The organism is Aeromonas sp. R4-3 (genome assembly GCF_040908275.1).
Lineage (GTDB): Bacteria > Pseudomonadota > Gammaproteobacteria > Enterobacterales > Aeromonadaceae > Aeromonas > Aeromonas rivipollensis.
Genome location: NZ_JBFODK010000032.1, coordinates 60,278 through 117,423 on the forward strand (window position 1 = coordinate 60,278; position 57,146 = coordinate 117,423).

At 63.6% G+C, this 57,146-nt stretch carries 46 protein-coding genes and 2 riboswitches (2 of these 48 running past the window's edge); of the genes, 25 read left to right on the forward strand and 21 right to left on the reverse strand.

The genetic code is table 11. The annotated features are described in order from the left end of the window. From AB5Y91_RS11045 to AB5Y91_RS11060, 4 genes are all read left to right on the forward strand, one after another. Window positions 1-1,261, forward strand: partial view of a NahK/ErcS family hybrid sensor histidine kinase/response regulator gene (locus tag AB5Y91_RS11045; RefSeq protein WP_368169801.1) — the 3' end only. It extends 2,225 nt beyond the left edge of the window; the window shows 1,261 of its 3,486 coding nt (coding positions 2,226-3,486); the start codon falls outside the window, past its left edge; the stop codon is at window positions 1,259-1,261. Window positions 1,262-1,461: 200 nt separating this feature from the next. Then, window positions 1,462-1,548: riboswitch (cyclic di-GMP riboswitch) on the forward strand. Between the two features lie 111 nt (window positions 1,549-1,659). After that, entirely contained in the window at window positions 1,660-4,257 is a 2,598-nt protein-coding gene (locus tag AB5Y91_RS11050) for a glycosyl hydrolase family 18 protein (protein WP_368169802.1), read from the forward strand. Window positions 4,258-4,584: 327 nt separating this feature from the next. After that, window positions 4,585-4,670: riboswitch (cyclic di-GMP riboswitch) on the forward strand. Between the two features lie 362 nt (window positions 4,671-5,032). Continuing rightward, window positions 5,033-7,711 carry a carbohydrate-binding protein gene (locus tag AB5Y91_RS11055; RefSeq protein ID WP_368169803.1) on the forward strand — a complete coding sequence of 893 codons (2,679 nt, stop codon included), beginning with the start codon at window positions 5,033-5,035 and terminating at the stop codon, window positions 7,709-7,711. A 179-nt stretch (window positions 7,712-7,890) separates the two neighbouring features. Beyond that, the gene (locus AB5Y91_RS11060; RefSeq protein ID WP_163148822.1) at window positions 7,891-10,263 is read left to right on the forward strand and encodes a M66 family metalloprotease; all 2,373 of its coding nucleotides are present in this window, start codon (window positions 7,891-7,893) and stop codon (window positions 10,261-10,263) included. A gap of 93 nt (window positions 10,264-10,356) precedes the next feature. On the opposite strand, the gene AB5Y91_RS11065 is transcribed toward AB5Y91_RS11060, so the two are convergent. Beyond that, a complete protein-coding gene (locus tag AB5Y91_RS11065) occupies window positions 10,357-11,157 on the reverse strand; it encodes a putative RNA methyltransferase (RefSeq protein WP_368169804.1) in 801 nt (266 codons plus the stop codon). 122 nt (window positions 11,158-11,279) lie between these two features. After that, the gene (gene crp / locus AB5Y91_RS11070; RefSeq protein WP_025328082.1) at window positions 11,280-11,918 is read right to left on the reverse strand and encodes a cAMP-activated global transcriptional regulator CRP; all 639 of its coding nucleotides are present in this window, start codon (window positions 11,916-11,918) and stop codon (window positions 11,280-11,282) included. Window positions 11,919-12,291: 373 nt separating this feature from the next. On the opposite strand from crp, the gene AB5Y91_RS11075 reads away from it, so the two are divergent. Both AB5Y91_RS11075 and AB5Y91_RS11080 read left to right on the forward strand, forming a co-directional pair. After that, window positions 12,292-12,696: an OsmC family protein gene (locus AB5Y91_RS11075; protein ID WP_106885955.1), complete on the forward strand. Its 405-nt coding sequence runs from the start codon at window positions 12,292-12,294 to the stop codon at window positions 12,694-12,696. Window positions 12,697-12,744: 48 nt separating this feature from the next. Then, complete coding sequence (locus tag AB5Y91_RS11080) at window positions 12,745-13,044, forward strand: hypothetical protein (protein ID WP_025328080.1); 300 nt, start codon at window positions 12,745-12,747, stop codon at window positions 13,042-13,044. 69 nt (window positions 13,045-13,113) lie between these two features. Here the strand turns inward: AB5Y91_RS11080 and AB5Y91_RS11085 are convergent, their stop codons facing one another. The 3 genes from AB5Y91_RS11085 to AB5Y91_RS11095 form a co-directional block, all read right to left on the reverse strand. Beyond that, window positions 13,114-13,647 carry a DUF4136 domain-containing protein gene (locus AB5Y91_RS11085; protein ID WP_106885956.1) on the reverse strand — a complete coding sequence of 178 codons (534 nt, stop codon included), beginning with the start codon at window positions 13,645-13,647 and terminating at the stop codon, window positions 13,114-13,116. Between the two features lie 15 nt (window positions 13,648-13,662). Beyond that, window positions 13,663-14,532: a phosphoribulokinase gene (locus AB5Y91_RS11090; protein WP_106885957.1), complete on the reverse strand. Its 870-nt coding sequence runs from the start codon at window positions 14,530-14,532 to the stop codon at window positions 13,663-13,665. Window positions 14,533-14,796: 264 nt separating this feature from the next. After that, on the reverse strand, window positions 14,797-15,042 hold the full coding sequence (locus tag AB5Y91_RS11095; RefSeq protein ID WP_168236568.1) for a YheU family protein: 246 nt from the start codon (window positions 15,040-15,042) through the stop codon (window positions 14,797-14,799). Window positions 15,043-15,131: 89 nt separating this feature from the next. Between AB5Y91_RS11095 and AB5Y91_RS11100 the strand changes: the two genes are divergently transcribed. Continuing rightward, window positions 15,132-16,283, forward strand: coding sequence for a membrane-associated sensor domain-containing protein (locus AB5Y91_RS11100; RefSeq protein ID WP_368169805.1), 1,152 nt, complete (start codon window positions 15,132-15,134; stop codon window positions 16,281-16,283). On the opposite strand, the gene AB5Y91_RS11105 is transcribed toward AB5Y91_RS11100, so the two are convergent. From AB5Y91_RS11105 to AB5Y91_RS11115, 3 genes are all read right to left on the reverse strand, one after another. After that, entirely contained in the window at window positions 16,265-17,242 is a 978-nt protein-coding gene (locus tag AB5Y91_RS11105) for a hydrolase (protein ID WP_368169806.1), read from the reverse strand. The two genes, AB5Y91_RS11100 and AB5Y91_RS11105, sit on opposite strands and share 19 nt — an antisense overlap. Before the next feature lie 59 nt (window positions 17,243-17,301). Beyond that, complete coding sequence (locus AB5Y91_RS11110) at window positions 17,302-18,201, reverse strand: chemotaxis protein CheV (RefSeq protein ID WP_025328075.1); 900 nt, start codon at window positions 18,199-18,201, stop codon at window positions 17,302-17,304. 142 nt (window positions 18,202-18,343) lie between these two features. Further along, window positions 18,344-19,033, reverse strand: a complete 690-nt coding sequence (locus AB5Y91_RS11115) for a hypothetical protein (protein WP_368169807.1) — start codon at window positions 19,031-19,033, stop codon at window positions 18,344-18,346. A 39-nt stretch (window positions 19,034-19,072) separates the two neighbouring features. Here AB5Y91_RS11115 and AB5Y91_RS11120 point away from each other — a divergent pair, with 39 nt between their 5' ends. Next, the gene (locus tag AB5Y91_RS11120) at window positions 19,073-19,279 is read left to right on the forward strand and encodes a YheV family putative zinc ribbon protein (RefSeq protein WP_033130616.1); all 207 of its coding nucleotides are present in this window, start codon (window positions 19,073-19,075) and stop codon (window positions 19,277-19,279) included. Between the two features lie 223 nt (window positions 19,280-19,502). Further along, a complete protein-coding gene (gene slyD, locus AB5Y91_RS11125; RefSeq protein WP_139745959.1) occupies window positions 19,503-20,135 on the forward strand; it encodes a peptidylprolyl isomerase in 633 nt (210 codons plus the stop codon). Window positions 20,136-20,194: 59 nt separating this feature from the next. On the opposite strand, the gene AB5Y91_RS11130 is transcribed toward slyD, so the two are convergent. Both AB5Y91_RS11130 and AB5Y91_RS11135 read right to left on the reverse strand, forming a co-directional pair. Then, window positions 20,195-20,410 carry a SlyX family protein gene (locus AB5Y91_RS11130; RefSeq protein WP_368169808.1) on the reverse strand — a complete coding sequence of 72 codons (216 nt, stop codon included), beginning with the start codon at window positions 20,408-20,410 and terminating at the stop codon, window positions 20,195-20,197. Between the two features lie 14 nt (window positions 20,411-20,424). Further along, on the reverse strand, window positions 20,425-21,393 hold the full coding sequence (locus tag AB5Y91_RS11135) for a WD40 repeat domain-containing protein (RefSeq protein WP_106885963.1): 969 nt from the start codon (window positions 21,391-21,393) through the stop codon (window positions 20,425-20,427). 119 nt (window positions 21,394-21,512) lie between these two features. Here AB5Y91_RS11135 and fkpA point away from each other — a divergent pair, with 119 nt between their 5' ends. Beyond that, window positions 21,513-22,319, forward strand: a complete 807-nt coding sequence (gene fkpA / locus AB5Y91_RS11140) for an FKBP-type peptidyl-prolyl cis-trans isomerase (protein ID WP_111909827.1) — start codon at window positions 21,513-21,515, stop codon at window positions 22,317-22,319. Window positions 22,320-22,466: 147 nt separating this feature from the next. After that, complete coding sequence (locus tag AB5Y91_RS11145; RefSeq protein WP_368169809.1) at window positions 22,467-23,873, forward strand: sigma-54-dependent transcriptional regulator; 1,407 nt, start codon at window positions 22,467-22,469, stop codon at window positions 23,871-23,873. 87 nt (window positions 23,874-23,960) lie between these two features. On the opposite strand, the gene AB5Y91_RS11150 is transcribed toward AB5Y91_RS11145, so the two are convergent. From AB5Y91_RS11150 to AB5Y91_RS11160, 3 genes are all read right to left on the reverse strand, one after another. Next, on the reverse strand, window positions 23,961-24,830 hold the full coding sequence (locus tag AB5Y91_RS11150; protein WP_368169810.1) for a tetratricopeptide repeat protein: 870 nt from the start codon (window positions 24,828-24,830) through the stop codon (window positions 23,961-23,963). Between the two features lie 113 nt (window positions 24,831-24,943). Next, window positions 24,944-25,279, reverse strand: a complete 336-nt coding sequence (locus tag AB5Y91_RS11155) for a hypothetical protein (RefSeq protein WP_163148731.1) — start codon at window positions 25,277-25,279, stop codon at window positions 24,944-24,946. A 117-nt stretch (window positions 25,280-25,396) separates the two neighbouring features. Continuing rightward, a complete protein-coding gene (locus AB5Y91_RS11160; protein ID WP_139745955.1) occupies window positions 25,397-25,738 on the reverse strand; it encodes a DUF2956 domain-containing protein in 342 nt (113 codons plus the stop codon). Window positions 25,739-25,993: 255 nt separating this feature from the next. Here AB5Y91_RS11160 and ushA point away from each other — a divergent pair, with 255 nt between their 5' ends. Beyond that, a complete protein-coding gene (ushA, locus tag AB5Y91_RS11165) occupies window positions 25,994-27,664 on the forward strand; it encodes a bifunctional UDP-sugar hydrolase/5'-nucleotidase UshA (RefSeq protein ID WP_368169811.1) in 1,671 nt (556 codons plus the stop codon). Window positions 27,665-27,870: 206 nt separating this feature from the next. Here ushA and AB5Y91_RS11170 read toward each other — a convergent pair whose 3' ends face one another. Beyond that, window positions 27,871-28,722, reverse strand: coding sequence for a Tim44 domain-containing protein (locus AB5Y91_RS11170; RefSeq protein ID WP_106885968.1), 852 nt, complete (start codon window positions 28,720-28,722; stop codon window positions 27,871-27,873). Between the two features lie 426 nt (window positions 28,723-29,148). Here AB5Y91_RS11170 and dnaB point away from each other — a divergent pair, with 426 nt between their 5' ends. Then, a complete protein-coding gene (gene dnaB, locus AB5Y91_RS11175) occupies window positions 29,149-30,543 on the forward strand; it encodes a replicative DNA helicase (protein ID WP_368169812.1) in 1,395 nt (464 codons plus the stop codon). Between the two features lie 147 nt (window positions 30,544-30,690). Then, complete coding sequence (gene alr, locus AB5Y91_RS11180; protein ID WP_368169813.1) at window positions 30,691-31,764, forward strand: alanine racemase; 1,074 nt, start codon at window positions 30,691-30,693, stop codon at window positions 31,762-31,764. A 184-nt stretch (window positions 31,765-31,948) separates the two neighbouring features. Here alr and putA read toward each other — a convergent pair whose 3' ends face one another. Beyond that, a complete protein-coding gene (gene putA, locus AB5Y91_RS11185) occupies window positions 31,949-35,905 on the reverse strand; it encodes a trifunctional transcriptional regulator/proline dehydrogenase/L-glutamate gamma-semialdehyde dehydrogenase (RefSeq protein ID WP_368169814.1) in 3,957 nt (1,318 codons plus the stop codon). A 409-nt stretch (window positions 35,906-36,314) separates the two neighbouring features. Here putA and AB5Y91_RS11190 point away from each other — a divergent pair, with 409 nt between their 5' ends. Continuing rightward, window positions 36,315-36,752, forward strand: coding sequence for a VOC family protein (locus AB5Y91_RS11190; protein ID WP_111909834.1), 438 nt, complete (start codon window positions 36,315-36,317; stop codon window positions 36,750-36,752). A gap of 133 nt (window positions 36,753-36,885) precedes the next feature. Here AB5Y91_RS11190 and fumC read toward each other — a convergent pair whose 3' ends face one another. Beyond that, the gene (fumC, locus tag AB5Y91_RS11195; protein ID WP_368169815.1) at window positions 36,886-38,277 is read right to left on the reverse strand and encodes a class II fumarate hydratase; all 1,392 of its coding nucleotides are present in this window, start codon (window positions 38,275-38,277) and stop codon (window positions 36,886-36,888) included. 122 nt (window positions 38,278-38,399) lie between these two features. Here fumC and AB5Y91_RS11200 point away from each other — a divergent pair, with 122 nt between their 5' ends. Genes AB5Y91_RS11200 through AB5Y91_RS11210 form a run of 3 tightly spaced genes read left to right on the forward strand, consistent with a single transcriptional unit; the run spans window position 38,400 to window position 41,471 of the window. After that, the gene (locus tag AB5Y91_RS11200; protein ID WP_106885974.1) at window positions 38,400-38,828 is read left to right on the forward strand and encodes a MarR family winged helix-turn-helix transcriptional regulator; all 429 of its coding nucleotides are present in this window, start codon (window positions 38,400-38,402) and stop codon (window positions 38,826-38,828) included. A 35-nt stretch (window positions 38,829-38,863) separates the two neighbouring features. After that, on the forward strand, window positions 38,864-39,931 hold the full coding sequence (locus AB5Y91_RS11205) for an HlyD family secretion protein (protein ID WP_163156221.1): 1,068 nt from the start codon (window positions 38,864-38,866) through the stop codon (window positions 39,929-39,931). Between the two features lies 1 nt (window position 39,932). Next, window positions 39,933-41,471, forward strand: a complete 1,539-nt coding sequence (locus AB5Y91_RS11210; RefSeq protein WP_139745948.1) for a DHA2 family efflux MFS transporter permease subunit — start codon at window positions 39,933-39,935, stop codon at window positions 41,469-41,471. 87 nt (window positions 41,472-41,558) lie between these two features. Here AB5Y91_RS11210 and pepE read toward each other — a convergent pair whose 3' ends face one another. The 3 genes from pepE to AB5Y91_RS11225 all read right to left on the reverse strand — a co-directional run bounded on the left by pepE (window position 41,559) and on the right by AB5Y91_RS11225 (window position 44,944). Next, window positions 41,559-42,299: a dipeptidase PepE gene (gene pepE / locus AB5Y91_RS11215; protein ID WP_106885977.1), complete on the reverse strand. Its 741-nt coding sequence runs from the start codon at window positions 42,297-42,299 to the stop codon at window positions 41,559-41,561. Between the two features lie 142 nt (window positions 42,300-42,441). Then, window positions 42,442-43,053, reverse strand: coding sequence for a response regulator transcription factor (locus tag AB5Y91_RS11220; protein ID WP_368169816.1), 612 nt, complete (start codon window positions 43,051-43,053; stop codon window positions 42,442-42,444). A gap of 1 nt (window position 43,054) precedes the next feature. Beyond that, window positions 43,055-44,944 (reverse strand): PhnD/SsuA/transferrin family substrate-binding protein, encoded by a 1,890-nt coding sequence (locus AB5Y91_RS11225; RefSeq protein WP_368169826.1) that lies wholly within the window; start codon window positions 44,942-44,944, stop codon window positions 43,055-43,057. Window positions 44,945-45,244: 300 nt separating this feature from the next. On the opposite strand from AB5Y91_RS11225, the gene dsrO reads away from it, so the two are divergent. From dsrO to AB5Y91_RS11240, 3 genes are read left to right on the forward strand one after another with little or no spacing between them, the layout of a single operon-like run. Then, window positions 45,245-46,027: a sulfate reduction electron transfer complex DsrMKJOP subunit DsrO gene (gene dsrO, locus AB5Y91_RS11230; RefSeq protein ID WP_368169817.1), complete on the forward strand. Its 783-nt coding sequence runs from the start codon at window positions 45,245-45,247 to the stop codon at window positions 46,025-46,027. After that, window positions 46,017-47,144, forward strand: coding sequence for an NrfD/PsrC family molybdoenzyme membrane anchor subunit (gene nrfD / locus AB5Y91_RS11235; protein ID WP_368169818.1), 1,128 nt, complete (start codon window positions 46,017-46,019; stop codon window positions 47,142-47,144). The genes dsrO and nrfD overlap by 11 nt, the downstream gene beginning before the upstream one ends. Continuing rightward, window positions 47,144-50,251 carry a tetrathionate reductase subunit A gene (locus AB5Y91_RS11240; protein ID WP_368169819.1) on the forward strand — a complete coding sequence of 1,036 codons (3,108 nt, stop codon included), beginning with the start codon at window positions 47,144-47,146 and terminating at the stop codon, window positions 50,249-50,251. Before nrfD ends, AB5Y91_RS11240 begins: the two co-directional genes overlap by 1 nt. Window positions 50,252-50,311: 60 nt before the next feature. On the opposite strand, the gene AB5Y91_RS11245 is transcribed toward AB5Y91_RS11240, so the two are convergent. Then, window positions 50,312-51,685: an endonuclease/exonuclease/phosphatase family protein gene (locus tag AB5Y91_RS11245; RefSeq protein ID WP_368169820.1), complete on the reverse strand. Its 1,374-nt coding sequence runs from the start codon at window positions 51,683-51,685 to the stop codon at window positions 50,312-50,314. Window positions 51,686-51,914: 229 nt separating this feature from the next. After that, the gene (locus AB5Y91_RS11250; RefSeq protein ID WP_168235691.1) at window positions 51,915-52,652 is read right to left on the reverse strand and encodes an EAL domain-containing protein; all 738 of its coding nucleotides are present in this window, start codon (window positions 52,650-52,652) and stop codon (window positions 51,915-51,917) included. A gap of 225 nt (window positions 52,653-52,877) precedes the next feature. On the opposite strand from AB5Y91_RS11250, the gene AB5Y91_RS11255 reads away from it, so the two are divergent. From AB5Y91_RS11255 to AB5Y91_RS11270, 4 genes are all read left to right on the forward strand, one after another. Next, window positions 52,878-53,597, forward strand: coding sequence for a hypothetical protein (locus AB5Y91_RS11255; RefSeq protein ID WP_368169821.1), 720 nt, complete (start codon window positions 52,878-52,880; stop codon window positions 53,595-53,597). A gap of 29 nt (window positions 53,598-53,626) precedes the next feature. Continuing rightward, the gene (locus tag AB5Y91_RS11260; RefSeq protein ID WP_111909846.1) at window positions 53,627-54,115 is read left to right on the forward strand and encodes a CS1 type fimbrial major subunit; all 489 of its coding nucleotides are present in this window, start codon (window positions 53,627-53,629) and stop codon (window positions 54,113-54,115) included. An 80-nt stretch (window positions 54,116-54,195) separates the two neighbouring features. Continuing rightward, complete coding sequence (locus AB5Y91_RS11265) at window positions 54,196-56,634, forward strand: CS1-pili formation C-terminal domain-containing protein (protein WP_368169822.1); 2,439 nt, start codon at window positions 54,196-54,198, stop codon at window positions 56,632-56,634. Between the two features lie 41 nt (window positions 56,635-56,675). Next, window positions 56,676-57,146, forward strand: the beginning of a protein-coding gene (locus tag AB5Y91_RS11270) for a hypothetical protein (protein WP_368169823.1). Its footprint extends 675 nt past the window's final position; only the first 471 of its 1,146 coding nucleotides appear in the window; its start codon is at window positions 56,676-56,678; its stop codon lies beyond the right edge, outside the window.

Genomic DNA, 57,146 nt, shown 5'->3' on the forward strand with positions numbered 1-57,146 from the left:
CACCCCCTTCCGGGCGGCGGAGCGGGTGCTGCGCGAAGCCAACGAGCACCTGGAGGCGCGGGTGGCCGAGCGTACCCACGAACTCTCCGAGCTCAACCGCCAGCTGCTGCTGGTGAATCAGCAGGTGGAGCGGGCTAACCACTCCAAGAGCCGCTTCCTGGCGGCGGTGAGCCACGATCTGACCCAGCCGCTCAACGCGGCCAAGCTGTTTACCTCCTCCCTGCTGGAGATGCTGCCGCAGGGGGGAGGGCAAGGGGAGGAACAGCGAGCGGAGCAGGTCCGCATCGCCCGCCACATCGACGATGCCCTGGGGGCGACCGAGGATCTCATCACGGATCTGCTGGACATCTCGCGGCTCGAGGCGGGCAAGTTCAAGGCCAGGAAGCTCGACTTCGCCCTGAGCGACGTGCTGGGCAACCTCAAGGCGGAATTCGGGGTGCTGGCCCAGGCGGGGGAGATCCAGTTCTCCGTGGTGGAGAGCCGCCTCGCCGTTTACAGCGACGTGCGCCTGCTGCGCCGGGTGTTGCAGAACTTCCTCACCAATGCGTTTCGCTACAACCCGGCCGGCCGGGTGCTGCTCGGCTGCCGCCGACTGGGGGACAAGGTGCGTATCGAGGTGTGGGACAATGGCCCCGGCATACCGCTGGACAAGCAGGAGGCGATCTTTGACGAGTTCTCCCGCCTCGATCACTCCCGCACCGCCAGGGAGCAGGGGCTTGGCCTCGGGCTCGCCATCGCCCGCGGCATCTCCCAGGTGCTGGGTCACCAGCTCTCCCTGCGCAGCTGGCCCGGGGCGGGTTCAGTGTTTGCCATCACCCTCAACCTCGCGACCCGGCCCGTGATGCCGAGTCCGGTGGCGGCGCCCGCCGTGCGGGACAGCCAGCTGGAAGGGATCAGGATCCTCTGTATCGACAACGAGGAGGAGATCCTCATCGCCATGGCCTCCCTGCTGGGACGCTGGGGCTGCGAGGTGCGCTGCGCCCAGAGCCTGGAGCAGGCAGAGGAGATCATAGGGGCTGGTTTCCTGCCCCGGCTGGTGCTCTCCGACTACCACCTGGATGACGGCAAGACGGGGCTGCAGGCGCTGCACATGATCCGGCTGGCCCATGGCAACGGCATCGGCGGCATCATCATCAGCGCGGATCGCAAGAGCGAGCTGCAGACCCAGATCCGCGAGCACGGCTTTGGCTACGTCAGCAAGCCGGTCAAACCCCTCAAGCTGCGGGCATTGATGAACAGCCTGCTGCTGCCAATAGAGTGAGGCAGTTCACAGAACCAGTACGTGGAATGCAGATGGTGGATCTGGGTTTTAAGCGGTGTATCGCCACCAATGTCACCGCATTCGTGCAACATGGCGGCAACTTGTATGAATCGCCATCCATCGATGTCATTTCTGCCAGGTGGTGGTGCCCGAAGGCTCATCTATAGTCATTCGGCGATTATTTTTGTCGCAAATCAAGTTGTGCAAAAAGGCAAACCGGACGAAAGTCCGGGACGCAAAGCCTCCGGTCTAAGGGTCAAAGTACCTAGGATAGCGGGGTCACCACAGGTTGTATCGTCCATGGGCCAAGCCATGGTGGCGATGATGTCTGCGTTACCTGGCAGGTTGCGTTGCCTTTTTCGTTGTTAATTCCAATAACGAAATAAGGAAGTTCAAATATGTTAAGTCCAAAACTTTCCCTACTGGCGCTCCTGGTCGGGGGACTCTGCGCTACCTCCGCCTTCGCCGCTGCCCCGGGCAAACCCACCATAGGTTCGGGCCCCACCAAGTTCGCCATCGTCGAAGTCAATCAGGCTGCCTCTGCCTACAACCAGCTGGTGACAGTCCACAAGGATGGCGCCCCCGTCAGCGTGACCTGGAATCTCTGGTCCGGTGATGTCGGCCAGACCGCCAAGGTGCTGCTCGATGGCCAGGAGGTATGGTCAGGCCCGGCTTCCGCCGCGGGCACCGCCAACTTCAAGGTGACCAAGGGGGGCCGCTACCAGATGCAGGTCGCCCTGTGCAACGCCGATGGCTGCACCCTCTCCGACAAGAAGGAGCTGATGGTCGCCGATACCGACGGCAGCCACCTGGCACCGCTCAATGCGCCCCTCAAGGAGAACAACAAGCCCTATGCCAACAAGTCCGGCAAGGTGGTGGGGGCCTATTACGTGGAGTGGGGCGTCTATGGACGCAAGTTCACAGTGGACAAGATCCCGGCCCAGAACCTGACCCATATCCTCTACGGCTTCACCCCCATCTGCGGCGGCAACGGCATCAACGACAGCCTCAAAGAGATCTCCGGCAGCTTCGAGGCGCTTCAGCGCTCCTGTGCCGGTCGTGAGGACTTCAAGGTCTCCATCCACGATCCCTGGGCGGCTGTTCAGATGTCCCAGGGCAACCTCAGCGCCTGGGATGAACCCTACAAGGGCAACTTCGGCAACCTGATGGCCCTCAAGCAAGCCCATCCAGACCTCAAGATCCTGCCGTCGGTCGGGGGATGGACCCTCTCCGATCCCTTCTACTTCCTGGGGGACAAGACCAAGCGCGACACCTTCGTCGCCTCGGTCAAAGAGTTTCTGCAGACCTGGAAATTCTTCGACGGGGTGGACATCGACTGGGAGTTCCCAGGCGGTCAGGGGGCCAACCCCAGCCTGGGCGGCCCGAGCGATGGCGCCACCTATGTGGTGCTGATGAAGGAGCTGCGGGCCATGCTCGACGAGCTGGAAGCCGAGACCGGCCGCCAGTATGAGCTCACTTCGGCCATCAGCGCCGGCGGTGACAAGATTGCCAAGGTCGATTATCAGGCGGCCCAGCAGTACATGGACCACATCTTCCTGATGAGCTACGACTTCAGCGGCGCCTTCGACCTGACGAATCTGGCCCACCAAACCAACCTCTTCGCTTCCAGCTGGGATCCGGCTACCAAGTACACCACCGACAAGGGCGTCAAGGCGCTGCTGGGTCAGGGGGTGACACCGGGCAAGATAGTGGTGGGGGCGGCCATGTATGGCCGTGGCTGGACCGGAGTGAAGAACTACCAGGCCGGCAATCCCTTCACAGGTACCGCCACCGGACCTGTGACCGGCACCTGGGAAAACGGCGTGGTGGATTACCGCGACATCGTCAACAACCGCATGGGGGCAGGCTGGGAGCAGGGCTATGACGAGTCGGCCGAGGCCCCTTATGTGTTCAAGGCCAGCAGCGGCGATCTCATCAGCTTCGACAACGATCGCTCGGTCAAGGCCAAGGGGCAGTACGTGCTGGCGAACCAGCTCGGCGGCCTGTTCGCCTGGGAGATAGATGCGGACAACGGCGACATCCTCAACGCCATGCACGAGGGGCTGGGCCACGGCGAGGGGACACTGCCGCCGGTCAACAAGCCGCCGGTGGCCAATGCCGGCAGCGATCTGAGCGTCACAGGCCCGGCCGAGGTGATCCTCAACGGTGCCGCCTCCCACGATCCGGAAAGCGGCGTGCTGACCTACAGCTGGAAGCAGGTCTCGGGTCCGCAGGCTGGCTTGCTCGATGCCACCCAGGCCAAGGCCCGGGTAGTGCTGGACGCCGTCAGTGCCGACGTCAATCTGGTGTTCGAGCTGACAGTGACCGACGATCAAGGGCTCTCGGCCAAGGATCAGGTGGTGGTGACCAACAAGGCGCCGCAGCCGAATCTGCCCCCGGTGGTCAGCGTACCGGCCAGTGCGACCGTCGAGTCCGGCAAGCAGGTGACCATCAAGGCCACGGCGTCCGATCCGAACGGTGATGCCCTGAGCTACCAGTGGAGCCTGCCAGCGGGTCTCACCGCCACCGGCCAGGACAGCGCCACCCTGGTGGTCACAGGCCCGAGCGTCACCAGCGACACTGTCTATGACCTGACCCTGATGGTGACAGACGGGGCACTGGACGCCAGCACCGGCACCCGCCTGACCGTCAAGCCAGCCAGTACAGGTGGCGGCTGCGAGGCAACCGATCCGGATGCGGCCAACTGGCCGGCCTGGAGTGCCGGCACCGTCTACAACACCAATGACAAGGTGAGCCACCAGCAACTGGTGTGGCAGGCCAAGTACTGGACCCAGGGCAACGAGCCAAGCCAGAGCGCCGATCAGTGGAAGCTGGTGAGCCAGGTGCAGCTCGGCTGGAATGCCGCTGTGGCCTACAACGCCGGGGATCTCACCAACCACAACGGACGCAAGTGGAAGGCCCAGTACTGGACCAAGGGCGATGAGCCCGGCAAGGCCGCCGTCTGGGTAGATCAGGGGGCTGCCAGCTGCAACTGATGGTCATAGGGAATGGGGCCTTGGCCCCATTCCTTTCTCCTGTGGCGCTTGGCGGGCTGACCTCAGCTCGGGGCGGATCAACCGCCAGCCATGGCCATCAGCGTCAGCCTTTTCTAAGAAATTAATCACCCCCCTAAAGTTGAAAAAATATTTTCATCTTGAAATCGCTTTCAAGAGAGTGAGTTGGATGGTTGACATCCGCTCTCACGCCGAGCTTAACCCTGCCTTCAGGGGCATTTCTTGATAGAACACCCAGTCAAGATCCCGCTCTGCCATTTGCAGTGACTGCGCCTATGGAGAATAATCGCGACGCACTACTGATTAATTTGTGTATAAGGGCAAACCGGTTGAAAGGCCGGGACGCAAAGCTTCCGGTCTAAGGATCCATGATCTAGGACAGCGGGGCCGCCACAGGTCGTATCGATCTTCTGCCAAGGGAAGACCCTGCCCATCTGCTGGTTGCCTTGTCCTTATCGTATTGACTAATAACGAAAAGGATTATTCGCCATGCAAAGTCCACCCCTCTGTGTTGCCGACCACCTTGGTTGGCGCCTCCTTCCTTTATGTCGCCTCTCCCGACAAATCCGACCTCGGCTGGGGTGAGACCCGGTTCATCATCACCGAGCTCAACCTGTCCGCTCACCCCCCCGGTCAAGGTGATCGCCGCCAATGGCGGCAGAGGAGGGGATTGAATCCTGTGCTCATGTCAACGCAATAACAACGACGAGCTTGCCACCTTGGCAGGCGCCAATAATAGGGAAATCAAGGGATGCAGATGAAGAAGAACAAGGGATATCTGGCGGTGCAGGGGGGCATGCTCGCCCTGCTGGCCGTGGGTACCGGTGCCATGGCAGAGTACAACACCGTCACCGGGGAGTGGCGCAAGGATCAGACGCCGCCACGCCTCTACAACCAGCAGGCCTGGGTCAACAACTTCGCCCTGCAACTGCCGCTCGGAGCGACCTTCGCCCCCCAGATGACGGCCTGGGACGAGAACGACGGGGATCTCAGCGGCCGTATCAAACAGGTAGGCAGCGTGAACACCCAGCAGGTCGGCAGCTATCTGGCGAAGTTCGAGGTTAGCGATAATGGTTTACCCAAAGGGGTGGGCTATATGGGGTGGGGTTTTCGCACCACGACCTTCTCGTTGCCCGTCACCGTCTATGATCCCGCCGTGGCCGTGCCGAGTCTGATTCAACCGCTGAGCACCCTCTGGCAGGAGGCCCCTGTCGGCAATGGCCTGCTGAAACAGCGTCCCGGTCAGAGCCTGAGCCGAACGATCCGTATCACCTCAACCGAGCACCCCCTGAGCGGGGATGAACTGGAGATCACCCTGTTCAGGGTGCAGGAGGGGCTCTGGGGCGGCAACAATCGCCAGTTCAGCCTGCGCCTCACCGACAAGGAGAGCGGCGAACCCGCCTACGAGGGCAGCGTTTTGCTCGGCTCGGGCAAGGTGTTGACCCCGACCGCCCCCATCAAGCTGCGGGCGGATCAAGACTATGAGTTCCGTCTGACCTATGTTTCCGGTCCGAGCGAACAGGGCTTTCGTGCCAACGAGGAGGGGGAGCTCTGGCTGACGGCTGAGGGGCGGCAGGTGCATGAGGCGAACCCCTATGCCCAGGTGTTGCCCGATCCAGCCAACAAGCTGGCTTTCGACCCGGGCTTAGACTCAGCCATGAAGCAGAAGCTGCTCAGCAGCCAGGGCGTGCCGGAGGCGCTGCTGATCGGCAAGGTGCCGAACCAGCAGGTCGCGCTGAGCTATCGCATCGCCAACCCCGCGCTGGCGAGCCTGCAACTGGTGCAGGGCGAGATCCAGGATCGGCTGCAACTGCAGGGGCTGACAGAAGGAGAGACCTGGCTCGAGATCCTGGCAGACGGTCGGCTGGTGGAGCAGGTGCGGCTGTTTATCACCTCCCCCAAGGCGATCAGCCTCTCCTATAGCTACATCGCCTTCCCTGGTGAGCGCAAGAGCCACCTGTGGGACGACGGTGACATCATAATGGCGGACATGAGCCGCCGCCTGGCCCCCTACAACATTCGGGTCAACTGGGTGGATCACGGCGTGCTGGTGCACGAATGGGACAAGAATGGCAATGGTCAGGCTAACGAACCCGATCGCTCGGAGATTGAGGCTCCGTTGAATGAGGGCTGGATCCCGAATGCGGATCAGGTCTTCTCCAACCTCTATGTACTGCGCGGCTACAAGAATGACGCCAAGGCGTGCAGTTACATGGGGAGTGCTTCCTCCATCGGTATGGGGGCCACCGACGGTGCGCCGCGCGTCGGTTATCGATACGCCTGTCCCGGCAACCTCACCGTCCATGGGCAGTCGCTGACCTTGACCCATGAGCTGGGTCACAATCTGGGGCTGTGGCACACAGGGGATGAGGAGCCTTACCGGGCCAGCAACATTATGACGGCGGGTCGAGCCGAGGGGGTCTTCTTCGCTGACCAGTGGCGCACCATGCACCACACCATCGAGGCCAGAATCGCGGCCGGAGATGCCGGTGTGAGCGAGGTGAATGCCGAGCCAGAGCTGCCGCCACCCGCCGTCAATCAGCCCCCCCTGGTCAATGCGGGCAGTGATCTCAGTGCCAGGGGACCAGCCGAGCTGGTGCTCGACGGCTCCGCTTCCCGGGATCCGGAGAACGGTGCCCTGCGTTATCAATGGCGCCAGGTCGGCGGTCCGCAGGCCTCCCTGAGGGATGCGGAGCAGGCACGAGCCAGGCTGAGTCTGGGCACAGTCTCTCAAGATACCCAGCTGGCGTTCGAGCTGACCGTCACCGATGAGCAGGGGCAGGCAGGTGTGGACAGCATGGTGGTGACCCACCAGGCACCACCGCCCAACCAGCCACCCGTGCTGGCGGCACTGGCTCCCGCCTCGGTACAGGCGGGCAAGCAGGTGAGCGTCACCGCCAGCGCCACAGATCCCGATGGGGATGCACTCAGCTACCAATGGACTGTACCGGCCGGTCTCAGTGCCAGCGGCCAGAACAGCAAGACCCTGGTGGTGACAGGCCCGAACGTCGCCAGCGACACCCTCTATGACCTGACCCTGATGGTGACCGACGGGGCGCTGGACGCCAGCGCCGGCACCCGTCTGACCGTCAGGCCGCTCAGCTCGGGTGGCGGCTGCGAGACAAGCGATCCGGATGCGGCCTACTGGCCAGCCTGGAGCGCCGGCACCGTCTATAACACCAATGACAAGGTGAGCCACAAGCAACTGGTGTGGCAGGCCAAGTACTGGACCCGGGGCAACGAGCCAAGCCAGAGCGCCGATCAGTGGAAGCTGGTGAGCCAGGTGCAGCTTGGCTGGCATGCCGCTGTGGCCTATAGCACCGGTGAGCTTGCCAACCACAAGGGTCGCAAGTGGCAGGCCCGCTACTGGACCAAGGGCAACGAGCCCAGTACGGCCGACGTCTGGGCCGATCAGGGGGTTGCCACCTGTCACTGATTGTCTGCGGGAGTGGGACCTGGGCCCCACTCCTTTATCCACGCCGGTGTCAGTCTGCGGTCATGGCGCCGCAGGGCAAGCTGAACCGAATTCGCCGGGTGCAGGACCCGGCAGCCGGCGTCCATGCTGTCACGCTTCCTGCAACAGGGCATGTGGACATGCCCATCACAATGAGAACCATAACAATGAAAAAAACACAGTTAGCCAGCCTCATCATGGCCGCCCTGGCGAGCGGCCCTCTGTTGGCTGCCGTTCAGGCTCCCACCACCTTGCCCTTCAATACCCAGCCACCGACCAACGATCTGCAAGGATCCTTGGCAGCGCAGGTTCAATTCGCCCAGAGCCAGATCCTGCCGGCCCATGCCGCCGAAGGGGACAGCCAGCCCAGGCTGACCGCCTTGCGCAAGAGCCTGCTGCTGGTCAGGCCCTTGCAAGCCGAGACCGGTGTGCCTATGACGGTGACGGCGCGAGATGGCGCCGGACAGACCCTAGGGACGCTCAACCTCAACCCGCCCGAGCAGTTGCCGAAGACGGCCTATTACCTCGATGGTTCGCCGGAAGAGGGGGTCGACTTCACCCCGGCGGTGGGGACCACCAATGTCATCAGCAGCAGTGCCGAGCTGGCCCGGCTGGGTGATGCCACTGCGACCTTGCTGCAGGATCGCCTGGGGCAGCATGCCCTAGTGGAGGTGAAGACCGCAGATGGCCGATGGGTCAGGGATATCTATCTGCCAGAGGGGGCCGCCCTGGAAGGAAAGATGGTGCGTGCAAGTTCCAATGCCGGTTACACCTCGACGGTGCGCTACAGCGGCCGCCAGGTGACCCTCTCCCGCGGTCAGACGCTGCAATTCAAGTTCGCGGGCGGTCAGTGGATCCGTGACGGGGAGCTCGAGAACAACGGCATCCGCTATGCGACCGACACCTGGAGCGTCGTGCTGCCAGCGGACTGGATCCGGCCAGGTATCAGCTTGCAACTCAGCCAGGGCGGGCTCAGCGGTGAGCTGACGGACTTGCAGGTCGGTGCCCCGAGCGAGCTGCTCATCCACACCATAGACCTTGGCATGCTGACTACTCCCCGAGATCAGTTTGCCTTCGCCAGGGATCCCGAAGCCCATCGCGAGTACTTCCAGACGGTGCCGACCAGCCGGCTGATTGTCAGCCAGTATGCTCCCCTGTCGCTGCCGGAGGTGATGCTGCCAAATGGCACCCTGCTCACCGACTTCGATCCCGGCCAGGGCGGTTGGCACGAGGGCACCATGCGCCAGCGCATCGGCAAGGAGCTGATCTCCCACGGGATAGACAATGCGAACTACGGCATCAACAGCACCGCCGGCGAGGGGGAGAGCAGCCATCCCTATGTGGTGGCCCAGCTGGCGGCCCATAACAGCCGTGGCAAGTACGCCAACGGCGTGCAGGTGCACGGTGGTTCGGGCGGAGGCGGCATAGTCACGCTCGACGCCTCTCTGGGCAACGAATTCAGCCATGAGGTGGGCCACAACTATGGCCTAGGCCACTATGTCGGCGGCTTCCAGGGCTCGGTGCACCGCAGCGCCGAGGCAGTCAATTCGAGCTGGGGCTGGGATGGGGATCGCAATCGCTTCATTCCCAACTTCGGCGTCACCCGCAGCGGCCAGAGCGCCTGCCTCGACGGTCAGTGCCAGCCGCCTTTCGAGGGGCACTCGTTCGGTTTCGATGCCATGGCGGGTGGATCGCCCTTCTCCGGCTTCAACCGCTTTACCCTCTACACCCCGAATTCGGCCGCCATCATCCAGCGCTTCCTCGAGAGCAAGGCGGTGTTCGATGCCGCTTCCCCGACCGGATTTCGCAAGTGGGATGCTGCCACCGCCACCATGGTGCCCTATCAGCACAGGGTCGAGCAGCTGGAGCAGATCAGCGCACCTATCAAGGATCTGAGCGAGGTGAAGCTGGCGGCCCTGCTGGCGGAGTATGATCTGGTCAAGGTAGCCATGTGGGACGGCAACTGGACGCGCAACATCCAGGTGCCCCCTGCTGCTGCCGGGAATGCGGGGCGTATCCTGACCCTGGAGCACGGTGCCGGCTACAACAGCATCCTCTTCATCAACGGTCAGCAGATCACCCTCTCCCGCGGTTTCAAGAAGAGCTACACCTCGGACGGCAGCCGCTGGAACGAAGGGCCGGTGGCGGATGCACGGGTATCGCGTAAGCCACAGGCATTCGGGGTGCCGGTGACGACCCTGGTGGGCTACTACGATCCTCGCGGGCTCTTGCCGAGCTACCTCTATCCGGCCCTGCATGGCGCTTACGGCTTCAGCTATGGGGATGACGGCGAGCGGATCGGGGCGGGAGATTGCCAGCTGCAGGTGGAGACCCGGGAGGGCTTGCTGCACTTCCGGCTGGCCAATCACCGGCTAAATGCCAACCTGATGAACAAGTTCCATGTCAATGTGCCCACGGCCAGCGAGCCACGGGGCGCCGCCGTGATCTGCGCCGCCGGGACCCTGGATCAGAGGTCCATATCGGCGCCGGAAGTGGATCTCTCCTTCACCGTCAACGGGCGCCCGCTCGAGTAAGGGGGTCGCTCCTTCATTGCCGTGAGAGAACGCATTGCCACTGGCTGAGACGCCAAATAAAAAAAGGCCCGTACGGGCCTTTTTTCATGGGATTCAGAGCGGTTTTTGCCACAGGCTCAGCAGCAGATCCTGTTCAAGCTCGTCCGGCCCCTGCTGGGTGAAGGCGTGACGCTGTTCACCGCCAGCACGCCAGCCGAGGCGGCTGGTTTCCAGCACATGGGCGCGCAGACTCTGATCCATGGTCATGGAGAACTGGCAGCGTTGCCGCTCAACGGGGACTAGCCCGGCCAGGGCTGGCCAGCTGAGGGGGTGCTCCATGCTCACCGGGTTGAGGCTGACCCTCAGCTGCCACTGGTGGCGCGGGCCGGGTTGCAGGTGAAGCAGGTAGCCGCCCGGGGTCAACAGGCTGACCAGCAGCTCTGTCTTGATCTTGAGGTCGTTGACCAGCAGCACCTGGGCTGAGCCGGCCAGCAGCGGCGCCTTGGCCGGATCGGCAATGACGAAATGGCCGTCGGGTTGCGCCTTGTTGGCGGCGAAGATGGCGTTCTTGGCCAGATCGAGGCCGCCAAATTGCCAGCCCGGCAGGCGCTCTGCCAGGGCGCGGCAGTAGTACCCCTCACCACAGCCGAGATGGATCAGTTCGCGCTCGCCGAGCGGAGCCAGCAGGGTCGCCATGGCCTCCACCAGAGGCAGCTGGTGTCCCTGCTCCAGGAAGCGGCGCTTGGCGCGCAGCAGGGTACGGCTGTCGCTGTCCTTGGGATCCTTCTTGCCCGGGATGAGATCCAGATAACCTTCCGGGGCCGGATCGAAATGGTGCTTGTTGTCGCAATAGACCCCGCGGGAGGCTTCATGAAGATGCAGGGGGCTGCGGCACAGGGGACATTGAAGTTGCATACACACTCGCTTGGTTGAAGCCGGGGAAGGGCGTGCGGGATTATAGGGGAGGAGATCAGAAAAGGCTGCCGTGGCAGCCTTTTTTATCCAACGGCCCTGTGCTGAGCCGTCGGGGAACCCGGTCAGCGGGTGCCAAACACCACTATGGTCTTGCCGTGGGCCGAGATGAGCTCCTGCTCTTCCAGCATCTTGAGGATGCGGCCGACGGTTTCGCGAGAGCAGCCGACGATCTGGCCTATCTCCTGGCGGGTGATCTTGATCTGCATGCCATCCGGGTGGGTCATGGCGTCCGGCTGCTTGGCCAGGTTCAGCAGGGTCTGGGCAATCCGGCCGGTCACGTCCAGGAAGGCGAGGTTGCCGACCTTCTGGCTGGTGTGCTGCAGGCGCTTGGCCATCTGGCCGGAGAGGCGCAACAGGATGTCCGGGTTGACCTGGATCAGCTGGCGGAACTTCTTGTAGGAGATCTCGGCGACTTCACAGGCGCCTTTGGCACGTACCCAGGCGGAACGCTCCGGATTCTCGTTCTCTTCGAACATCCCCATCTCGCCCAGGAAATCCCCCTGATTCAGGTAGGAGAGGATCATCTCCTTGCCCTCGTCATCCTTGATCAGGACGGCGACTGTACCCTTGACGATGTAGTAGAGGGTTTCCGCTTTTTCACCGGCGTGAATAAGGGTGCTCTTGGCGGGATACTTATGAATGTGGCAATGCGACAAGAACCACTCGAGGGTGGGATCGCTTTGCGGTTTGCCAATGATCATGAGACTTCCTCTGTAGTGTCATTTTTATGGACTGTGCGTCCAGGCAAGTTGCCAAGCTTGCCATTCCTTAGTCTTTGGTCGCAGTAGAATAAGAGCCTTTGTCTGTGCTGACAAGGCTTTGGGACTTTGGTGTCCATCTGTGTGCATCGATCTGCTGCGCCGTCCGGGCCATTCTAGGCAAGAAGGGGGGGAGATATGTTGATTTCGATCTATTTCCTTCAGGGTCTGCCGCGGTTTCGGAACAAGTCGCGGCGCCGGGACTCGGCGGTCATGAAACCGGGAGTGGCGCAACGTGACGGGGCATGTGCCACTCGACCCCTGCTTGAGGTATGCTATGGGCGTCAGAACCGTCGTCATTGAGAGGAAATGTGAGATGAAAGCCAAGGTCAGCTGGGTGGAAGGCATGAAGTTTGTGGGCGAGAGCGAGTCCGGTCATCAGGTGACGCTGGACGGCGCCAACCCGGGCGAAGGTGCCAGCCCGATGGAGATGATCCTGCTGGCTGTCGGTGGCTGCAGCTCCATCGATGTGGTCTCCATTCTGGAGAAGGCGCGCCAGAGCGTGACCGCCTGTCATGTGGAGCTGGAAGGGGCCCGTGCTGACTCAGTGCCCCGGGTGTTCGAGAAGATCCACCTCAAGTTCGTCGTGACCGGCAAGGGGCTGGCCGAGAAACAGGTTGCCCGCGCGGTCGACTTGTCGATGGAGAAGTATTGTTCCGTTTCCCTGATGTTGGAAAAAGCGGTAGAAATTACCCATAGTTATCAAATCGTTGAAGCTTGATAGTTGTAGTTTGTCCCGTCGATAACGCCATGACATAAGGAAAGTGCGATGAAAAAGATAATGATGTTGCTTCCCCTGTTCGGGCTGGCTGCCTGCAGCATGCCGCAGCCCACCCAGTATCAATACAGCCAGTATCAGTGCGGGGAAGAGTTGTTGGCCATCACCTATGATGCCCAGGCCGACATGGTGCAGTTCCCTTATGCCGGGGTCTATCACAAGCTGGGTCGCATCGAGTCACCCAAAGAGACCGCCAGCTATTCCGATGGGGTGACCACCTTCTCCCACCAGGAAAAACAGGCCACTCTGGTCAAGAACGGCGTGACTCTGCTGACCTGCGAACTGAAGTAATCGTCATGCCGTGCAACGGCGTGTATCCACAACGGCCTGCTTGAAGCAGGCCGTTGTGTTATGGGGCGCTCATTGAGCGGGCAGGGAGTCCAGGAGTTGAGCGGCGAGCTGCTGGCTCAGCTGGCTGCGCTCGTCCTCGGCGACGGGCACGTCGCTGGCGAGCTGGATGGCGCTGCTCCAGACGCTTTGCTGGGTGCGCCTGTCGATCAGCAGTATGGCCAGGGTGCCCTTGCGGGCATCGGCGGCGGCATTGAGGCCAGGGGTCATGCCGATGCGGGAGAATATCTCCCCATCGCTCATGTCCTGGCTGCCCGCTACCCCGATGGCGACCCAGACGTCGGCCTCATCGAGGGGCACGCTGCGCCAGCCCTTGCCATCGAGCGCCTGGGTGACGGCCTGCTGCACCGGCTCCAGCCAGGGCGCGGCGCTGTTGCCTGCGTACTGGAACTGCTCCGCCAGCGCATAGCGTGGCGTCGCCCCGTAGGCCCAGTTTTCTGCCGGACGGACCACCATGGTGCCCGTCTCGACCGTGGGGGCGGCGGGGCCTGTGCTGCAACCGCCCAGCAGGGCTGCCAGTGTGAATGAGAGAAGTGCACCGCGCATCATAAGCTCCTTGGCTCAGGTGATCTTGCCGGTTTCTAACAGTTGCTGGATCAGGGGGCGCAGGATCAGCTCCATCGCGAAACCCATCTTGCCCCCCGGCACCACTATGGTATTCATCCTGGACATGAAGGCCCCGTCTATCATCGACAGCAGGTAGGGGAAGTCCACCTGCTTGATGCCCCGAAACCGGATCACCAGCATACTCTCGTCCAGGCTGGGTATCACCTTGGCACTGAAGGGGTTGGAGGTGTCCACCGTCGGCACCCGCTGGAAGTTGATGTGGGTGCGGGAGAACTGCGGCGTGATGAAGTTGATGTAGTCATCCATGGAGCGGACTATGGAGTCGGTCACCGCCTCGCGCGAATGCCCGCGCTCCGAGGTGTCGCGAATGAGCTTCTGGATCCACTCCAGGTTGACGATGGGCACCACGCCGATGAGAAAGTCCACGTGACGGGCCACATTGTGTTCGCCGGTCACCACGCCGCCATGCAGCCCTTCGTAGAACAGCAGGTCCGTCTCCCCCGGCAACCCCTGCCAGGGGGTGAAGGTGCCCGGCATCTGGTTGAAGGGGACTGCCTCGTCGAAGCTGTGCAGGTAGCGTCTGTACTGGCCGCTGCCGCTCTGACCGTACTCCTGGAAAAAGGATTCCAGCAGGCCGAAGTCGTTGGCCTCGGGACCGAAATAGCTGATGTGGCGCCCTTGCTCGCGCGCCTTGCGGATCGCCACGTCCATCTCGGGCCGGGTATAGCGGTGAAAACTGTCCCCCTCGACCACGGCCGCCTTGTATCCGAGCTGGTGGAACATGGAGCGGAAGGCGTTGGTGGAGGTGGAGGTGCCGGCACCGGACGAACCGGTAACCGCAATGATGGGATGCTTGGCCGACATAGAATTCTCTCTTCCTTGGGAGTTCCGTTATAAAGGCAGGTTCAAAGTGCGGTCAAGTGCAGCCTTGCTGCGTGGGCGCCATCATGAGCCCCCATGCCCCTCGGCGGCTGGTCTCCATCGGCGCCGGAGGCAAAAAACAAGCCGATTTGAAACGCCAGCCTCATCGGGCGAGCCGCCCCTCTTCCCCCCTGAACTGAGCGCCGCACCGCTGTGCTTGGCGGGGCCCGTGCCGGACGTTGTTCAGCCTGCGTTCCTTCTCTTGTGTCATTCTGCCGGGAAGTCGTCGCTCGGCCCATTGCTCAAATGCGTCTTGGGCACGACGTTGACACTCTCGTGCAACTCGCTGTAGACGAGCACGGCACTACCTTGTAGTAATTGTTGTCTGACCTCTTCAACCTTGTCGGCCAGGCTGACATCCTGTTCGCCGTATTCGGTGCCTTCTTGCAGGACGAAATGCTCGAGCAGGTTGTTGAGGGTATCTGGATCCAGTTCTTGCCAAGGGATAATCATGATTTCATCTTCAGTCATAGCGATGCGGATATTGTCGGTGTCTGACCGGCAAGCGCAAGGAGTTTATCTGGACCTGAGCGAGGGTTCCCATGGCATCAGCTGAACAGCGCCGCCCCACCAGTCAGTTCGACCAGCACCTTAATGATACGCGTCGGCGTGCCCTGAGCGCAGGGCTGCGCTGGTTCTGGGTCATCAACCAGCTGGCGATCCTCTATCTGCTGGCGCGCTTCTATCTCTATCAGGATGCCCGGCTGGTGGCGATCGATGGGCTGCCCTGGCGCTATGAGTATCAGATTGCCCTGGTGCTGCTGGCGAGCGTGCTGCCGCCCCTGGGCTGGCGCTGGTTCTCTCGCCAGGGAACACAGAGATGGCAGCCCTGGCTCTGGGGCTGCGCCATGTTGTGGGGACTGGCCTGGGCGATGACGGCCTATGCCATTGCCACCATAGAGCTCAGAGGGGGGTTCAGCCCGGCATTCAACATGGTCAGCCTGTTGCTGCTGACGGCCCTGATCGCCTTCTATTACGAGTGGCGCGTATTCTACAGCCTGAGTGCCCCGCCTCTGATCTTCCTGCTGTTTGAGGAGCACTGGGTGATGGTGCCGTCCGTCACTGTGCACTGGCTGGCGGCCGGTGGCTTGTTGATCATCCTGGAGACGGGGCGGCGGATGCTCAACGGCTGGTTCGAGCTGGCGGTGTCGCGCGAGTATGACAACCTGATGCTGGCGCGCAAGATGAATGCCATGGCCCACAGGGATCCTTTGACCGGGCTCGCCAACCGCCGACATTTCGATCAGGTCTGCAAAAACGCCATCGCACAGGGCACGACGCTGGAGACACCCTTCACTGTGATCCTGCTGGATGTGGATTTCTTCAAGCGATACAACGACCACTACGGCCATCAGGCGGGGGATGAGTGCCTGATCCTGGTGGCCGAGTGCCTGGAGGAGAGCGTGCGGGAACCCGGCGATCTGGTGGCCCGTTACGGCGGGGAGGAGTTCGTGGTGTTGCTGCAGGAGACGGATCTGGCCGCCGGCGAGCGGGTCGCGCAGCGCATTCGCGCCACCCTGGCCGCCCGGGCGCTGCCTCACGCAGCCTCAGAGGTGGATCCCCATCTCACCCTGAGCCAGGGGATCGCCCAGTGGCGTCAGGGGGAGAGCCTGGTCATGTTGCTCGAGCGGGTGGATGGCGCCCTCTATGAAGCCAAGGGCGCAGGGCGCAACTGCTACCGCCGGGCGTCCTGAGTCTGTTCCCGCAGCCACTGGCTGATGCGCTCCTCCAGCCAGAAGCGGGGTCGCCAGGGGGTACCGTGCAGGAAGCCCACGTGGCCACCGCGCCGGCTCAGCTCGTAGCGCACCATGGGTGAGAGTTGCTCCGGTTTGGGGATCACGGCCCCTGTCATGAAGGGATCGTCGGCGGCGTGGATGATCAGGGTCGGGATGGTGATGCGTGCCAGGAGATCAAGGCCGGAGCAGGTCTGATAGTAGTGATCGGCGCTGTCGAAACCATGGAGCGGGGCCGTGACCTGCTCGTCGAAGTCGCGCAGGGTAGCGATGCGGCTCACCTGCTCCTGTTGCCAGCGAGCTGCGGCTTGTTGGCGGATCTTGCGCAGCAGATTGGCCCTCATGGTGCGCAGCAAGTAACTCTGATACACCCGTGAGAACCCCTGATTGACCCTGTCGGCGCAGCTTGCCAGTTGCAGCGGCGCCGAGATCACCACGGCGGCGGTCAGTTCATCCGGACAGGCCCGCGCCAGCAGATTGACCAGCATGTTGCCCCCCAGGGAGTAGCCGATGGCGACCAGCGGCTTGCCGGGAAAACGGCGACCCAGCTCGGCGATCAGCGCCTCTGCATCCTCGATGGCGCCGGAGTGATAGGCCCGCAGCAGGCGGTTCGGCTCGCCGCTGCATCCCCGAAAATGCATCAGCACGGCGTCGTTCCCCTGCCGCTGCAGATGGGCAAACAGTCCCTTGGCATAGTGGGAGTGAATGCTGCCCTCCAGACCGTGAAACAGCACCAGCAGTGGCCGCTCATCCTGGCTGATGGCCCCGCTCCAGGCGAGGTCGACGAAGTCCCCGTCTGCCAGTTCGAACCGTTCCGGGATGAAGCGGGCCGGCGAGCGGCGCAGCCACTTCGGCAATATGGTTTGCAGGTGGGCATTGCGAGCCCACCAAGGGGCGTGGAAGTGGCTTTCTGTCAGCATGCAACGACTCGGGGCAGCAGAAGAGGAAAGGGGCGGCGAGCCCATGGCCCGCCGCGGTATCAGGCGGGCAGGCGGTCGTGGTGTTCGGCGCCGCGCAACATGGCCTGGATCAGCTCGTTGGCTTCAAACTTGGTCAGCGCCTCGTGGGCGCCGACCTGATGGGCCCGCTCCACGCTTATCTCGCTGGAGAGGGAGGTGTGCAGGATGATGTAAGCCTCCGCCAGCCTGGGATCGCTCTGCACCTCGAAGGCCAGCTCGTAACCGTCCAGCCCCGGCATCTCTATGTCGCTCACCAGTATGTCTATCCGGCTGCCCTGAGCGACCCTGGCCTGCATCAGGCTGAGGGCATCGCGCCCGTTGGTGCAGACCTCGTAGGGAATGTTGATGTAATCGAGGGCCGCCATCAGCTGGCGGCGGGCGACGGAGGAGTCGTCCACCAGCAGGATCCGCATCGGCTTGAGCCGTTCGCGCTGCACATCGGTCAGCACTGGGTAGAGGTGGCTGGGATCGTCCGGATAGACCCGGGACAGGATCAACTCCACGTCCAGCAGCTGGATCAGCTGCTCGCCCACCTTGGTCACCCCGGTGACGAAGACGTTCTGACCGAGGGAAGGGGGCGGCGGCTCTATGTCACGCCAGTTGCACTCGGTGATCTTGTCGATGCCCCGCACCAGGAAGCCCACCAGGGTGCGGCGGCAGTCCGTGATGATGATGAAGCAGTTGGGCATCTCCTCCCGGCTGATCGGGCGATAGCCCACCGCCATCGCCATGTCGATCACGGGGATGGTGGTGCCCCGCATGCTGGCCGCCCCGAGCACGGTCGGGTGCGAATGGGGCAGGGCGGTGAGCTGGGTGTAGGGGACTATCTCCTTCACCTTGAGGGTGCCGATGGCGAAGGATTGCCTGGCAGAGAGGTGAAACAGCAACATGCCCTGGGATTGGTTGGCCTTGCTCGTCATGGCGGATGTCCTGTTGATCTAATCGGTGACGGTCAATCTGGTGTTCAGCATAGAGGATGGTGACAAGGATGACTCCTTTGTTATTAGCGACCGCGAGCCGCAAAACTGGACCCTGTCACCACCATTTATTTTCGCGTCCGGCTCACTGAGCGGAGGCCACCGCCTCCAGCGTCAGCCCGAGCCAGTGCTGGCACGCCTGCGCCAAAGCCTGTTCATCCCGGTAACCGAGCTTTGCCACCACCTGGGCCGGCTTGCTGCCACTTCTGAGCAGGCGTACCCCCTGCAGCAACTGCCACTGGGCACCGAGCGCATCGGCCGCCAAGGCGGGATCCTCGATGCCGCGCTGGGTGAGGCAAGCCTGCCAGGCCGCGACGCTGCCTTCAGACTGACCGGCCAGGGCGCGCCAGGCACCTTGCAGCGGCTGATCCGCCTGCGCCAGGATGGCGCACGCCTGCAGCTCGTCCCCTATGACCCGCAGACGGTGGCCATAGGCCTCCTGCCAGTCACGGGGCCTCGACCAGGCGGCCAGGCTGTCCAGCAGGGCGTCCATCAGCGGGGTGGGTTGCAACCAGCCTGCCTGGGCCGGTTGCACCACCCGCACCGAGCAGATCAGCCGATCATGCTGGCAACCCGCCAGGGGAGTGAAGGCGGCGAGGGCATCGGCGCACAGCCAGAAGTGGCTGCCCGCCGTCAGCAACAGCTCATGGGAGCCGAGTCTCAGCAGTGCCGCACCCCGGGTGACGCGCAGCAGCTGACCCAGAGGGGAGCGTTTGCGGGGGCCGACCTGCAGGCAAGGAGTGGAAAAATGCTGATATTCGATGGCGTGATGCATGTAAAAACCCTGATATGATGCTGCCTGGAGGTAACACAAATGGAAACCAGACGTAAAAAGCGCTTCATTGCCGGTGCGGTTTGCCCGGCGTGCGGCAAGATGGACACCATGATGCTGTATATGGAGCATGGAGTCGAGAAGGTGACCTGCGTCGACTGCGGGGATACCCAGGTGCAGACCCAGGCCGAGGTGGACAAGGCGACCCGTGAGGCCGAACAGGTCATAGGGGTGTTCCGCCCCGAGTAAGGGAGAGCCGGATGGCCGAGGTTGACAAGGTCATCCGCGAGGCCGAACGGGCAATCAGCGTGCTTAGCCCCGAGTGTTGGGCCTCTTGGTAATACCCGGGGTGGGACAAGGCTCGTTCTGGACTGCTGACTTTTTCAGCATGGCGGAGCGGGGCAGATCATATGCTTGGCCACCTTTTTAAGGTATTCTGGGCCCGTTTTTTTCTATCCGCAGGATCCCTGACATGAAAGTAGCTCCCCTGAGCGTGGTTACGCTGGAATACACGGTCACCGACGAACACGGTGAAGTCATCGACACCACTGTCGGTAAAGAGCCTCTGGTGTATCTGCACGGTACCCGTTATCTGGTCTCCGGCCTCGAAGCCGAGCTGGAAGGCCGCAGCGTGGGCGAGGCGTTCGACGTCACCCTGACGCCGAACCAGGCCTATGGCGAGTATGACGAGAACCTTGTGCAAGAAGTGCCCGGCGAGCTGTTCGATGGCATGGAAGTGTCTGAAGGGGATACTTTTGTGGCCGAGACCGACGATGGCCACCGTCCGGTGACCGTCATCGAAGTCTCCGAAGAGTTCATCAAGGTGGATGGCAACCATCCGCTGGCCGGTGTGACCCTGGGCTTCAAGGTCGAGATCAAGGACGTGCGTGCCGCCACTGCCGAAGAGCTGGCTCACGGCCACGTGCACGGTGCCGGTGGCTGCGGTCACGATCATGGCCATGACCACGGTCACGATCACGACCATGACCACGGCGGTTGCTGCGGCGGTCACGGCCACGATCACGGTCATGACCACGGCGACGAGCAAGGTCACGGCGGTTGCTGTGGCGGCGGTGGTTGCGGTGGCAAGGGCCATCAGCACTGATCTGCCGACTGGCAAGATGAAAAAACCCGCTGCGTGCGGGTTTTTTTATGGCGGCGCACTCAGTAGTGCGGTGGCGGCGTCTCTTCGGCCATGCTGGCGATCTGGCTCGGCTGCACGCTCTGCATCTTGTCCACCAGCAGCTGGATCTGATGCTTGAGCCGGTCGAGTTCACGGCCCTGGGTGGTCACCTCTTCGTTGAGTTGCTCCACCGTGTATTCGGCATAGGCGAGACGGCTTTCCAGGGTCTCGAGACGATCGTTAACTTGCTGACTCATGGGCCTTTTGGTCCTTACTTGATAGTCCAGATTTCGGCCAGGCCACTGGAGCTGGCGCTGACGAGGTGGCCATTGTCGCGCAAAGCCACGCCATAGACCACAGCGCTCGGTGGTTTCACCTTGGGATGGGGAGAGACGCGCCAGCTTTGCAGCAGGCTGCCATCGCTCACCCGCCACAGGGAGAGCTGGCGGGAGGGGGCGCCGGTGACGAGCCAGTCGCCATCCTTGACGAACCGGGCGCTGGTGTAGACCTCGAAGCGGTGATCGAACTGCAGCCGGCTCACCTCCTTGCCGGTCTTGAGATCCCAGATGCTGGCCTGACGGCTGTCGGCGGTGAAGGCGAAGCGCCCCGCCGGATCCAGCCTCGCCATCACCACCCGGCCACCATGATTGAAACGCCACACCACCTGGCCGCTGCGGGTATCCCACAGATAGGCGCTGTAGTCGTTGCCGCCGGTGAGGGCGTAGCGACCATTGGCGGAGAGATCCACCGTATTGACCTGCTCGGTATGGCCGAGGAACTGCAGCCTGCGCCCGGTGCGGGTATCCACCAGCTCCGCCTTGCCATCTTCGCGGCCGATCAGCACCAGACGGCCATCGGCCGAGAGTGCCGCATCCCTCAGGCTGGATTCAGGAAGTGAATAGTAGCCTTGGGAGCGACCATCTTGCAGGCGCCAGATGGCAAAGGTGCGCTGGGTGGCCGTGATGGCGTGGCTGTCGCCCGGGGAGAAGCGGGTGAGGGTGACGAACTCTTCCTGGTCCTCGCTCTGGCGCCAGCGCCAGCGTTCCTTGCCCTGTTCCAGATCCCAGACCACTGTGCCCTGGCCCAGGCTGGAGACGATGGCCTGCTTGCCGGAGCTTGCGAGATCCGCACTCAGCAAGCCCTGGTTGGCGAGGCGGATCTGCTGGCCGGGAAGTGAGCTCTGTTCGCACCCTGTCAGCATCAGGCAGATACCGATGAGATAAATGGCACTTTTGATCATTTTTCCTGTCTCATGCTTTCGTTACCTGCGATCACGGCGTTAGTATAAGGCGCTTATCACGATAAACCTCTCATTTCACGAAGGAACCGAGAGCGGTATTTAGAGTTTTGGAGAAACTGATGAACAATTTTCTGAAGGTGTCCCTGTTGGCTGCGGCCGTTGCCGTGAGTCTGACTGCTTGCCAAAAAGATGAGAAGCCTGCTGCCAATACCGCAGAGGTCAAGGCAGAAGCCAGCAAGCCGGCAGAGGCCCCCAAGGCAGCAGCCAAGAGCTTTGAAGAGCAATCCGGCTATGCGATCGGCCTCTCCATGGGTCGTTATATCGCCAATACCCTGGAACGTCAGCAGGAGCTCGGCATCAAGCTGGACAACAGCGTCATCCTCAAGGGGGTGACCGACGGTCTGGGCAAGGAAGCCAGCATGACTGACGAGGAGATCCAGAAGGTCCTGCAGGAATACGACGCCAAGATCAACGAGTTGACCAAGGCCAAGGCTGACAAGGATGCGGTGGACAACCTGAAGAAGGGTGAAGAGTACCTGGCCGCCAACGCCAAGAAAGAGGGCGTGAAGAGCACCGAATCCGGCCTGCAGTATCAGGTCGAGAAGCTGGGTGACGGCGCCAAGCCCAAGGCCACCGACATCGTCAAGGTACACTACACCGGTACCCTGACCGATGGCACCAAGTTCGACAGCTCCGTCGATCGCGGCGAGCCGGCTACCTTCCCGCTCAACCAGGTGATCCCGGGCTGGACCGAAGGCGTGCAGCTGATGCCGGTCGGTTCCAAGTTCAAATTCTTCCTGCCGTCCAAGCTGGCCTATGGCGAGCACGGTGCAGGCTCCATCCCGGCCAATGCCGTGCTGGTATTTGACGTCGAGCTGCTGGCCATCGAAAAGCCGGCTGCCGATGGCGCCGATGCGAAGAAATAAGCAGTCAATGCGATAAAAACGGCTCCCCAGGGAGCCGTTTTTACTTGTGTCGCGCCAGGATAGGCCGGAGAAAGCAGGGACCCGTCTTGAGTGTGTGGCGGCTAGCCCCCAGAATAGACAACAAAATCAATCGCAAGGATGGATCTCGTGGCTGAAAGCAAACCCCGTGTCCTGCTGGTGGAAGATACCCGCAGTCTGGCCGTCGTCTATGAGCAGTACCTGGTTCAGGATGGCTATGAGGTGCTGCTGGCCGATTGCGGCCAGCAGGCACTGGCGCAGTTGCTGGCCAGCCCGCCCCCCGTGGTGCTGCTCGACCTCGAACTGCCCGACATGTCCGGCATGGCCATATTGCAGCAGATCACCGAGCAGCAACTGCCCTGCTCGGTGGTGGTTATCACCGCCCACGGCTCGGTGGACGTGGCGGTGGAGGCGATGCGCTGCGGTGCCTTCGACTTCCTGACCAAGCCGTTCGACGGCAAGCGGCTGTGCGCCACCGCCCGCAACGCCTTCAAACATCAGCAGCTCAGCTCGCTGGTGGCCCAGTACAGGGAGAACTTCGAGCGCAGCTCCTTTGCGGGCTTCATCGGCGCCTCCATGGCGATGCAGGCGGTCTATCGCATCATAGAGAGCGCGGCGCCGAGCAAGGCGACCGTCTTCATCACGGGGGAGAGCGGGACCGGCAAGGAGGTCTGTGCCGAAGCGATCCACCAGTGCAGCCCGCGCCGGGATCAGCCCTTCATCGCGCTCAACTGCGCCGCCATTCCCCACGATCTGATGGAGAGCGAGATCTTCGGCCATGTGAAGGGATCCTTTACCGGTGCCCAGGGGGATCGCAAGGGGGCGGCCAGCCTGGCGGACGGCGGCACCCTCTTCCTCGACGAGATCTGCGAGATGGATCTCGACCTGCAGAGCAAGCTGCTGCGCTTCATCCAGACCGGCACCCTGCAGCGGGTCGGCAGTGGCAAGGTGGAGACGGTGGACGTGCGTTTCGTCTGCGCCACCAACCGGGATCCCCTGGTGGAGGTCAAAGCGGGGCGTTTTCGCGAGGATCTTTACTACCGGCTGCACGTGATACCGCTCCCCCTGCCTCCCCTGCGCGAGCGCGGTGAAGACATACTGCTGCTGGCGCGCGACCTCCTGCTGCGATATGCCAAGGAGGAGCACAAGCGCTTCCGGGATTTCGATGCCGATGCCGTGCGGGTGCTGCTCGACTACCCCTGGCCCGGCAACGTGCGCGAGCTGCAGAACGTGGTGCGCAACATAGTGGTGCTCAACGATCGCGAGCTGGTGAGCAAGGAGATACTGCCACCGCCGCTCAACGGCGGTCGTGCGCTCGTGGTGCCTGCCCCCGCCGAGGAAACCCCCGAGATCCAGACCGAGCCCATGTCGATCCCGCTGCCGGTGCGCCCGCTCTGGCTGGTGGAGAAGGAGGCCATAGAGCAGGCCATCGCCAGCTGTGACGGTAACATCCCCAAGGCGGCGGCGCTGCTGGAGATCAGCCCCTCGACCATTTATCGCAAGAAGCAGGGCTGGGAAGAGGCGAGCCTGGCCTGATGTGGGGGGATGGCATCCATCATCCTGGGCAGATGCGCTGGTGAGCGGAGCGGCCAATTGGCCGCCCGCTCTTTTTGTGGAGCGCCGTCAGAGCTTGGCGAGGCGCTTGAGCCTGGCCAGCCGCTCCGCCTCGTTGGCTTGCAGCCAGCCATCCCGCGAGAGCAGGAACCAGGCGCGGGCGAAGTATTCGGGGGCGGCCGGATCGTCCAGCATCAGGCCGTTCTCCCCCAGCTCCTCGAACAGATAGCCATCTTCCGGCGCGCTGGCCTCGGCCATGTCGGCCTTCAGCTGGCTCAGCTCGGCCATCGCCTGTTCGTGCAATCCCTGCGCCCGGCTCAGCCGTGCCAGGCTCCAGCGGGCGATAAAGGCCTTGCCCTGATTGCTGTGCTGCTGGTGCCAGGCCAGGCACTTCTGCTGGCAGGCCCTGGCCTCCTCAAAGCGTCCCAGCTCGAACAGGGTCCAGCCCTGATTGTTGTAGAGGCTGGGCAGCCAGCCGCGCACCTTATCGTCGGCACTGCGCTCGGCCAGGGTCATCGCCAATTGATGCCAGCGGCTCTGCTCTTCCAGCGGGGCGGCGATGCCCACCATGTGGGCCGAGTCTATGGCGAGCCCTGTCTCCCCCAGCTTGAGCCCGAGTTGCCACCCCTGCTCGAACAGCGTCCTGGCGCTGGCCTTGTCGCCGGCCGAGTTGAACGTCCGCCCCCGTTCCAGCAAGGTGCGCAGCCGTGCTCGCGGGGTGGCCTCGGTGAGGCGGGGCTCTATCTCGTCGAGCAGTTGGTGCGCCTGTGCAAACTGGCGTTGCAGGGAGTGGGTGCGGGCCAGTTGGGTCAGCAGCTCAAGCTCGAGTTGCAGGTCGGCGGCGGCGCGCGCCGCAGGAAGAAGCGCGTGAAAACGCAGGGCGCTGGCGGCGGGATCCTGATAATCCCACTGCGCCATGAAATCGGGCGGATTGTCCATCTGGCCTCCTGGCTGGTTACCCTCTCACCAAGATGCCTATCGCCCATTGTTTGTACAAGGGGCGCCCGTCACAGGGCGCCCCTCAGGTCATGAAAAAGCCCGTGCAATCGAAATCAATAGACCATGGCCAGGCTCATCAGCATCAGGCCCAGGGCGGCGAAGGCTCCTTCCTTGATGGCCAGGCGCGGCACCAGCGCCTTGGGCAGTGCCGGGAACAGGCAGAGCGCGAAGCCAAGCCCCGGCATCAGCCAGTGAAAGCCGGGACTGCGCAGGGTCGGATCTGCCGCCCCGTTGATGATGATCAGCAGGATGAAGAGGGTGAAGGCGGGCAGGATAAACCAGCGGGCGTTGCCGGCGGCGACCGCTCGCAGGGGCGAGATGCGATAGAGCACCAGGGTCACGATAAAGAGGACAAGGGGGGCCAGCAGATAGAGGGGGGCCGGATTCATGATGGGGGTCTCCAGACAACGGGGGGAAGAGTGTAAGCAGCCGGGGCTAGGGATGACCAGCGCGCCGGCCCCGGGCTGTGAGGCCGATCCCAGGGCAAAGGTTTGCCAGGCAAGGGATCAGCGCAGCCAGATCCAGGCACAGCCAAATGCCAGCCAGCTCAGTACCAGCAATACCCATGGCAACGGGTGCTGGCGGCTGATCTCGACAAGCTCTATCTCCTGGGCCTCTTCCTCATGCTCGCCCTGCTGTGGCTGCTTCGTCCTGGCTTGCTGCTTCTTCTGGCGGCTCGCCTCCCGGGCCCGCGCCTTCATCTGTTTCTTGTATTCGTCTATGCCCTTCTGGATCCCCTGGGCGATCAGCTGGGTCTGCTCCTTGGTCTGCCCCGGTTTCTGGTTGGCGCGGGCTACCTTCATCGCCTCCTGCTGGGTCTCGGGGGAAATCTTGTCGTACTTTGCCATTCACGGCTCTCCTTGGCATCGATTGGCGGGAAGTATGCCATAACTGTTTCCGGCAGGCTGCCATCCCTGCGGGGGGAAATGAGGCGGCAGGAGATTGACTAGTGATGGAAATATGAGGAGACAGGTTGCGCTGGTGATCACATTTGGCGGAATTTGTGAGTCACCGATGAAAAAGCGTCACATGTTGTTTGTTATATTAGCGCCCGACCTAATGGCTTGGGTCGTCCAATAACAAAATAACAAGGTGATATGGAAATGAATTATAAATTTGTCAAAGGAACTGTCGCGCTGGCTGTGCTCGCCGCGCTGAGTGGCTGTAATACCTCACAAAATGAAAGTGTCGCCCCCTGCAGCGAAAATGTCTGCAAGCTGACCATTTTGCACACCAATGATACCCACGGTCGTTTCTGGCACAACGACAAGGGTGAATATGGCATGGCAGCCCAGAAGACCCTGGTTGAACGCCTGCGTGGGGAGGCCAAGGCGGCAGGCAGCGAGGTGCTGGTGCTCTCCGGTGGCGACGTGAACACAGGGGTGCCGGAGTCGGATCTGCAGGATGCGGAGCCGGACTTCATGGCCATGAACAGCATCCGCTACGATGCCATGGCGGTGGGCAACCACGAGTTCGACAACCCCCTGAGCATCCTCGAGAAACAGCGTGAGTGGGCCAAGTTCCCCATGATCTCCGCCAACATCTACGGCAAGGCCAGCGGCAAGCGCTACTTCGACCCCTACAAGGTGTTCAAGCTGGAGAACGGCCTCAAGGTCGCCGTGCTGGGGCTGACCACAGAAGACACCGCCCAGCTGGTGGATCCCAACAACGTCCAGACCCTGGAGTTCCGCGATCCGACCACGGAAGCGGCCAAGCTCGGCAAGCAGATCCGCGACAACAAAGAGGCGAACCTGGTCCTGGCCATCACCCACATGGGTCACTACGAGAATGGCCAGCACGGCAGCAATGCCCCTGGGGATGTGGAGATGGCGCGCGCGCTGCCGGCCGGCACCCTGGACGCCATCATAGGCGGTCACTCCCAGAACCCGGTCTGCATGGAGCCGGGCACGGCGGACAAGTACGCCGACTTCAAGCCGGGTGACGACTGCCTGCCGGATCAGCAGAACGGCACCTGGATCATGCAGGCCCACGAGTGGGGCAAGTATGTGGGCCGCGCCCAGTTTGACTACCAGAATGGCAAGCTGACCCTGACCCAGTACGATCTCATCCCGGTCAATCTCAAAGACGCTGGCGGTGCCTTCATTCAGGAAGAGATCACCAAGGATCCCGAGCTCTACAACACCCTGCTCACCTATCAGGAGAAGGGTCAGCAGGAGCTGGGCGTGGTGATAGGCTCCACCGACGGCGTGCTGGACGGCGAGCGTGCCAACGTGCGCAACAAGCAGACCAACCTGGGTCGCCTCATCACCACGGCCACTGCCGAGAAGCTGAGCACCGACTTTGGCATCGTCAACTCCGGCGGCGTGCGTGCCTCCATCGCGGCTGGCGACATCAGCTATCGCGACGTGCTGACAGTGCATCCGTTCGGCAACACGGTCAACAAGGCGACCATGAGCGGCAGCGAGCTGGCAACCTATCTGGGCCTGGTGGCGACCAAGACAGTCAACACCGGCGGCTATGCCCAGTTTGGTGGCATCAACATGGCGGTGGACTGCCAGGCCAAGAGCGTGACCATCACCAGCGTGGGCGGCAAGGCCTTCGATCCTGCGGCCAGCTACAGCTTCTCCATCCCGAGCTTCAGCGCGGCCGGTGGCGACGGCTATCCGAAGATCAATACCATCAACGCCGGTCTGGTGGATGCCGGGGTGTTGAAGGATTATATCGCGGCGAAGAAGACCATACAGGTGGCCGATTATCAGCCGGCCGGCGAGGTCAGTTATGTGAATTCCGCCTCGACTGATGGCTGCAAATAATAGAGCGGCCTTGGGCCAATAACAAAAAAGAGGCAGCCATGGCTGCCTCTTTTTTTATTTTCAAGGTCATCAACACGGGCTGAAGGCGATTATTCTCGGCCCCTCACAGGGAGGGGGGAATATTCCATGGCCAGCTGTGATGAGTGTGATGGCAATAAAAAGGCGACCCTGAGGTCGCCTTTATCATGCTTGCCGGACGGGCGTGCTTAGAGCTGCTCGATACCGACGATGTGCCAGGGGGCATTGTCCTTGGCCAGGTTGCGCTCGAGGTGCCACACCTCCTTGATGTCCTCCTCGACCTGCTCCTGACGGTCCATATAGCGACCGCTGAAGCGCACGCTGACCTGGGCCCAGTCGCTGCCGTAGTCGGCACGCACCAGCTGGGTGTCCACATACATCACTTCGGTGTGCTGCTCGCCGGTCAGTTCGGCGCGCTCGGCCTGGAGGTGCTGGAACAGCTCCGGGCTCACGTACTCGCGTACCTTCTCCAGATCGTTCTTGTTCCAGGCCTCTTGCAGGGTGCGATAGTGATCGCGGGCACCGGACAGGAAACCGTTCATGTCAAAGCCTGGCGGCAGGCGGAAGGGGACGTCGCTGTCGGCAAAGCCGGTCGCCTGCGGGGCGCCGTTGCTCTGCTCGAACTGCTGCGGCGCCGACGGTGGCTGATAGCCCGCATAGGCCGCCTGTGGTGGGGTTGCTGCCGCCTTGTTCTTGCGCAGGGCGCGGATCAGGAACACGGCACCGAGTGCCAGCAGGGCGATCAGCAGGAAGTCCATGCCCTGCAGGCCTTCGAAGGCGCCACTGCCCAGCAGGTAAGCGAACAGGCCACCGGCCAGCAGGCCGCCCAGCAGGCCACCCATCATGCCGCTCTTCTTGGGCGCCGCAGCCAGGGTCGGGTTCTTGCCATTCACGGGAGCAGCAGTAGGTGCCGGTTGGGCCGGTGCCGTCTTGTAGCTCTTGCCAAAGGATTTGCCGCCACCAAATTTCTTGGCCTCGGCTATGGGTGCCCCAAGGCCAATGGCCAGGATCACGGCAAACAGGGTCAGCATCTTTTTCATTTTGACTCTTTCACTCTCATGTAGGTGGGGGCATGCTCTGCTTGTGCAAGCTCAGCGAGGCGCATGGCAGGCTGCCGGTCCCTTTTTGTGTTGCAGCTTGCGGGTATGATTAACATGTCTGGCATGAATTATTCATGAACAGATTGCCCCTCCCGGGGGTGCCAAGGAGGATGCCCATGAGAAACAGACGACCGAGTCGTTCGGTGCGCAGACTGCGCAACAAGCTCAAATCCAAGGCGAAGGATCAGACCCTGGTCTGGCCCTTCCTCGTGCTATGAGGGGCAAGGAGGGCCCCAGGACCCGATGAGCCGGCCACCTGGGAGGAGGCAGGCCAACGGATGAGGTGAATAGCGCGCATTAGCGCTCGCGATGGCGGGGTTTCTTTTGTAAAATTCCCGTCCCCTTCCCGCTGCGGTTTTTATGTGTATGGCAGAGCAAGTGACGGCGAAAAAAGACGCCAAGACACAACAGCTGAAAGTTCCCCCCCACTCTTTTGAGGCCGAGCAGTCCGTACTGGGCGGCCTGATGCTGGATAACGAGGCCTGGGATCGGGTGGCCGAGCGGGTGATCGACAAGGATTTCTACAGCCGTCCCCACCGCCTGATCTTCCAGGCCATGACCCGCCTCTCCAATGCGGGCAACCCCATCGATCTCATCACACTGCAGGAGGAGCTGGAGCGCTCCGAGCAGTTGGAAGAGTCCGGTGGCTTCGCCTATCTGGTGGAGATCGCCAAGAACACCCCGAGCGCCGCCAACATCAATGCCTACGCCGAGATAGTGCGTGAGCGGGCCGTGGTGCGGGAGATGATCTCGGTCGCCAACGAGATAGTCGAAGCGGGTTACGAGCCCCAGGGCCGCACCTCAGGCGATCTGCTGGATCTGGCCGAGAGCAAGGTGTTCAAGATCGCCGAGCAGCGCTCCAGCGCCAACGAGGGCCCGCAGCCCCTGAAGCTCATTCTGGAGCAGACGGTCGACAAGATTGAGGAGCTGTTCAAGACCCCCCACAACGGGGTGACCGGGGTCTCCAGCGGTTATGGCGATCTCGACAAGATGACCGCCGGCCTGCAGCGCTCGGACCTCATCATAGTCGCCGCCCGTCCCTCCATGGGCAAGACGACCTTTGCCATGAACCTGTGCGAGCACGCGGCCCTCACCGCCGACAAGCCGGTGCTGATCTTCTCCCTGGAGATGCCCTCCGAGCAGATCATCATGCGTATGCTTGCCTCGGTCGGGCGCATCGACCAGACCAAGGTGCGGACCGGCCAGCTCGACGACGAAGATTGGGCGCGCCTCTCCTCCACCATGGGGCTGCTGCTCGAGAAGGGCAAGATGTACATAGATGACGCCTCCGGCCTGACCCCGACCGACGTGCGCTCCCGTGCCCGTCGCATCGCCCGCGAGCACGGCGGTCTCTCGATGATCATGATCGACTACCTGCAGCTGATGCGGGTGCCGGCGCTGTCTGACAACAGAACCCTGGAAATCGGTGAAATCTCCCGCTCCCTCAAGGCCTTGGCGAAGGAGCTGCAATGCCCGGTGGTGGCGCTCTCCCAGCTGAACCGAAGCCTGGAGCAGCGGGCCGACAAGCGGCCGGTCAACTCGGACCTTCGTGAATCAGGCTCCATCGAGCAGGACGCGGATTTGATCATGTTCATCTACCGCGATGAGGTGTATCACGACGACAGTCCCGACAAGGGGATTGCCGAGATCATCATCGGCAAGCAGCGTAATGGCCCCATAGGCCGGGTGCGGCTCACCTTCCAGGGTCAGTTCTCCCGGTTCGACAACTATGCCGGCCCGGCGTTTGATGATGACTACTAAGCCGGGGTCGAGATCGCCCCGGATACCAGACACAGTTTTCCCGGTTCGACAATTCTGCCGGTCCGGCCTTAGACGATGACTATTAAGGGATGACACCACTCGGTGCCTGGCGCAGGTGCGCCATCATGCCCTCGTAAGGGAAAACAGATGAAAGCGGCTATTGCCCAAATCGATACCTCGGCCCTGCGCCACAACCTCGCCGTGGTCAAGCGCCACGCTCCTTCCTGCAAGATCATCGCCGTGGTCAAGGCCAACGCCTATGGCCATGGCCTGCTGCCGGTGGCCCGCACCCTGGTGGATGCGGACGCCTATGCGGTGGCCCGCATCGAGGAGGCGCTGATGCTGCGCTCTTGCGCCGTGGTCAAACCCATAGTGCTGCTGGAAGGCTTCTTCTCGAGCGCAGACTTGCCCGTGCTTGCGGCCAACAACCTGCAGACCGCGGTACACACCTGGGAGCAGCTCGAGGCGCTGGAGCAGGCCGAGCTGCCGGCCCCCGTGGTGGCCTGGCTCAAGCTCGACACCGGCATGCACCGGCTCGGGGTGCGGGCCGAGGAGATGCCCGCCTTTATCGAGCGGCTGGCCCGCTGCAAGAACGTGGTGCAGCCGTTCAACATCATGACCCACTTCAGCCGCTCCGATGAGCTGGATCAGCCCACCACCCGTGAGCAGATCGATCTCTTCAGCCGCCTGACCGCGCCGCTCAAAGGCGAGCGCGCCATGGCGAACTCGGCGGGTATCCTGGCCTGGCCGGACTCCCACTGCGACTGGGTGCGCCCCGGCGTCATCCTCTACGGCGTCTCCCCCTTCCCGAATACGGTAGCGGCGGATTACGACCTCAAGCCGGTGATGACCCTCAAGACCCAGCTCATCGCGGTGCGGGATCACAAGGCGGGGGAGCCTGTGGGCTATGGCGCCAACTGGGTGTCGACCCGGGATACCCGACTCGGCGTCATCGCCATCGGTTACGGCGACGGCTATCCCCGCATGGCGCCCAACGGCACCTCTGTGCTGGTCAATGGCCGCATAGTGCCCCTGGTGGGTCGGGTCTCCATGGATATGACCACAGTGGATCTCGGCCCTGGCGCCACCGACAAGGCCGGCGACGAGGCCGTACTCTGGGGCGAAGGCTTGCCGGTGGAGCGGGTCGCCGAGGAGATTGGCACCATTCCTTATGAGCTGATCACCAAGCTCACTTCCCGCGTCTTCATGGAATATGTGTAGGTTCGAATAGCGAAGCGTATTCGGACATTCGAGTGACGCGGCGTCATCAGACGGCAAGCCTCACCGAATCAACAGAAAGGCCGTTCGTGCGATGTCACGAACGGCCTTTCTGTTTCTGTGCGCAAGGCTCTGCAAAAACAAGCCCCGCGTCTGCGGGGCCTGGGTCTCTTTCACTATGTGGCGCTTAGCCTATGGTCATCAGGCTGGCGTTGCCACCGGCGGCGGCGGTGTTGACCGAAAGGGCGTGCTCGATCAGCAGGCGCTCCAGGGGGATGTCGGTCTCGCCACGGTGCAGGCCGTGCACGCCGACGATGGCGCCAGCACGGGCGGCGGCAAGCTTGGCCACTTCCCGCAGCTGATCCGAGTCGCCGTGGTGCAGCAGGGCATCGAAGCCAACCTCGCTGTTGGCCCAGTCTGCCACCAGCTGGATACGCCCTTGTACCTCGCTGGGCAGGCTGGCCAGCAGGGTGCGGTTCTGGGCATTGTCCTGCCACAGCACTTGCGTCCCGACCGCCAGACAGGCTGCCAGCTGGGCCAGCAGATCCGTTTTGTCCTCGGCTAGGGAGAGCACCCGCTCCCGGGGTAGCAGGCTGTAGCTGTTGCGCTCGCCGGTGGGGCCGACCAGCAGCTGGGTCAGGCCGCTCAGTGCCAGCTCGCCGTAGCGATCGCACAGGGCCACCAGTGCCGGGGCCTGCTTGCTCGCCCAGCCACGCAAGGCCAGCAGTGCCGGTTTGGCGGCCTCGGCTTGCGGGGTTGCCCCCTGCTCCTGGCGAAGCTGGCTGGTCACCGCCTCCTGAGGACGCGCCCCGAGCAGACGGTACATGTAGAGCGGGCCACCGGCCTTGGGACCTGTGCCGGAGAGGCCCTCGCCGCCGAACGGCTGCACCCCGACCACGGCGCCCACTATGTTGCGGTTGACGTAGAGGTTGCCGACTTTGGCGGTGTTGACCACCTGGGCTATGGTCTCGTCGATGCGGGTATGGACCCCCAGGGTCAGGCCGTAGCCGCTGTCGTTGATCTGCGCGAGCAGCTCGCCGAGCTTGGCGCGGGGGTAGCGCACCAGGTGCAGCACCGGGCCGAACACCTCCGAGCCCAGCTCATCCAGGCTGTCGAGTTCGATCAGGGTCGGCAGCACGAAGGTGCCGCGGTTGCAGGCGCCTTCTTGGGTGCGGGCAATCTGGTGCACCCGGCGACCCTTGTCCCCCATGGCCTTGATGTGGCGCTCTATGTTGGCCTTGGCCTCGGCGTCGATGACAGGGCCTATGTCGGTGGAGAGGTGCTCGGGGCTGCCGACCTTGTACTCGGCCATGGCGCCCTTGAGCATGCGGATCACCCGCTCGGCCACATCGTCCTGCACGCACAGCACCCGCAGGGCGGAGCAGCGCTGACCGGCGCTGTCGAACGCCGAGGAGATGACGTCCATCACCACCTGTTCGGTCAGGGCGGAGGAGTCGACAATCATGGCGTTCTGGCCGCCGGTCTCGGCGATGAGCGGTATGGTGCGGCCCTGGGCGTCGAGGCGACCGGCCAGGTTGCGGGAGATGATGCCTGCCACCTCGGTGGAGCCGGTGAACATGACGCCACGGACCCGCTCGTCCGCTATAAGGGCTGCGCCCACGGTTTCACCGCGGCCCGGCAGCAGTTGCACCGCACCGGCGGGGACGCCCGCCTCACGCAGGATGCGCACCGCCTGGGCGGCGATGAGGGGGGTCTGCTCCGCCGGTTTGGCGAGCACAGTATTGCCGGCGGCGAGCGCCGCGCAGACCTGGCCGCTGAAGATGGCCAGCGGGAAGTTCCAGGGGCTGATGCAGACTACGGGGCCGAGCGGTCTGTGGCTCTCGTTGGCGAAGTGGTTGCGCGCCTGGGCGGCGTAGTAGCGCAGGAAGTCCACCGCCTCGCGCACCTCGGCGATGGCGTTGGCGAAGGTCTTGCCGGATTCGCGCACCAGCAGGCCCATCAGGGGTTGCAGCTCGGACTCCATCAGATCGGCGGCGCGCTCCAGCACGGCGGCTCGTTCGGCCGGCGGAGTCGATTGCCAGATCTGGCCGCTGGAGAGAGCACAGGCGAGGGCCTGGTCCACCAGCTCTACCGTGGCTTCGCTCACCTGACCGACGACGTCGCGGTGATCCGCCGGGTTGACCACGTGCTGGAACTGGGTCGGTGCGTCGATGTCGCAGCCCGGCTGTTCATTACCCAACATGGGCAGGGCCTGATAGACGGTGTTGGTGCTGGCGAGCAGGGCGGCAGACAGCGACCCCAGACGGTGCTCGTTCGCGAGATCCAGACCGGCGGAGTTCGGGCGGGCTTCGCCGTACAGCTCACGGGGCAGGGGAATGCGCGGGTGGGGCAGACCCAGGCTGCCTTCACGGGCGGCCATCTGCTCGATCTGCTGTACCGGATCCTGCACCAGATCCTGCAGGGAGATGCTGTTGTCCGCGATGCGGTTGACGAAGGAGGTGTTGGCCCCGTTCTCCAGCAGGCGGCGCACCAGGTAGGCGAGCAGGGTCTCGTGGCTGCCGACCGGCGCATAGATGCGGCAGGGGCGACCCAGCTTGCCGTCGGCGACCTTGCCGACCACCTGTTCGTAGAGCGGCTCACCCATGCCGTGCAGGCACTGGAACTCGTACTGGCCCGGGTAGTAGTTTTGCCCCGCCAGCTGGTAGATGGCCGACAGTGAATGGGCGTTGTGGGTGGCGAACTGGGGATAGATGGACTCGGGCACCGCCAGCAGCTTGCGGGCGCAGGCCAGATAGGAGACATCGGTGTAGGGCTTGCGGGTATAGACGGGGTAACCCTCCAGGCCATCCTGCTGGGCGCGCTTGATCTCGCTGTCCCAGTAGGCGCCCTTTACCAGCCGGATCATCAGGCGGTGACGGCTGCGCTTGGCGAGATCGATGACGTAGTCGATCACATAGGGGCAGCGTTTCTGATAGGCCTGGATGACGAAGCCGATGCCGTTCCAGTCCGCGAGAGACGGGTCGAAGCAGAGTTTCTCCAGCAGGTCGAGGGAGATCTCCAGCCGATCGGCCTCCTCGGCGTCTATGTTGATGCCGATGTCATACTGCCTGGCGAGCTGGGTCAGGCCCAGCAGGGTGGGGTAGAGCTCTTCCATGACGCGATCGTATTGGGCGCGGCTGTAGCGTGGGTGCAGGGCGGAGAGCTTGATGGAGATGCCCGGGCCCTCATAGATGCCGCGGCCGTGGGAGGCCTTGCCGATAGCGTGGATGGCCTGCTCGTAGGAGGCGAGATAGCGCTTGGCATCCTCCTCGGTCAGGGCCGCTTCCCCCAGCATGTCGTAGGAGTAGCGGAAGCCCCGGTTTTCCATGTTGCCCGCGTTCGCCAGCGCCTCGGCTATGGTCTCGCCGGTGACGAACTGCTCGCCCATCAGGCGCATCGCCATGTCCACACCCTTGCGGATCAGCGGCTCGCCGCCCTTGCCGATCAGCCCCTTGAGGGAGCTGTTGAGGCCAGCCTCGTTGTGGGTGGCCACCAGCTTGCCGGTGATGAGCAGGCCCCAGGAGGCGGCGTTGACGAACAGGGAGGCACTCTGGCCCAGATGCTGGCTCCAGTTGCCACCGCTTATCTTGTCACGGATCAGGGCATCGCGGGTCGCCTTGTCGGGGATGCGCAGCAGCGCCTCAGCCAGACACATCAATGCCACCCCTTCCTGGGAGGAGAGGGAGAACTCCTGCAGCAGACCTTGCACCAGGCCCTGACGGCCGCTGGCGCTCTTCTGGTTGCGCAGCTTCTCGGCGATGCCGAGGGCCAGCTTCTGGGTGGCCTCGGCCTTCTCCTTGGGCAGGCGGGCCTGCTCCAGCAGCATGGGCACGGCCTCGGTCTCGGGGCGGCGATAGGCGGAGGTGATGGCGGCGCGCAGCACGGACTGCGGCAAGATGCTCTCGGCAAACTCGAGGAAGACCTGGATCCCCTGCTCGGTCAGGGTCTCGATGGCCTCTTCCCCGGCGGCAGCGGCCAGACCGGACTGCTCGGGCGGGGTCAGGCCACGCTCCAGCTGCTCCAGATAGGTGAAGATCGCCTGCTTGATCAGCCAGTGGGGGGTGCGATCCAGAGTCTGGGCGGCCTGCTTGAGACGGTCGCGGGTCGCTTCATCGAGTTTAACGCCGAGGGTGGTAGTGGCCATGGGACTTCCTGTGTCTAGAAGGTAACAATATTACCGGACGGTTAAATTTTGCCGAGAATGGCGCAACCAGGTGCAACCTTCAAGCAAGAAATTTTAATGTCCTGGCTACATTGTTGAATTTTCCTATGCCAAATGACCCGGTGGATTGAGCCTATGAATAGGACTCGATACATGTTTTCACCGAAATATTAATGGGTTGTATGCATGTTTTCGGGATGGGTAACGAGGTGCAACCCTCGGCGGGGTCGGGTTGCTCTTTTTTTCATGAAATATCAGCCAGGTACTCATGGGGAAACGAGGGAAACCACCACTCAGGACTCACTGGTGTAGTGAACGACAGGGGTGGCGTCGGCTCTTCTATGCTGATAGCTGGCCTCGAAATCCGCTATCAATGACCAAGGAGCTCATCATGGCGCGTGTCAGTACCTATCTCAATTTTGCCCGGGAGACGGAGGCGGCCTTCCTCTTCTACCGCGAGGTGTTCGGCGGCGAGTTCAACGGCCCCATCCACAGATTCAAGGAGTCCCCCGGCTGCCCGGGTCAGCCGCCCCTGTCACAGGAAGATGGCGATCTGGTGATGCATGTGGAGTTGGCGATCCTGGGCGGCCATGTGCTGATGGGCACGGACGCCCCCGCCAGCATGGGATTCACCCTGGTGCAGGGCAACAACAGCTACCTCAACCTGGAGCCGGACAGCCGGGCCGAGACCGACCGGCTGTTTGCGGCCCTGGGGGAGGGCGGCCAGGTGGAGATGGCGCTGCAGGAGATGTTCTGGGGCGACTATTTCGGCTCTCTGGTGGACAAGTTCGGCACCCGCTGGATGTTCAACTGCCAGAGCAAGAGCTGAGACGGCTTTGCTAATGAAAAGGGCGCCATGGCGCCCTTTCTGTTTTTAACCGCCTCCATTTACCTGGTCCCACCATCTGGGCAGGCACCGGCATCTGACTCCCGGGGACTGAGTTGGCCCGAGGCAAGTTGGCCTATGGCTGCCGTCCTACCATGTCGGCGGGCACCACCCAGGCATCGAACTGCTGGGCCGTGAGGTGACCGGAGGCGATGGCCGCCTCCCGCAGCGTCAGTCCCTGGTGGTGGGCCAGTTTGGCGATCTCGGCGGCCTTGTCATAGCCGATGTGGGGGTTGAGCGCCGTCACCAGCATCAGGGAGCGGGCCAGCAGCTCGTCGATGCGCGCCCGGTTCGCAGCTATGCCGACGGCGCAGTGATCGTGGAAGCTCTGCATGCCGTCCGCCAAGAGGCGCACGCTCTGCAGGAAGTTATGGGCGATCATGGGCCTGAACACGTTCAGCTCGAAGTTGCCGCTGGCGCCGCCGATGTTGATGGCCACATCGTTGCCCATCACCTGGGCGCAGAGCATGGTGAGCGCCTCGCTCTGGGTCGGGTTGACCTTGCCCGGCATGATGGAGGAGCCGGGTTCGTTCTCCGGAATACTGAGCTCCCCGAGCCCGCTGCGGGGGCCGCTCGCCAGCCAGCGCACGTCGTTGGCGATCTTCATGAGAGAGGCCGCGAGCGTCTTGAGGGCGCCATGGGCATGGACCTGGGCATCGCTTGCCGCCAGGGCCTCGAACTTGTTGGGGGCGCTCACCAGGGGCAGGCCGGTCTGCTGTGCCAAGGTGTTTGCCACCGCCTCGGCAAAGCCGGGCGGGCAGTTGAGACCGGTGCCGACCGCGGTGCCGCCGAGGGCCAGCTCACACAGATGGGGCAGGGCGGCATTCAGATGGCGCTCCCCCTGAGCGAGCTGGGCGACCCAGCCGGAGATCTCCTGACCCAGGGTGAGGGGGGTGGCGTCCTGCAGGTGGGTGCGGCCAATCTTGATGATGTCGTCGAAGGCGGCGGCCTTGCTGGCCAGGGTCTGTTTGAGGGTGATGAGGGCCGGCAGCAGTTGGCCGGTGATGGCGGTGACTGCCGCCAGGTTCATGGCGCTGGGGAAGACATCGTTGCTCGACTGGCTCTTGTTCACCTCGTCGTTGGGGTGCACCAGCCGCGCCTCTCCCCGTTCGCCGCCGAGCAGCTCGCTGGCCCGGTTCGCCAGCACCTCGTTGAGGTTCATGTTGGTCTGGGTGCCTGAGCCGGTCTGCCACACCATCAGGGGAAACTCGGCGTCGTGCAGGCCGCACAGCACCTCGTCGGCGGCGGCCATGATGGCCTGGGCCTTGCGGGCGGGCAGCAGCCCCAGGGCGTGGTTCACCCTGGCGCAGGCGGACTTGATACGGGCGAGGGCATGGATGATCTCCATGGGCTGGCGCTCCCCCGAGATGTTGAAGTGGTGCAGGGAGCGCTGGGTCTGGGCGCCCCACAGTCTGTCCGCCGGGACGGCTATCTCCCCCAGACTGTCCCGCTCCATCCTGATATCCATGATGTTTCTCCTGCCGTTGAGGTGGTGGTCCCCAGCATGAACCCAAACGGCGGCCGGGGCCAGTTTGCATATATCGGCCCATGGCTTATAATAAGCAAAGCTTACTATATAGGTTGCATGCTATGAACAAACAACCCGACTCCCTCGGATTCCTGATCGGCGACGTACAGCGTCTGATGCGCCGTCAGTTCCAGCAGCAGCTGGAAGGCAGCTGTCTGACCCTGGCCCAGGCCCGCGCCTTGGTGCACATAGCGCGCCGCGAGGGGATACGTCAGGTGGAGCTGGCCGACGGCCTGGATATCCAGCCCATCACCCTGGCCCGCCAGCTGGATCAGCTGGCCGAGAACGGTCTGGTGGAGCGGCGCAGCGATCCCGGCGACCGCCGGGCCTATCAGCTCTACCTGACCGAGGCCGCAACCCCCTATCTGGCGATGATCAAGCAGGCGTCCGATCTGGTGCACCAGCGAGCCATCGGCGAGCTGGGGGAGGAGGCGACGGATGCGCTCTGTCACTCCCTCAAGATACTGCGCGCCAACCTCTCTCATCCCTGATTTCTCACTTTGACGCAACACAGCGGAGCGATTTTATGACCACTGACTCACCCTCCTCCCCCCGTCCCAAGATGAACCGGCGCCGTACCCGCCTGCTGCTGCTGGTGGTTGTACCGGCACTGGTCCTGGTCGGGGCGGGCGCCATTTACCTCCACGGCGGACGCTATGTGGAGACCGACAATGCCTATGTGAAGGCGGACAAGGTGCCCATCAGTACCGAGGTGCTGGGCCGGGTGGCCAAGGTGTTCGTCGCCGAGAACCAGCAGGTCAAGGCCGGTCAGCCGCTGTTCGAGCTGGACCCCGAGTCCTTCCGGGTCGCCGTGACCAAGGCCGAGGCCGAACTCGCCAAGGTGCGCACCGATCTGGTGGCGCTGCAGACCAGCTATCGCGGTCAGCAGGCGGAGATAGACGTGGCCCGCACGCGCCATGCCTATGCCCTGAAGGAGGAGCGTCGCCAGGCGGATCTGGTGGCCAAGCACTTCACCTCCACCGCCAACTACGATGACGCCCGCCAGCTCACCATACAGACAGCCCAGCAGCAGGTGGCGCTGGAGGAGGGGCTCAAGAAGATAGAAGCCTCTCTGAACGGTGACGTGAACCTGCCGGTGGAGCAGCAGCCCGCCTATCAGGAAGCCGCCGCCGGTCTGGCCAAGGCCAAGCTGGATCTGGCCCGCACCACCATCTATGCCCCCGCCAACGGCATCGCCAGCCAGCTGCCCAAGCCCGGCCAGTACAGCCTGGTGGGCATGACCGCCATGATGCTGGTGGAGACCGACAGCCCCTGGGTGGAGGCGAACTTCACCGAGACAGAGCTGACCCATGTGCAGCCGGGCCAGCAGGTCGACATCAGCGTGGACACCTACCCGGACGCCCGCTGGCACGGTGTGGTGGAGAGCCTGAGCCCGGCCACCGGCTCCGAGTTCTCGGTGATCCCGGCCCAGAACGCCACCGGTAACTGGGTCAAGATAGCCCAGCGCGTCGCGGTGCGGATCAAGCTGGAGGACGGGGCGGATCTGCCCACCCTGCGCGCCGGCCTGAGCGCCACCGCCGAAATCGATACCGGCCACCAGCGCACTCTGCCCGGCTTGTCAGGTCGAGGTTGATATGACGACAACAGATACGGAGGGCACAGACCAGGTCTCCCGCCGCACCTTCATCACACTGTCGGTGATGCTGGCCACCATAATGCAGGCGCTGGACACCACCATAGCCAACGTGGCCCTGCCCCATATGCAGGGGGCCATGGGCGCGACCCAGGATCAGATCTCCTGGGTGCTCACCTCCTACATAGTGGCGGCCGCCATCTTCATGCCGCTGACCGGCTTTATCTCGGCAAGAATTGGTCGGAAAAGGCTGTTTATGTGGTCGGTGGCGGGCTTTACCGTCGCCTCCATGCTGTGCGGCGCGGCCCAGAGCCTGGATCAGATAGTGCTGTTCCGGCTGCTGCAGGGGATCTTCGGCGCCAGCCTGGTGCCCCTCTCCCAGGCGGTGCTGCTCGATACCTATCCTCCCGAGAAGCACGGCTCCGCCATGGCGATGTGGGGCATAGGTGTCATGGTGGGCCCCATCCTCGGGCCGTCGCTGGGGGGCTGGCTCACCGAGTACTACAACTGGCGCTGGGTGTTCTACATCAATCTGCCGTTCGGCCTGCTGGCCTGGTTCGGGCTCGCCGCCTTCATCGAGGAGACCAAGCTCGATGCCAGCCGCCGCTTCGATCTGCTGGGCTTTGCCCTGCTGAGCCTGGGGATAGGGGCGCTGCAGATGGCGCTGGACAGGGGGGAATCCCAGAACTGGTTCGCCAGCCGGGAGATAGTGATCGAGACCGTCATGATGGTGATGGCCTTCTATCTCTTCGTGGTGCACATCTTCACCCATCCCCATCCCTACATAGAGCCGGCCCTGTTCAAGGATCGCAACTTCAGCGTCGGTCTGGTGTTCATCTTCATCGTCGGCATCATCTTGCTGGCGACCATGACGCTCTTGCCCCCCTTCATGCAGGGACTGATGGGCTACCCGGTGATCGACGTCGGCTATCTGCTGGCACCGCGCGGGGTCGGCACCATGTTCGCCATGATGCTGGTGGGCAGGCTGTCGGGCCGGGTGGACGTGCGCATCCTGATCCTGCTGGGGTTGCTGCTTACCAGCTTCTCCATGTGGGAGATGACGCTGTTCAACACCGACATCAGCAGCTGGGACATAGTGCGCACCGGCATAGTCCAGGGGTTGGGGCTTGGCTTCATCTTCGTGCCGCTCTCCACCATCACCTTCGCGACCCTGGCGCCGCGCTATCGCAACGAGGGCACGGCGCTGTTTAGCCTGGTGCGCAACATCGGCAGCAGCATCGGCATCTCTGTGGTCATCACCTACCTGGCCCAGCGCACCCAGATGAACCACGAGGTGTTCGCCTCCTACATCACTCCCTTCAATGCCGGTCTGCAGCAGGGGATGGGGACGGCGGCGCTGGTCACCCCCAAGGGGCTCGCCATGCTCAACGGCGAGGTGACTCGCCAGGCCAGCCTGCTCGCCTATTTGCAGGACTTCCGCCTGATGATGTGGGTCAGCCTGTGCGCCATTCCGCTGGTGTTGCTGCTAAAAGCCCCCAAGCGTGGCGGTGGCAAGGAGGCGCTGGCGATCCTGGAGTGAGGGCCCTTGCGGGGCCTCACTCCCGCGCGAGCAAACGTAAAGAGGGATGGCCTTGGCCATCCCTCTTTTCATTGCAGCGCCCCTGACTCAGATCTTGGGGATGAAGGGGGTGAGGGCGGCCAGGGGAGCGGCGTCCTCATACTCCTGGGTCGTCTCGCCGTGCTTGAAGATCTTGAAGCCTTCGCCGCGCACGCTCCAGTACTCGACGGTCTCGCCGTTGCTCTCGCCGCTGATCTGCAACAGGCTGGCTTCGCGCAGGGCCACCACGGATTCGCTCGGGTTGATGGCGCAGAACTCGGCGAGCCGCTCGTCCCGGGTCTCCCCCATGTGGCCGCTGATGCTGGCGTCCAGGTAGTGGGGATTGATCTGCAGCGGGAACAGGCCCAGCGCCGGCAACACGGCGGCGCTGCACACCGGCATGTCGTTGGTGGTGCGGATGCTCGGGGTCGCCACGTTGCAACCTGCGCTCCAGCCCACATAGGGCACGCCCCGTTCACGCACGGCGCGCTGGATGGGCACCACCAGACCGTATTCGTGCAACAGCTGGTTGAGGCGCCAGGTGTTGCCGCCGCTGATGAAGATGGCGTCTGCCTGGTTGATGGCCGCCACGGGATCGTCGAACTGGTGGATGCTGATGGTCTCCACCCCCAGGCTCTCGGCGAGATCCTGGGCGCGGGCATCCCAGTCGCTGCGGATCACCGCATAGGGGATGAGCAGGATGCGCTTGACCTGTTTGCGGGCGAGCAGGGTCTGCACCCGGTCGCGGGCCCAGCCGAGCAGGCCCGGGTGTTCGGTGGTTTTGCCATTGCTAAGCAGAAGCAGTTCCATGATGTCTCCTCGAAATAATGCGCAGGACCTAGGTCGGCCCTGATAAAGGGAAGGGGCTACTCTACCCCCAAGGCGGCGCCAAGTGTGTGATCTCGCCACGTTTTATGCCCCGGGGCTGGGGTTTGCCCATGGCGTGAGCGATTCAGGGCCGCCCATTGACCGCCGCATAGAGCAGCATCAGCTCGGCCAGGGAATCGACCTCGAGCCGCCTCATCAGGCTGGCGCGGCACACCTCGACGGTGCGCACCGAGATGCAGAGATCCTGCGCTATCTGCTGGTTCTTGTGGCCCTGGGCGATGAGCTGCAACAGCTGGTGCTCGCGGGGGGTGAGCCGCTCGAAGGCGTGTCTATGGGCTAAACGGGTGGCCGCACTCTGCGTCGCCTGCTCGGCCCGCGCTATGGCGGCGAGCAGGGGCGCCAGCTGCACCGGCTTTTGCAAGAAATCCACCGCCCCCTGCTTGAGGGACTCCACCGCCAGGGGCACCTCCCCGTGGCCGGTGAGAAACAGTATGGCGATGGGGCTCTGGGCCGCCTTCAGCCGCTGCTGCACCTCGGGGCCCGACAGCCCCGGCATGCGGCAATCCAGGATCAGACAGGCGGGCAGGCGCAGATCGACCTCTTCCAGGAAGCGCTCGCCGTCGGCAAAGCATCGCAGCTGCCGCTCGTCGCAGCTCTCCAGCATGAAGCGCAGGGAGTCGAGCACGGCCTCGTCGTCATCGACCAGATAGAGGGGAGGGCGGTCAACGTACTGCATATCAGCTCCTTGGATTGGGATGGGAAGCGGCCTCAAGCCGCTGCTGAGGGTCGGGCAGGGCCACCCGGGCCAGGCAGCCATGGGGGCTCAGGTTGCTCAAGGCGAGCTGGCCGCGATGACACTCGACCACGTCCCGGCAGATGGCGAGCCCCAGCCCCATGCCGTCGTCCTTGTCGCTGTGAAACGCCTGCTGCAGCCAGGCCTCTGGCATCCTCAGGCCGGGGCCGTTGTCGCGGATCTCCAGGATCAAGAGCGCCGCCTCGAAGCAGACAAGCAGCTCGACCCGGCCCGGCTCAGCCCTTTGCGCCGCTGGGCCGTCCGTTCGTGCCGCGCTCTCGGCGCCATTCTTGATGAGGTTCATCAGCAACTGCTCCACCCCTATGCCATCCAGGGGGAGCAGGCGCGGCTGCCCCCGCCAGCGCAGGGTGAAGGTGACGCCGAGGGGGGCCAGCATCTGACCGAGCAAGGGCTGCAGGCCCTCCACCAGGGCGACCAGGTCCGTGGGCTCGGCTTGGCGGGGGCGCTTTTGCAGCCGGGATCTCAGCCGGTTGACTGTCTGGTTGATGCGCTGGACCTGCAGGCCAATCTGCTCCAGGGCCTGGTGCAGGGGTTCCTGTGATGCGGCTGTGGCCGGATCCTGCCCCTGCCTCGCGAGGCGCAGCAGGGCACCCTGGCTGTAGTTGGCGATGGCGGTGAGGGGCTGGTTGATCTCGTGGGCCATGTTGGCGCCGAGTTCGCCGAGTTCGGCGAGGCGCCTGGCCTGCTCGAGCTGGCGCCCCTTGCGCTCAAGCTGACGGGCCTGATCGTCGAGCTGGCGGCGGCTGGCGAGCAGTCGGCGCTGGCTGCGGTTGAACAGCCGTTGCAGCAGCAGGTGGTGGCCGCCGAGCAGCAGCACCAGCGCCAGGGCGCCCCAGCCCCACTGCTGATGCTGGCGCAGCCAGTGCCAGGCCGATTGCCACCAGGGGCCCTGCAGGGGGTGGCGATCCAGCGCCTTGAGCAGGCGGTCGATGCCAAGCTGGCTGGTGGGTACTGTCCAGCCCGCCGAATCGGCGGCCATGGCTGCCTCGCTGTCTGCTGGCAGGTCGAACAGGGCTCGCGTCATCGCCAGAGCAAGCGCAGGGGAGGCCTGCTCCGTCTGGGCAAAGGCCCAGTTCGGGTAGAGCCGGGTCGAGCTCTGACAGCCAAAGCCCGCCGGCGCCTGGTTGTCCAGCACCCGAAAATCCGAGTCGGCGACCTTGCCCTCCCGCACCATGCGCTCCAGCTGGCAGACCGGCACTATGGCGGCGGCGACCTGGTCCGCCGCCAGCTGCTCGATGAGCCTGTCCAGGGGAAAGCCGGTGAAGCGCACGGCGGAGAAGAAGCGCTCCAGCCTGACCCCCTGCTCGTCCGCCTCGAAGCGGTAGGCGAGGTAGCCACCAAAGGCGTTTTCCGACACGGCGGCGACCGGCCGCCCCTCGAGATCCTGCCAGTGCCGGTAGGGGGCATGGGCGCGCACCACCAGGGCGGCGCCTATGGCGAGGTTGTCACCCCCCGCCGGGCTCTTGAGGGTGGCGAGCCAGGCCAGCGGATACTGGCGCGCCAGACTCACCGACTGGCCCGGGTTGGTGATGACAAAGTCGAGCCTGCTTTGCGCGACGGCCTCGGCCAGGGCATCGAGCTCCAGGGGCACCAGCGCGAAGCGCCGCTCTGGCACGCGATCATCCAGCCAGCCCATCAGCGGCTGCCACTGGGCCTTCGCAAGCGCCGGGCCGCGGGTCGCCAGCACGCCTATTCGCACCGGCTCTGCCAAAGCCTGCACCGGCTCGCTCTGGGCCAGCGCCGACTCTGTCTGGGGCGGCACAGGCCCGGCCAGGGAAGGGACGACCCAGATCCAGAGCAACAGGGCCAGCAGGGGCTGGCGGGCGAGCGATGAGGGGGCGTGACGGAACAGGGCGCTCTCCTTGGGCGGCTGATGGGGGGGTGGGGAAGCCAGTCTATCACCGGGACGGTGCGCTGGGCCGCCCAGGCGCCGTGATGGGGTGGCGAATGGGGCTTTGGTCACAGTTTGGCGGTTATGGGGCCGGTTTTATTGCGCTGGATCAACCCGGCTCCCGGTATGTGGAAAACCACAATAGAGGCGACTTGCTGCGTTGCGGACAATCAGCCCAACCCCCCTCTTGGGGGAAGCCAGCTCAGCAGAAGGAAAGAAGCCATGGAGCTCAGCAAGCGCCGATTGTTATCCGGGATCGCCGCCCTCACCGCAGGGGCGGCCTTGATCCCCGTGACTCAGGCCCAGTCCGTCCCCGTGCCCCGCAATGGGCGGGCGGCCATCAGCCGGGGGGATGGCCGCAAGCGCTACGGCATGCTGATCGACTTGCGCCGCTGCGTCGGGTGTCAGGCCTGCACAGTGGCCTGCACCATAGAGAACCAGCCCCCTCTCGGCCTGTTTCGCACCACTGTCAGCCAGTACGAGGTGAGCGACCTGGCGGCACTCGATGCCCCCGCCTCCCTCTTGATGCTGCCGAGGCTCTGCAACCACTGCGCCGAGCCCGCCTGCCTCGACGTCTGCCCCACGGGCGCCACCTTCCAGCGCGATGACGGCATAGTGGTGGTCAACAACGACTGGTGCGTCGCCTGCGGCTACTGCGTGCAGGCCTGCCCCTATGACGCCCGCTTCATCAACCACGAGACCAACACCGCCGACAAGTGCACCTTCTGCGCCCACCGGCTGGAGGCGGGGCTCTTGCCCGCCTGTGTGGAGAGCTGCGTCGGCGAGGCGCGCATCATAGGGGACTTGAACGATCCCAAGAGCCAGATAAGCCGGCTGCTGCGGGAATACGAGCCGGCCCTCAAGGTGCTCAAGCCGGAGGCCCATACCCAGCCGCGGGTCTTCTATCTGGGCATGGATGAGGCCTTCGTCAGCAAGATCGACGGCCATCCGGCGCAGCGCACCCTGCTCGGCGACGACGGCAAGGAGATAGCCCATGACCATTAACGAACTGCTGGCCCCGGATCAACCCATCACCTGGCTGCCCTGGGCGGTGCAATATTTCTTCCTCATCGGCCTCGCCTATGGGGCCCTCTGGCTGGGCGCGGCCGATCTGTGGCGCAAGGCGCCGGATCGGCGGCTGCAGACCCTGGCCGCCGTGCTGATGATGGGGGCAGGGGTGGTAGCGCCCATCGCCCTGACCGCGGATCTGCACCAGCCGGCCCGGGCCTGGCACTTCTACGCCCAGACCCGCTTCACCTCCATCATGTGGTATGGCGCCTACCTGCTGCCCCTGTTCAGCCTGCTATCCATGCTGTTTGGCTGGCTGCTGCTAAGGCCGAACCTGGCCAGGCGTGGGGAGGAGCGGGACAGGGTCGCCGCCCTGGCGCGGCTGCTCTGCCTGGGGAGCTGGTCCGGCGAGCGTTGGCTCAAGCCGCTGGCTTTGATGGCGGCTTTGAGCGGGCTCAGCATAGCCCTCTACACCGGGCTCGAGACCATGGCGGTGCAGGCGCGCCCGCTCTGGCATACCCCCTGGTTGCCCTGGCTGCTGGCGCTGAGCGCCCTGCTGGCGGCCCAGAGCGCCCTGCTGCTGCTCAACCGCCTGCTGACCGGCTGGCAGCAGGGCACGGAGGCTGGGCTGCTGCGCCAGATCCGCCCGACCCTGGCGCTGCTCGCCTTCTCCCTGCTGGGCTGGGCCCTGTTTGGCGGCGCCTCGGCGGCTGAGGCGAGTGCACTCTATCGGCTGGATCCTAGCTGGCGGCTGGCGGCCCACTGGTTGCTGCTGACCCTGGCCCTGCTCGGCCTGTTGCTGCTGGCGGGGCACCGATTCTCCACCCGCCTGCAAACCTGGGGCCTGGGGCTGCTGGCACTGCACCTGGTGTGGGGCCTGCGCTGGCTGGTGCTTATTCAGGGGCAGCTGGCACCGAAATATGGCGCCGGCGTCTATGTCTACCAGATCGCCTGGGGGCCGGCCGGGGTGCTCGGCATCCTCGGCACCTTCGGCCTGCTGCTGGCCCTGCTGGTGGCGCTCTCCGAGCTGGTGCGCGCCCCGGCTCTGCCATCCGTCACAACTTCATCTGCCACCCAGGCAGCCACCACCCATTGCGCTCGCGAGGCACTCTGATGGATCACAGCAAACGCAAGTTTCTAAAAGGGGCCGCCATCGCCGGGGGCACAGGGCTCTTCGTGGCCGGTTACAGCGACACCCTCAAGCAGGTGGCGAGCGGAGTGGCTACCGGCAGCTCGGGCAAGCCGACCCGGGATCCCATCCACGGCAACTCCCTGGCGGTGGAGTACAGGGTCGATGAGGGAGGGGAACTTCACCCCAACCCGGCGCAGCGCCTCGCCAACACCATGTGCCTCGGCTGCTGGACCCTGTGCGGGGTGCGGGCCCGCATCGACAACGAGAGCGACAAGATAGTGCGTATCCTCGGCAACCCCTATCACCCGCTCTCAGCCCTGCACCACATCGACTTCAAGACGCCGATCAAGCAGGCGCTGCTCGCTACCAGCGGCTATCAGGAGGGGGGCCTGGATGGCCGCTCCACCGCCTGCGCCCGGGGCAACGCCATGCTGGAGCAGCTCGACAGTCCCCACAGGGTCACCCGCTGCCTCAAGCGGGTCGGCCCCCGTGGCAGCGGTCGCTGGCAGAGCATCCCCTTCGAACAGCTGATCGAGGAGGTGGTGGAGGGGGGCGATCTGTTCGGGGAGGGCCAGGTCGAGGGGCTCAGGGCCATCCGCAACCTGGCCGAGCCGCTCGATCCCGCCAACCCGGAATACGGCCCCAGGGCGAACCAGCTGCTGGTGAGCAACGCCTCGGACGAGGGGCGCGATGCCTTCATCAAGCGCTTCACCTTCAACAGTTTCGGCACCCGCAACTTCGCCAACCACGGCGCTTACTGCGGCCTGTCGTTCCGGGTCGGGGCCGGCGCCCTGCTGGACGATCTGGAGAAGAACGCCCACCTCAAGCCCGACTGGGACGAGAGCGACTTCCTGCTGTTCATGGGCACCTCACCCCAGCAGTCCGGCAACCCCTTCAAACGCCAGTCCCGCCAGCTGGCGGCGGGGCGGGCACGGCAGGGCAAGCCCTTCTCCTATGTGGTGGTGGCGCCGAGTCTGCCGAACACGGTGAACATGCCGTCCGCCCCCGCCAACCGCTGGCTGCCCATCAGGCCCGCCACGGACTCGGCCCTGGCCATGGCCATGCTGCGCTGGATCATCGACAACGAGCGCTACGCCGAACCCTTCCTGGCGGCCCCCAATGCCGAGGCCGCCGAGCGGGCCGGCTATCGCGGTTTCAGCAACGCCAGCCATCTGGTGGTCTGCGACGAGTCGCACCCCCGCTTCGGCCAGATGCTGCACGCCAGCGATCTGGGGCTGCCCTTTGAGGGCGAGGCCTATGGCGAGGGGGATGCCGTGCTGGTGGTCGAAGAGGGGAGTGACGAGCCGACACCGGCCGGCCGTTGCGAGCGGGCCCGACTCTGGGTGGCGCGCAGCATTTCGACCCCGGGCGGGGCGCTGGCGGTCAAGAGCAGCTTCCAGCTGCTGGCCGAGGCGAGCCGGGAGCACTCCCTCGAGCAATACAGTGCCGAGTGCGCCGTGCCGGTGGCCGACATCAAGGAACTGGCGCGGGAGTTCACCAGCCACGGCACCCGGGCGGCGGTGATCACCCACGGCGGCACCATGAGCGCCAACGGCTTCTACACGGCCTGGGCCATCATGATGCTCAACGCCATGATAGGAAACCTCAACGCCCGGGGCGGCGCCGTGGCGAGCGGCGGCAAGTTTGACCCCTTCGGCGCAGGGCCGCGCTACGATCTGGCGAGTTTCCCCGGCATGGTGAAACCCGCCGGCGTCTTCCTGTCCCGCTCCAAGTTCCCCTACGAGAAGACCTCCGAATATCGCCGCAAGAAAGAGGCGGGGCAGAACCCCTATCCGGCTCACGAGCCCTGGTTCCCGATCTCGGGCCCCCTGCTCGGCGAGCACCTGACCGCGGCGGTGAGCGGTTATCCCTACCGTGCCAAGGCCTGGATCAACCACATGGGCAACCCCCTCTACGGTCAGGCGGGGCTGCACCAGGCCATAGGTGAACAGCTCAAGGACCCCAAGGTGCTGCCGCTCTTTGTCAGCATCGACAGCTTCATCAACGAATCCTCGGCGCTGTCGGACTACATAGTGCCTGACACCCTGACCTACGAGTCCTGGGGCTGGGCCACCGCCTGGCACGGGGTCATGACCAAGGTCTCGACCGGGCGCTGGCCTGTGGTGGAGCCTCGCGTCGCCAAGACCGCCTCGGGGGATCCGGTCTGCATGGAGTCCTTCCTCATCGCGGTGGCGAAACGCCTGGGGTTGCCGGGCTTTGGCGAGGGGGCCCTGAAAGGGGCGGATGGCAAGCTGTACGGTCTTCACAAGGCGGCGGACTTCTCCCTCTACGGGGCGGCGAACGTCGCCTATCTGGGTGAGCCTGTACCCGCCATTGGGCCTGAGGATCTCGCCTGGTCCGGGGTGGAGCGGATCCTGCCCACCCTCAACGCCACCCTGAGCGCGGAGGAGGCGAGTCGCGCCGCCTACCTCTTCGCCCGAGGCGGGCGCTTCGAGCCGGTCGCCAAGGGGCGCGACGAGGCGGGGCAGCCGAGCAAGCGCTGGCCCAAGCCCCTGATGCTGTGGAACCCGGCGGTGGGCAGCCGCCGTCACAGCCAGAGCGGCCAGTTCCTGAGCGGCACCCCGCGCTTCTTCCGTGCCCAGCTCGCCGATGGCACGCCGCTGAGCGAGGCGTTCAAGCCTGCCCAGTGGCCCCTGCTGCTCACCAGCTACAAGTCCCACACCATGAGCTCCATGAGCATAAGCTCGGATCGCCTGCGCCAGGTGCACCCCAGCAACGGGGTGCGGCTCAACGCCCAGACGGCGGCGCGCCTCGGCATAGTGAGCGGGGACAGGGTGCGGGTCAGTACCCCCAATGGCAGCGTGATCGGGCTGGCCGAGTGCGTGGCCGGGGTGCAGGAAGATGCCATCGCCATCGAACACGGCTTCGGTCACAAGGAGCTGGGGGCGCGGGAGCACTGGGTAGACGGCCAGCCGGTGGCGGCCAGCGCCCTGCGCGGCGCCGGGGTCAACCTCAACGATCTGGCGGTGCTGGATCCCAGCCGCCACGGCCGTTATCCCCTGGTGGACTGGGCCATCGGCTCCTCGGCGCGCCAGGGCTTGCCGGCCCGGGTCGAGAAGCTGGTCTAGCGCCAGATGCAAAAAAGCGGGGCCATCATGGCCCCGCTTTTCATCGAGTGATCCTGAACATCACTGGTCCAGTTCGATGTCCACCCACACCAGGCGGTGATCCGAGCTCACTCCCTTGGCGATGCCGAGCTGTGGGTCATACACCAGGTGGTAACCCGGCTCGAAGCTGGCGGGCCAGAACACGCCGGAGGCCACCGCGTTGAGGTTGGCGGAGGGGATCAGGTGATCGAGCTGCAGGCCGCTGCTGCTGGTGATGCGTTCCGGTGTGGTACGGCCGTTGTTACGCTTGCACTGATCCGGCTGGCTGGCGAGGCACTCGGGGCCCCCCTGGCTCACCGGGATCAGGGCGCCATTGGTGACCGCCTGGTTGACCAGCGCATGGTTGTGCAGGTTCTGGATGGCACTCAGATCCCCGTCACCCGCTTGCGGATCTGCGTTGAGATCCCCGGCGATGACGAAGCGGGCACCCGCCGGCAGACCGCCGGCCTTGCCCCCATCGTCCACCATGTAGCTGGCGCTCTCCACATAGTCCTGCCAGAAGGCAACCTCGGCCCTGTTGTGCTTGACGTTGTGGCGCGCCGCATTGCCGAAGATGGGGGGCGTGGGGTGGGAGATGAGGAAGTGGACCACCACCTCCTTGTTGCCTTGCTTGATGCGCACCGGCACGTCGGCGTGATTCTTGGAGGAGAGCGGGAACTGCGCCCAGGTCGCGGCGTCATACCAGGGCTCGCCGCACTGGCGACCGGCCGGGATCGGCGCCCTGGGGTTGTTGCAGTCGTCGATGACGGGGTTGGTTTCGCCCGGCATATCCTTCCACTTGAAGTGCTGGAAGGTGCGGATCTGTTTGGTGTCGATGGGATATTTCGACATCACCGCAAAGGCGTACTGGCCGTGGTAGTTGCCAAAGCCCCAGGCGTCGTCCGGCCCGCTGCTTAGCTTGCCGTCCAGGTTGAGGTCATGACCGCTCATCAGCCCTGTGTTGGTGGCGAAATTCTGCAGCACCGGGTAGCTGATGGCCTGCACCTCGCCGTGCTGGGCATGGGCCAGGTAGTTGTCGTTGAACGCCTTGAGATCCGTTGTGCTCTCGCCCTTGCCGTCGTTGTCGAATTCGTTCAGCAGGAACACATCCGGCCGGGTGAGCTGCACTATCTCGGCGATATTGCGGATCTGCTGCACGTTTTTGGCCTGGGTTATCTCGGCCTTGCCGAGGCTGGTGTCGCCCTCCTGGTAGCGGGCCAGCAGGGCGTCCTGGGCGGCGCGGTCCAGGGCCAGTTCGCCGGAGAGCATGCCGGGGGCGGTGCGATCGAAGGAGAGGTTGAAGGTAGCGAAGCGAACCATGGGATCTGGGGCCTTGGAGTCATTGTTGCTGTGACAGCCTGCCATCAATCCGAGGGAAATGGCAGCGGCGAGCAGGGTCTTGTGGCTATTTTTCATTGTAATATTCCGTAGCATCAATAGGTTATGCCAGGACACCGAAGAGGCCCAGGCGGGCCCATTATAGAGATGCTGATCTGAAACGGGCTCTGAATGAGCCAAAGTGTGAGTCCATTCACAGCCTGAAGAAGAGGAAGGGGCAGCCAGGCCCTGTGGTGGTACGGGCCTGGCCGTTCTGAATAAGCGCGAGGGCAAGAGGAGCCCCGGCTGACCCTCTGGTCCCGGGTGCCTAGGACCAGCGGGAGAGGGGGGAGGGCATGGCGTAGGCGTAGCCCTGCTGATAGTCGCAGCCGAGGCGGTTCGCTATCTCGACATGGAGCTGGGTCTCCACCCCCTCGCACACCACGGCCATGCCGAGGCGCTGCAGGTAGGCCACCAGGCCCACCAGCATCTTGAAGGCGTGTGAGGTGCGTGCCGCCTGCAGCAGCAGGGAGCGGTCCAGCTTGACTACCTCGTAGGGCAGGGCCATCAGGCGCTGAAAGTTGCACTCCCGGGAGCCGAAGTCATCGCAGGCGATGTGGGCGCCATGGGCGCGCAGCACCTCTATCAGCTCCCTGTATTGGCTCTCCAGCCGGGCGTATTCCAGCACCTCGAACCAGATGTCGATCCCCACCTTGCGTGCCTGCACCAGCACCAGCAGCAACAGGTTCTGATAGGTCGGGCTGGAGAGCGCCGGGTTGAGGTTGATGGAGAGCGTATAGGGCCCCCCCTTCGCCAGGACAGGCAGATCCCTCATGATGGCCCTGAGCATGACGATATCCAGATGCAGGGATTCGTCCTGGCTGAGGGAGGCAAAATCGATGCCTTTGTAACACTGGGCCACCGGATCCCAGCGCCTGGCCAGCGCTTCATAGCCCTTGACCTGACGGTCCCGACCTATAATCGGCTGGTAAAAGGGAACGGCGACATCCGCCATGGCCATCGTGGCCATGGCACTCATCGGATACTCTTCTTTGAACGCAAACATGGCTCTCACCTGATGGCGATGGATGGCTGCGCATAATACAGGGTGCAGCCACCCGGCAGCTGTAGGATTTATCTGATAATGAGCCTGCCGCCTGAAATTCAATATAGGATTATTCCGATTAACATCCCCCGGCATGCTGCATAAACTGGCCCCAGTAATATTCGAACGGCTCATTAATATCTTGTTCAAGCAATAGTGCCGCAATAAATTCAGTCTGGAATAAAGATGAGAAACCTATTTTTTATTTTGTTGCTGATGCTCAGCGGCAACGTATTGGCATCGGCCGAAATCAGCATAGGCACCCTATTTGACTATATGGCAGGTCAGCAGGGAACTTATTTAAAGCGGATCCGAAATCAGGGCGATACCACCGCCTTCGTCAAGGTAGCCATTCACGAAATAACCTATGACGGCGCCGGCCAGCCCCGTGAGTCGGCGGAGCTGACCGAAGGCAACCGGGCCCTGATCGCCAGCCCGTCGCGCCTGATCATCCCGGCCAAAGGGGTACAGGCTACCCGCTTGCTCTATATGGGGGCGCGGGACAAGGAGCGCTATTTCAGGGTTCGCTTTATTCCCGTGCTGCCCAGGAAAGAGGATGGATTCGATATGGATGACCAGAGTATTGATGCTCAGCAACAAGTCTCTGCCGGCGTAAATATATTGACCGGATTCGGCGCCATTATTTTTGTCATGCCAAAAGAGACCCGTTTTGATACGAAATTGATAGAGACCGACACCATGACCACAGTCGTGAATAACGGCAATGCCACCATAGTGCTGGACTTTTTCGAGGAGTGTGATGGACGTGCAAAAAACTGTTCAACACCAGGAAAAATTCATCTGTTGCCGAGCATGAAGAAGCAACTTGTGAAACAGAAAGATCACCTCTATCGCTTTGCGCTGATTGAGGGTGACCAGAGTAGAAACATGGTGATTGGACACTGATGTTTCTTGTTTATACAGAGGAGAGAGTAATGAAAGTATGGATTGTTGCGCCCCTGGCGATGCTGGTATCGGCCCATCTGATGGCGGCAGAACGCATTGAACATCAGGTCACAGTGACCGCCCAGATCCCGAGCGAGGCCTTCTATGTGCAGCCGACCGGTGGCGACAACTGGATGAGCACGCCGCAGAAGCTGGCCTACAACCCCTACACCAAGAAGCTGGACACGCTGAGCAAGCAGCTGGATGCCAAGAGCACCATAGGCGCCATCACCGGCTACCTGACCAACCCGGCCGTGATGGCCAGCGGCAACGACAACATTCCCCTGACCATCAAGGTGGGTGGTGTCGCCCTGTCGACCACCTCAGTCGAGGTGATGAAGGCAGAGGATGCCAAGACCGGCAAGTTGCTGGGACTGGAAGTGATCCCCGCCGACGCCCCTGTGGCCGGCTATCAGCCCGGCAACTATCAGGGTGTGGTGAACATGATGTTTGAATCGGAAGCGCCCAAAAAGCCCTAAGCAAATGACGGCGATTAAGTTCGGCTCCCTGTATCGGGGGAGCCTTTTTGTTTGCGCTGATGCCAAGAGTGAGATGACCCGTGCCCTATTTCTCTTTCCTGCTGGCGCTGGCCCTGCTGGGCCAGCCTGTCTGGGCGACTGAGGGTCGTGCCACCCAGCCCCTCGATGTGTTGCAACAAGCCCAAGACTTGCCTGATGGCTTTGCCGATCACTTCTTCGACGTCCCGCTGGCGGTGCGCATCCTGGTGGATGGGCAGTTGCTGGGGGAGGGCGAGATAGTGCTGGGCAAAGACACCAGCGTACAACTGCTGACCCTGACCGACGGCCACGAGAGTGAGCTGGACGAGCGCACACGCCAGCGCTGGGTCGAGGTGCTGGCCGTGCCCCACCGCCTGGGCCCGTGCCAGGGCGAGTGTGCCAATGGCGTGCTGGCCCTGGAGTACAGCCTGGAGAACTCCCAGCTCTCGGTGCTAACTACCCGGGTGGAGAGCGGATCACAGCAGGCTCGCTACCACCAGTTGCCTGCCGCGGGCAGCTATGGCGCCCTGATGCGCCATCAGCTGAACCTGACCCTGGGGGAGGAAGAGCAGCGCAGCGGCCGCTACAACCTGACGGCCCAGGGCAGCCTCGGCCAGTGGACCCCCTTGCTGGAAGGGGAGCTGAGCCAGTTTTCCGGCCAGCCTGCCCAGCACCATGTACAGCAGCTCTATGCCGAGCATGAGGGGGAGGGGCGCTTCTACCGGCTGGGCTATTTCTCCCCCTATGCCCAGGGGCTGGTGCGCCAGCCTGCCCAGTTTGGCGGCGGTACGCCGACCGTGCTCGGGGTCATGCTGGGGGATTCGGACACCCTGCTGGTGGAGCAGGGCAAGGCCAGCACAGTCCCGCTCTATGTCACCCCGAGTCGGCCCGGCATGGTCGAGATCTACAAGGATGGCTTGCTCATCAACTCCCAGCAGGTGGGCTCGGGGCTGCAGGCCCTGGATACCCGGGTGCTGCCCACCGGCATCTACGAGGTGGAGCTGCGGGTGCTGGAAGATGGCCAGGTCACAGAGCGGCGGCGGGAGATGATCTACAAGCCGGGCAACTGGCAAAACCCGGAGGAGGCCTGGCGCTTCAACCTGTTTCTGGGCCAGCAGACCCGGCTGCTCAGCGACCGGGAAGAGAAGCGCCCCGAGAGCACGAGCGGCGGCGTCATGCTCAACCACCTGCTCACCCCCTCGGTGATCCTGGGGGCATCCAGCCAGTATATCGACCAGCGCTGGCAGCATGGTCTCTCGGCGGACTGGAGCCCGGGCAACCAGTGGCGGCTGTTTGGCAACCTGATGGCGACCCAGGGGGTGGGCACCGGCTTCGATCTGCAGGCGCTCTATCACTATGGGGACGGCAGCCTGGTGCTCAGTCATCAGCAGCAGCGCTATCGGGGGCTGGGGGAGGGGGAGGCGCGTGACCTTGCCCAGAGCAACCTGTCGTTGCAGCAGCGACTCGATGAGAACCACTCCGCCAACCTCTATCTGGCGCACCGGGAGGGGCAGGGGCTGGGGGCCGATCTGGGCTGGCGTTACAACGGCGAGCTGCTCGGCCAGGGGGTGAGCTGGAACCTGACGGTGTTCGACCGCCCGGGCAGCATCAGCACCGACAATGCGCGGGACAGGGGAAGCATGCTCTCCCTGAGCATGAACCTGGGGGGAGAGCGCAGCCAGCTTGCCATCGGCCTTGGCAGCCGGACCTCCCGCTCCGGCGGGCAGGAGCGCAACGCCTCCCTCGGTTACCAGCAGTGGCTGGAGTGGGGCGCTTTGCAGAGTATCGGGGCCAACCTGACCACAGACAGCTATGGGGTCGGGATGGCGGGCCATGCCCGCTTTCAGGGGGCACTCGCCAGTGGCGACGCCCACCTGCTCTCATCTTCCTACAACCGGGCCTTGAGTGGCGGGCTCAACCTCGACAGCACCCTGGCCTTTGGCGATGAGGGCAGCCTGACCCTGACCGGTCAATCCCGGGGGTATGAGGCGGGCATGATAGTGGATCTGGAGTCCGACCTTCCCGAGCTGGCCCTGCGCGCCTATGACGATCAGGGAGGGAATGTGGTGCTGCGCCCCGGCCGCAACCTGGTGCCCGTCACCGCCTATCGCGGCGGTGCCGTACAGCTGGACATGGCGGGCGCCGAGTCGCCGTCGGTGACCATTCGCCCCAACCTGCTGCCCTATCACCTCAACAAGGGGGGGGTGGCCTATCACAGGGTGCGGGTGATGAAGACGGTGACAGTGATAGGTCGCCTGCTGGATGGGCAGGGGACACCGCTCAAGGGGGCCATGGTGGTCAACCACGCGGGGCGAACCGTCAGCGAGGCCGATGGCTTCTTTGCGGTGGAGATGAGCGAGCGAAACCCCAGCCTGCAGGTGGAATTCCATGGTGTGCAGCAGTGCGATCTGGCGCTGGATACGGCCCGTACCGAGCGTCAGCAGGATCTGTTGTTGCTGGGGGATCTGGTGTGCAGCCCCGAAATTTGGGCCAGCCAATAGGCCCTCGAACAGGAGTCGAAGATGAGAATGGAGATGAGGCGTTGTTGCTGGTGGCTGGCCCTGTTGATCGGGGGGCCGCCCAGGGCGCCACCCTGAATGTGACGGCGGAATATAACCCGGCGACCTATGAGGCGGGGGGAGCCAAGTTCATCAACACCACCCCCTGCACCCAGTTTCCGGACGCGACCGGCTTCTGGTGCAGCACCACGGCCACAGTGGAGACGCCCCAGGCCGTTCGGTTCGATGCCAATATCAAGCGAAAGGTGAAGGAGAGCAGCGACAGCCGGGAGGGAGTGCACTATCTCGGTTTTCCGGGCGCCCGTGACGTGACCCTGGTCAAGCAGGGCGGGGGAGCCTCCTACACCCTCAAATTTATCGTGACGTCGGTCGGCTCCGAGATGAATGTGGGCTCGGTGCCCGCAGACACCACTATCTCGGAAAAAGGGGATTGTGCTTACGTCAGTGCATGGAAGAACAGCTCGTCTCTGTTCGTCTATCGCAACGTCAAAGAG

Excerpts from the sequence above, each read along its gene's own strand:
- AB5Y91_RS11190 (WP_111909834.1), top strand. The coding sequence starts at position 36,315 with ATGGCGCGTGTCAGTACCTATCTCAATTTTGCCCGGGAGACGGAGGCG.
- AB5Y91_RS11115 (WP_368169807.1), bottom strand. The coding sequence starts at position 19,033 with ATGCATCACGCCATCGAATATCAGCATTTTTCCACTCCTTGCCTGCAG.
- AB5Y91_RS11220 (WP_368169816.1), bottom strand. The coding sequence starts at position 43,053 with ATGCAGTACGTTGACCGCCCTCCCCTCTATCTGGTCGATGACGACGAG.
- AB5Y91_RS11160 (WP_139745955.1), bottom strand. The coding sequence starts at position 25,738 with ATGGCAAAGTACGACAAGATTTCCCCCGAGACCCAGCAGGAGGCGATG.
- AB5Y91_RS11110 (WP_025328075.1), bottom strand. The coding sequence starts at position 18,201 with ATGACGAGCAAGGCCAACCAATCCCAGGGCATGTTGCTGTTTCACCTC.
- nrfD (WP_368169818.1), top strand. The coding sequence starts at position 46,017 with ATGACCATTAACGAACTGCTGGCCCCGGATCAACCCATCACCTGGCTG.
- AB5Y91_RS11120 (WP_033130616.1), top strand. The coding sequence starts at position 19,073 with ATGGAAACCAGACGTAAAAAGCGCTTCATTGCCGGTGCGGTTTGCCCG.
- crp (WP_025328082.1), bottom strand. The coding sequence starts at position 11,918 with ATGATCATTGGCAAACCGCAAAGCGATCCCACCCTCGAGTGGTTCTTG.
- AB5Y91_RS11150 (WP_368169810.1), bottom strand. The coding sequence starts at position 24,830 with ATGGACAATCCGCCCGATTTCATGGCGCAGTGGGATTATCAGGATCCC.
- pepE (WP_106885977.1), bottom strand. The coding sequence starts at position 42,299 with ATGGAACTGCTTCTGCTTAGCAATGGCAAAACCACCGAACACCCGGGC.
- AB5Y91_RS11075 (WP_106885955.1), top strand. The coding sequence starts at position 12,292 with ATGAAAGCCAAGGTCAGCTGGGTGGAAGGCATGAAGTTTGTGGGCGAG.
- AB5Y91_RS11170 (WP_106885968.1), bottom strand. The coding sequence starts at position 28,722 with ATGAAAAAGATGCTGACCCTGTTTGCCGTGATCCTGGCCATTGGCCTT.
- AB5Y91_RS11255 (WP_368169821.1), top strand. The coding sequence starts at position 52,878 with ATGAGAAACCTATTTTTTATTTTGTTGCTGATGCTCAGCGGCAACGTA.
- ushA (WP_368169811.1), top strand. The coding sequence starts at position 25,994 with ATGAATTATAAATTTGTCAAAGGAACTGTCGCGCTGGCTGTGCTCGCC.
- AB5Y91_RS11105 (WP_368169806.1), bottom strand. The coding sequence starts at position 17,242 with ATGCTGACAGAAAGCCACTTCCACGCCCCTTGGTGGGCTCGCAATGCC.
- AB5Y91_RS11205 (WP_163156221.1), top strand. The coding sequence starts at position 38,864 with ATGACCACTGACTCACCCTCCTCCCCCCGTCCCAAGATGAACCGGCGC.
- AB5Y91_RS11250 (WP_168235691.1), bottom strand. The coding sequence starts at position 52,652 with ATGTTTGCGTTCAAAGAAGAGTATCCGATGAGTGCCATGGCCACGATG.
- dsrO (WP_368169817.1), top strand. The coding sequence starts at position 45,245 with ATGGAGCTCAGCAAGCGCCGATTGTTATCCGGGATCGCCGCCCTCACC.
- AB5Y91_RS11100 (WP_368169805.1), top strand. The coding sequence starts at position 15,132 with ATGGCATCAGCTGAACAGCGCCGCCCCACCAGTCAGTTCGACCAGCAC.
- fumC (WP_368169815.1), bottom strand. The coding sequence starts at position 38,277 with ATGGATATCAGGATGGAGCGGGACAGTCTGGGGGAGATAGCCGTCCCG.
- AB5Y91_RS11135 (WP_106885963.1), bottom strand. The coding sequence starts at position 21,393 with ATGATCAAAAGTGCCATTTATCTCATCGGTATCTGCCTGATGCTGACA.
- slyD (WP_139745959.1), top strand. The coding sequence starts at position 19,503 with ATGAAAGTAGCTCCCCTGAGCGTGGTTACGCTGGAATACACGGTCACC.
- AB5Y91_RS11080 (WP_025328080.1), top strand. The coding sequence starts at position 12,745 with ATGAAAAAGATAATGATGTTGCTTCCCCTGTTCGGGCTGGCTGCCTGC.
- AB5Y91_RS11095 (WP_168236568.1), bottom strand. The coding sequence starts at position 15,042 with ATGATTATCCCTTGGCAAGAACTGGATCCAGATACCCTCAACAACCTG.
- AB5Y91_RS11210 (WP_139745948.1), top strand. The coding sequence starts at position 39,933 with ATGACGACAACAGATACGGAGGGCACAGACCAGGTCTCCCGCCGCACC.
- AB5Y91_RS11050 (WP_368169802.1), top strand. The coding sequence starts at position 1,660 with ATGTTAAGTCCAAAACTTTCCCTACTGGCGCTCCTGGTCGGGGGACTC.
- AB5Y91_RS11240 (WP_368169819.1), top strand. The coding sequence starts at position 47,144 with ATGGATCACAGCAAACGCAAGTTTCTAAAAGGGGCCGCCATCGCCGGG.
- AB5Y91_RS11085 (WP_106885956.1), bottom strand. The coding sequence starts at position 13,647 with ATGCGCGGTGCACTTCTCTCATTCACACTGGCAGCCCTGCTGGGCGGT.
- AB5Y91_RS11055 (WP_368169803.1), top strand. The coding sequence starts at position 5,033 with ATGAAGAAGAACAAGGGATATCTGGCGGTGCAGGGGGGCATGCTCGCC.
- AB5Y91_RS11065 (WP_368169804.1), bottom strand. The coding sequence starts at position 11,157 with ATGCAACTTCAATGTCCCCTGTGCCGCAGCCCCCTGCATCTTCATGAA.
- dnaB (WP_368169812.1), top strand. The coding sequence starts at position 29,149 with ATGGCAGAGCAAGTGACGGCGAAAAAAGACGCCAAGACACAACAGCTG.
- AB5Y91_RS11155 (WP_163148731.1), bottom strand. The coding sequence starts at position 25,279 with ATGAATCCGGCCCCCCTCTATCTGCTGGCCCCCCTTGTCCTCTTTATC.
- fkpA (WP_111909827.1), top strand. The coding sequence starts at position 21,513 with ATGAACAATTTTCTGAAGGTGTCCCTGTTGGCTGCGGCCGTTGCCGTG.
- AB5Y91_RS11260 (WP_111909846.1), top strand. The coding sequence starts at position 53,627 with ATGAAAGTATGGATTGTTGCGCCCCTGGCGATGCTGGTATCGGCCCAT.
- putA (WP_368169814.1), bottom strand. The coding sequence starts at position 35,905 with ATGGCCACTACCACCCTCGGCGTTAAACTCGATGAAGCGACCCGCGAC.
- alr (WP_368169813.1), top strand. The coding sequence starts at position 30,691 with ATGAAAGCGGCTATTGCCCAAATCGATACCTCGGCCCTGCGCCACAAC.
- AB5Y91_RS11245 (WP_368169820.1), bottom strand. The coding sequence starts at position 51,685 with ATGAAAAATAGCCACAAGACCCTGCTCGCCGCTGCCATTTCCCTCGGA.
- AB5Y91_RS11090 (WP_106885957.1), bottom strand. The coding sequence starts at position 14,532 with ATGTCGGCCAAGCATCCCATCATTGCGGTTACCGGTTCGTCCGGTGCC.
- AB5Y91_RS11130 (WP_368169808.1), bottom strand. The coding sequence starts at position 20,410 with ATGAGTCAGCAAGTTAACGATCGTCTCGAGACCCTGGAAAGCCGTCTC.
- AB5Y91_RS11200 (WP_106885974.1), top strand. The coding sequence starts at position 38,400 with ATGAACAAACAACCCGACTCCCTCGGATTCCTGATCGGCGACGTACAG.